Origin of the sequence: Zeimonas arvi (genome assembly GCF_008039575.1) — a bacterium.
GTDB lineage: Bacteria > Pseudomonadota > Gammaproteobacteria > Burkholderiales > Burkholderiaceae_E > Zeimonas > Zeimonas arvi.
The window spans coordinates 444,042-500,084 of record NZ_VDUY01000003.1 but is presented as its reverse complement, the minus strand read 5'-3'; the positions used below and the strand labels follow the sequence as shown (position 1 = coordinate 500,084).

Here is a 56,043-nt window from a genome sequence, read left to right as displayed (position 1 = left end):
CTGCCGATGTTCGAGCGTCTGCTCGGGGACGGAGGACGGTGGGGCCTGCGGCTGGACTATGCGGCGCAGGCGACCCCTGGGGGCATTGCGCAGGCCTTCGCTGTCGGCGCAGATTTCGTCGGAAGCGATCCGTCGGCCTTGGTGCTCGGCGACAACCTTTTCTACGGACACGACCTTGCCGCGCGCTTGCGCGAGGCCGGACTCAGAACCGACGGGGCGACGGTCTTCGCCTATCCCGTCCGGGATCCGCAGCGTTACGGCGTCGTGGAGTTCGATTGGGCGGGGCTGCCGGTCGGTATCGAGGAAAAACCGGGAACTCCGAAGAGTCGCTACGCGGTGACGGGCCTCTATTTCTACGATGCTCGGGTCGTGGAGATTGCCCGCGGGCTGCGGCCGTCTGCCCGGGGCGAGCTGGAGATCACCGACGTCAATCGTGCGTACCTCGAGAATGGACAGCTTCACGTGCAGAAGTTGGGCCGTGGCGATGCCTGGCTCGACACCGGCACGCACGATTCGCTCCTCGAGGCCTCGCAGTTCATCCAGACGATCGAGAAGCGGCAAGGCCTGAAGGTCGCTTGCCCCGAGGAGATCGCCTGGCGGCAGGGCTGGATCGACGACGCGCAGCTGCGCGCGCTGGCGCGTCCGTTGATGCAAAGCGGTTACGGCGAGTACCTGCTGCATCTGCTCGACGAGCGGATATGGTGAGCCTGCAGCAAGGCGATGCCATGAGGGCAATCGAAACCGCGCTGGCCGGCGTTCTGATCATCGAGCCGCGGGTGTTCGACGATGCCCGCGGTTTCTTCTTCGAGAGCTGGAACGAGCGGACTTTTGCACGGGTCACGGGTCTGGATGTTCGCTTCGTGCAGGACAACCATTCCCGGTCGCTCCGCGGTGTGCTGCGCGGGCTGCACTACCAGATCCGCAAGCCGCAGGGACGGCTGGTGCGAGTGGTGCGGGGCGCGATCTTCGATGTGGCGGTCGATCTTCGGCGATCGTCGCCGATGTTCGGTCGCTGGTTCGGGATCGAGCTCACCGAGGACAACCATCGGCAGCTCTGGGTGCCCCCCGGCTTCGGCCATGGCTTCCTGGTGCTGTCCGAGTCGGCCGACGTGCTCTACAAGGCCACCGACTACTACGCCCCGGAGCACGAGCGCTCGCTCCAGTGGAATGACCCGGCGGTGGGCATCGAATGGCCGCTGGGCGGGATCGAACCCGTGCTTTCGGCAAAGGACGCTGCGGGGCTGCTGCTCGCGCAGTGCGAGGTCTACCCATGATCGAAGCAGCTCGCGTGTGCCGGGGCGCACCGGCATGAAGATCCTGCTCACCGGCGCCACCGGCCAGGTCGGCTGGGAACTCGCCCGCAGCCTCCAGCCACTCGGCGAGGTGGTGGCCTGCGATCGCCGTCGCGCAGACCTCTCCGCTCCGGCCTCGCTCGCTGCGCTGGTCGAGTCGGTGGCGCCGCAGGTGATCGTCAATGCCGCGGCCTACACCGCCGTCGACCGCGCCGAGCAGGGTCCGGAGCTCGCCGACACGATCAACGGCGCGGCCCCCGCTGCGCTGGCGGCGGCGGCTCGCCGCGCGGGCGCCTTGTTCGTCCACTACTCGACCGACTACGTCTTCGACGGCAGCGGCGATGCGCCGCGCCGGGAGGACGCCCCGGTGGCGCCGATCAACGCCTACGGCCGCTCCAAGCTCGCGGGCGAGCAGGCGATCGCGCGGGCGGGCAGCGATTGGCTGGTGCTGCGCACCAGCTGGGTCTACGCCTCGCGCGGTTCGAACTTCGTGAAGACCATGCTGCGGCTCGGCGCCGAGCATGAGTCGCTGAAGGTGGTGGCCGACCAGGTCGGTGCGCCGACCTCGGCCAGGCTGATCGCCGACGCCACCGCGCACATCGTCCGGCAGGCGCTGGCGGAGCGCGCACAAGGACGATTCGCCCCGGGGGTCCTGCACCTGTGCGCCGCCGGCGAGACCAGCTGGCACGGCTTCGCGCAGGAAATTTTCGACGGTTGGCGCGCGCTGGCAGGCACGGATTCGCTGAAGGTGCGCGAGTTGGCGCCGATCTCGTCCGCCGAGTACCCGACGCCGGCCGCCCGCCCGCTGAATTCCCGACTCGACTGCTCGAGGCTGCGCGAGCGCTTCGGGATTCTTCCGACGCACTGGCGGGAGGGGCTGCGGCTGGTTCTCGAGGAGATCGCTGGGCAGAGATAAACTGTACAATATGTACAATTTGAAAGTTTCATTCCGATGGAGGCCAGCATGTCGAGCATGCAGGGAATCGAGGCCGCGCGCCGGCGGCTGCCCGAATTGGTCGCCGCTGCGCATCGCGGTGAGACGACCGTGATCACGAAGCATGGGCGGCCCTATGCCGCCCTGGTGCCGCTTGAACAGGCCGAAGACGCTCGACGAAATCCCGCAGCATTGCTGGCGCTCAAAGGTTGCGCGCGCGGGCTGTGGGGCGAGGAGCCGGCCCACACGGTCGATGCCTTGCGCCGGGAGTGGGGCGAGTGATCGACTGGAACGCGGTGCCGGACGAAGCCTTGCTTCTCGTCGACACCGCGCCGCTGATCTATCACCTCGAAAGCGACGAGCGTTTCGGCGCCCGGTTTGCGGGCCTGTTCGAGGCGAGTGCGTCCGGGCGACTGCGGCTTGCGATTTCCACAGTCTCCCTGGCAGAAGTCCTGACCGGCCCGTTTGCGCACGGACGCGATGTCCTGGCCAGGCAGATTGAGAACGCGTTGTGCGAGCATCGGGTCGTGGCGCTGACTCCGGAGATCGCGGTCGAGGCGGCGCGGCTGCGTGCCCGATATCGGCTGAGGCTCCCCGATGCGGTGCAACTCGCCACTACGCTCCAGATCGATGCCTGGGGCCTGGTCACGTACGACCGGGATTTTTCGCGTATCGAGGATGTGAGAATCATCTCCTGAGCGCCCGATTCGTTCCGTTGCGATCGAACCGGGCCTGCCCTCCGTCTCTTCATAAGGTCACAGAGCCGTAATGCCGACCCCCATCTCTCCCTCCATCTTCAAAGCCTACGACATCCGCGGCATCGTCGACCGCACCCTCACCGTCGACGCGGTCCGCGCCATCGGCCTGGCCCTCGGCACGAAGGCCCGCCAGGCTGGTGCCACCGAAGCTGTCATCGGCCGCGACGGCCGCCTCTCCGGCCCGGCGCTCTCGCAGGCGCTCGCCGACGGCTTTCGCGCCGCCGGCGTGAGCGTGGTCGACATCGGCATGGTGCCCACGCCGGTCGTCTACTACGCCACTTTCGAACTCGGCACCGGCACCGGCGTGGCGGTCACCGGCAGCCACAACCCGCCGGACTACAACGGGTTGAAGATGGTGGTGGCCGGCGAGGCGATCTACGGCGATGCGATCCTCGCGCTGCGCGATGCGATCGCGGCCGGCAGCCTGAAAGAAGTCCCACCGGCCGGGCGGGGCGGCTGCCGCACCGTGGACCTCGGCCAGCGCTATCTCGACCGGATCGTGGGCGACGTGAAGCTCGCCCGCCCGATGAAGATCGCGATCGACTGCGGCAACGGCGTGGCCGGCGCGCTCGCGCCGCAGCTGTTCCGCGCGCTGGGCTGCGAGGTCACCGAGCTCTTCTGCGAGGTCGACGGCAACTTCCCGAATCATCATCCCGACCCCGCCCACGTCGAGAACCTGCAGGACCTGATCCGCTGCCTGCGCGAGACCGACGCCGAGATCGGGCTGGCCTTCGACGGCGACGGCGACCGGCTCGGCGTGGTCACGAAGGAGGGCAACATCATCTGGCCCGACCGGCAGATGATGCTGTTCGCGCAGGATGTGCTCTCGCGCAATCCGGGAGCCGAGATCATCTACGACGTGAAGTGCAGCCGAAAGCTCGCCGAGCACATCCGCGCGCACGGCGGCCGGCCCACAATGTGGCGCACCGGCCACTCCCTGGTCAAGGCGAAGCTCAAGGAGTCGGGCGCGCCGCTGGCCGGCGAGATGAGCGGCCACGTCTTCTTCAAGGAGCGCTGGTATGGCTTCGACGACGGGCTCTACACCGGGGCGCGGCTGCTCGAGATCCTGTCGCGCCACGCCGACCCGGGCGCGGTGCTGAACGCGCTGCCGGACTCGCCGGCCACGCCCGAGCTGCAGCTGAAGACCGCGGAGGGCGAGAACTTCACGCTGGTCGAGGCTCTGAAGCGCACCGCGAAGTTCGACGGGGCCACCGAGGTGATCACGATCGACGGCGTGCGGGTCGAGTACCCGGACGGCTTCGGGCTGGCCCGGCCGTCGAACACCACGCCGGTGGTGGTGATCCGCTTCGAGGCCGACACGGCCGAGGCGCTGGCGCGCATCCAGGGGGCGTTCCGGGCGGCAATCCTGGCGGTGAAGCCGGGGGCGGAGTTGCCGTTCTGACCAGCGCGCCTGCCGAGGGTCGGCGCATGGGCCTTGCAGATGGCCCGTGTTACACTTAACTCGTGTAACACGGGTAATGGAGAGTGGGCATGAGCAATCTGACCATCAGTGTCGATGACGAAGTTCTCAAGCGCGCGCGAATCCGCGCGCTCGAGCAGGGCTCGTCGGTCAACGCCGTCCTGCGGGAGCTTCTGGAAGCCTACGCCGGCGTCGGGTCGGTTCAGACCGCGGCGGCCGGCGACCTGATTGCGCAGTCCCTCCGGGCAACGTCCCGGCGCGGCGATCGGACCTGGAGTCGAGACGACCTGCACGAGCGCCGCTGATGCGGGCGTTCTTCGATACAAACGTCCTCGTCTACCTGTTCGACGCCGATGCCCCGCAGAAGCAGGGCGCTGCACGGGCACTGCTCGAGCGCGAGGCGAACGCGGGCCGAGTGACGCTCAGCACCCAGGTGCTGCAAGAGTTCTTCGTTACCGTCACGCGCAAGCTTGACGTGCCGCTGCCCGAGGCCGACGCCGAACGGGCAGTGCGTCGCTTCGCGGAATTCTCTCTGGTTCAGGTCGACGCGCCACTGATCCTGGCCGCCATCGACGCGAGTCGCCGATACCAGTTGTCGTTCTGGGACGCGATGATCGTGCAGGCGGCGTTGCAGGCGGGCGCCTCGGTGCTGTATTCGGAGGACATGCAGGACGGTCGAGCTTTCGAGAGCATGACGGTCCGGAATCCGTTTGCCGCGCTGGCCTCGGAGAGATGAACCTCGCCCTCATCAAGACCAGCTCCATGGGCGACGTGATCCACGCCCTGCCGGTCGTGACCGACATCGTCCGCGCGATGCCCGGCGCCCGGATCGACTGGGTGGTCGAGGAGTCCTTCGCCGAACTGCCGGCGCTGCATCCGTCGGTGAACGCGGTGATCCCGGTCGCGATCCGCCGCTGGCGCAAGTCGCTGTTCGACGCCGCCACCCGGCGCGAGATCGCGGCGGTTCGCGCGCGGCTGCGCGGGGCGCGCTACGACCTGGCGCTCGACCTGCAGGGCCTGGTCAAGAGCGCCTGGGTGGCGCGGATGACCGGCGCGCCCATCGCCGGCTTTTCTCGGCGCTGCGCGCGCGAGCCGCTGGCGGCCCTGGCCTATCGCCGGCGCTTCGACGTCGATCCTTCGCTGCACGCGATCGAGCGCCTGCGCTCGCTGGCGGCGCAGGCGCTCGGCTACCGGGTCGAGGGGCTGCCGGTGTTCTCCCTGTCGCCGCCCGAGGAGCCCGTGCCGGGCCTGCCCGAGCGCCCATATGCCTTGCTGCTGCACGCGACCTCGCGCGCCGAGAAACAGTGGCCCGACGAGCACTGGCGCGCGCTGATCGCGCGGCTCGCGCAGCAGGGGCTGGTCGCGGCGCTGCCCTGGGGGAGCCCGGCCGAACGCGCGCAGGCCGAGAGCCTCGCAGACGCTGCGGCGCCCGCGCTGCGCCCGGTGGTGCTGCCCAAGCTCACGCTGCGCCAGTGCGCGGCCGCGATCGTCCGCGCCAGGCTGGTCGTCGGCGTGGACACCGGCCTCACGCATCTCTCGGCGGCGCTCGACGCACCCACGGTGGCCTTGTTCGCCGCCACGCCGGCGTGGCGCTTCGGCCCCTACTGGACCCCGCGCGCCGAGAGTCTGGGCGAGGACGGCCGCTGGCCGGACCTGGCGTCGGTGCTGCAGGCCGCCGGCAGGGTGCGCGCGGCGCTGCCGGCGGGCCGTCGACCCGATGCGGAGGGCGGGCTTGCCTGAGCGACCGGCCGAGATCCAGCCCCCGCGCGCGATCGAGCGCCTGCACGAGCGCCTCGCCCGCGGGCTCTACTCGCTCGCCTGGCTGCTGGCCACGCCGCTGGCGCTCGTCTATCTGGCGTGGCGCGCGCGCCGGCAGCCGGCCTACCTCGAGCGGATCGGCGAGCGGCTCGGCTTTCATCCGCGCCGCGACGACGAAGCGCCGCTGATCTGGGTCCACGCGGTCTCGGTCGGCGAGACCCGCGCCGCGCAGCCGCTGGTGCGCGCGCTGCTCGAGCGCTATCCCGGTCACAGGCTGTTGCTGACGCACATGACGCCCACCGGCCTGGAGACTGGCCGCGAACTGTTCGGTGCGTTCATGGCGCCGACCGCCGGTACGTCGGATGCGACCTCGCGTGTGGCCCAGGCCCTGCTGCCCTGGGACCAGCCCTTCGCCATCCGGCGCTTCCTGCGCGCCTGGCGGCCGGCCCTGGGCATCGTGGTCGAAACCGAACTGTGGCCGAACCTGGTGGCGGTGTCGCGCGCCGCAGGCGTGCCACTGGCGCTGGTCAATGCGCGGCTCTCCGAGCGCTCGCTGCGCAAGGGCTCGCGCTGGCGCTGGCTGATGCGGCCGGCGCTGGCCGGGCTGGCCGGCGTCTTCGCCCAGACCGAAGCCGATGCGGGCCGGATCCGCGAGCTGGGCCGGACCGACGTGCGCGTGTTCGGCAACATGAAGTTCGACGTGGCCCCCGCGCAGAAGCTCGAGGTGCTCGGCCACGTCTGGCGGCTGGGCCTGCTCGCCGCCGGCGGTGACCTGGCGCACCGGCCGGTGGTGCTCGCGGCCAGCACGCGCGACGGCGAGGAGGCCTTGATCCTCGACGCGTGGCAGGCCTGGCGGGCGCGGCAGGCATCGGACGACGACCCGTCTGTGGTCCGGCCGCGGGCCGCGATGCGCTGGCCGCCGCTGCTGGCGATCGTGCCGCGTCACCCCCAGCGCTTCGACGAGGTGGGCCGCGAGATCGCGAGCCGCGGCCTGCGGATGGTCCGCCGAAGCAGCTGGGGCGGCGCCGAACCGCCCGAAGCCGATCGCGGGGCCGAGGTGGTGCTCGGCGACTCGATGGGCGAGATGTTCGCCTACTACGCGCTGGCCGACGTGGCGATCGTCGGCGGCTCGCTGCTGCCCTTCGGTGGCCAGAACCTGATCGAGGCCTGCGCGGCCGGGGTGCCGGTAGTCGTCGGTCCGCACACCTTCAACTTCGAGGCCGCTGCCGAGCAGGCCATCGCCGAGAACGCGGCGCTGCGCGCGCCGCATGCGGCCGCCGCGCTGCGTGAGGCGCTGGAGATCGTGGCCGACCCGCTGCGGCGGCAGTCGCTCGGCGAGCACGCGCTGGCGTTCGCCGCTCGCCACCGCGGCGCGACGGCGCGCACGGTGGCGGCGCTGGCGCCGCTGATCAGCGGCGAGCGGGAGCGGTAGTCGCGGCCGGGCTGCCGGTCGCGGGGGCGCCGGTCGCCGGCCGGGTGGGCGAGGCAGGCTGCATCGCTCCTGCCGGCTGCGACGCCCCGGTGCGCGTGTCCGGAGGGGGCACCGTCGACGGATCGACCAGCAGCGCGTTCACCGCGCGCAGGTCGTCCTCGGACAGGGTGCCCGCGGTGGACTTGAGCCGCAGGCCGTTGATCAGGACGTCGTAGCGGGCCCGCGCCAGGTCGCGCTGCGTGGTGAAGAGCTGCTGCTGCGCGTTCAGCACGTCGATGTTGATCCGCACGCCCACCTGGTAGCCGAGCAGGTTCGAGTCGAGCGCCAGCCGGCTGGAACGTTCGGCCGCTTCGAGCGCGCGCACCTGCCCGAGCCCGCTGTTGAGCCCCAGGAAGGACTGGCGTGCGCCTTGCTCGGCCGCGCGGCGCGCGGTTTCCAGGTCGGACAGCGCGCGCTCGTGGTTGGCCGCCGCTTCGCGCACCCGGGCGTCGATGCCGCCGCCGGTGTACAGCGGGATGGCCAGCTGCAGGCCCACCGCCGCGTTGTTCGACTGGATGCCGACGAAGTTGGCCTGCGAGTTCCGCGAGTGCGACAGTGAACCCACGACGTCGACGGTCGGGCTCTTCGCATAGCGCTGCCGGTCGATCTCCCGGCGTGCGATCTCGGCGCCGAGCTCGGCCTGCCTGACCTGCCAGGCGTCGCGGCGGGCGCTGTCGAGCCAGTCGCGCTCGCGCGCGGGCTGCGGACCCTGCAGGTCCACGCCGGGGCGCAGCATGTCGAGCTCGCCGGTGGGCCTGCCGACCAGCTGGTCGAGCGCTGCCCGGCGCACCTCGAGCTCGTTCTGCGCGGCGAGCTCCTGCGCGACCGCCAGGTCGAATCGGGCCTGGGCTTCCTGCTGGTCGGTGATCGTGGCCGTGCCGACCTCGAAGTTGCGTTTGGCCGACGCCAGCTGCTCGCTGATCGCGCGTTTCTGCGCCTGGATCGTGGTCACGTTGTCCTGCGCGGCCAGCACGTCGAAGTAGGCCTGTGCCACCCGCACGATCAGCTCCTGCTGCGCCTGAGCGAAGCGGGCTTCGCCCAGCGTGGCCTGCAGCTTGCTCTGCTCGAGCGCCTCCATGTTCTGCAGCCGGTAGAGCGGGTAGCTGAGCTGGATGCCGTAAAACTGGCTGGTGAAGTCGCGCGAGGGCGCGACGTTGGTGTCCGCGAAGCTCCGGCTGACCGACGCGCTGGCGCCGACCTGCGGAAGCAGGCCGGCCTGCGCCTGCGGCACCAGCTCGCGCGTGGCCGCGAGTTGCGCCCGGGCGCTGGCCACCTGCGAGTCGTTGCTCAGTGCGTCGCGCCAGGCCTGCAGGAGGTCGACCGCGAACGCGGGCGCCGACAGCGCCAGGCCGACAGCGGCGGCGCAGGTCCTGAGGAGAAGGGACTGGGTCATCGGGGACTCCGGGACATCCTGGGTATCGGAAGGCATCGCGCCGGCGGCAGCGGCCGGCCGGGTCAGTACCGGGCGCAGGCCGGGTCCACCAGCCTGGCCCAGGCGTCGATGCCGCCGACCAGGTTGTAGACCTCGCGCGCGCCTCGGTGCTCGAGGAACATCGCCACCTGCATGCTGCGCATGCCGTGATGACAGTAGCAGACGATGGGGCGGCCCGCGTCGACCAGCTCGTGCAGCCGCGTGGGGATCTTCTGCATCGGGATGTGCAGGCTGCCGGGGATCCGGCCGACCTGCACCTCCCAGTCTTCGCGAACGTCGAGCACCAGCGGGGTTTTCACCGGCGGATGCTGCGCGCCGGCCGGCGAGTGCTCGTGGGCGCCCGGCGCGTGGAAACCGATGTCGGCGTCGGGCGCGTCCGGCCGGGTGCCTGCCTTCGCCGCCCGGGCAGAATCCGCATTCGCGGCTTCGAGCCAGTTGGCGAGCTGGGCGGGCTGGATCTGGTGCATGGCTCGGGTTCCGGGGTGCGGCGGGTGCGTCAGAAGCGGAAGCTTTCCTTCCGGGGGAACGCAACCAGCGGGGTGGCCACCGTGTCGAACAGGCTCTCGGTGGCGAACTCGCGCTCGCCCACCCGGGTGACCAGCTGCGCCACCATCATCGGCAGCTCGCCGACGATCGCGACCAGCCTGCCGCCCACGTTCAGCTGCTGCAGCAGCGGGTCGGGAAGGAAGGGCACCGACCCCGACAGCAGGATGAGGTCCCAGCGCGACTCGGCAGCCGCCTCGAGGCCGTTGCGCGCCTCGACCGCGGCGCCGGCGACGGCCGCGCGCGACAGGTTCTCGGTTGCGAAGCGGGCGAGCTCGGGGCGGATCTCGCAGCTGACCACGCGACGGGCACGGTGCGCCAGCAGTGCCGCCATGTAGCCGGAGCCGGCGCCGATCTCCAGCACCGTCTCGTGGCGTCGCACCGCGGCGGCCTGCAGCAGCCGGGCCTCGACCTTGGGCGCCAGCATCACTTCGCCGGTGGGCTTGCCATCGATCGTCAGCGGGATCTCCATGTCGGTGAAGGCCAGCAGGCGCCAGGCGGGCGGAACGAAGTCCTCGCGCCGGACGACGAAGAGCAGGTCGAGCACATCCTGGTCGAGCACCTCCCAGGGGCGAATCTGCTGTTCGACCATGTTGAAGCGGGCGAGTTCGATGTCCATCGCAGGTTCCGGAAGATCGTCGAAGAGGGGATAAAGGGGAATTCTAGCCAACGCGCGGCGCCGGGCGGTCGCGCGGGGCCAGCGCGGCGAGCACCGAGCGCAGGTGCGCGTCAAGGAATCGGTCGATCGGCACCTCGAAACCGGGCGGACAGCAGGGCTGGATCGAGCGCTCCCAGATCGCCTTCATGACCAGCGGCGACATCCACAGGTGCACCGTGGCTTCCACGTCGACCTGCGCGAACTCGCCGCGGCCGATCCCTCGCTCGATGATCGCGCGCAGCAGCTTCGCGTTGGGCAGCACGACCTCCTGCTGGAAGAAGAGGGCCAGCTCGGGGAAGTTGCCGGCCTCGCCGACGACCAGCTTGGCGATGCCGGCGAGCTTGGTGGCGCCGAAGCGCGTCCACCAGCCTTCGAAGAACGCGCGCAGCAGTTCCGCGCTGCCCGACTGCCAGGCAGCCACCTCGCGCTCGAAGGACTCGATCAGCGGCACGATGTTCTGCCGGACCACCGCCTTGAACAAGTCCTCCTTGCTGGCGTAGTAGAGGTAGAGCGTGCCCTTGCTGACGCCGGCGCGTGCAGCGACCTCGTCGAGCCGGGTCGCGGCGAAGCCGCGCTCCACGAACAGATCGAGCGCGGCGTCGAGGAGCTCGCCGGGGCGCGCCTCCTTGCGGCGCTCCCAGCGCGGGGAACGGGACGATACGGCAGCCATCGGCGGGTCGGGCGGGCCTAAATGACCATTGGGTCAGCAAATGTTACCGCAGCAGCCTGCCGCGCGTCTCCCCGGCCGCCCGCGCGGGCTGCGTCCGGCGGCGTCCTCCCGCCCGTGCGGGTCCGTTCAGGCCTCGAGCCGCAACTCCGGGCAGAAGTGCAGGGGCTCGCCGCCGTCGATGCGCCCGAACCGATGGGCCTCGCGATTCCAGACCAGGATCTCGGACGAGCCGATGTGATAGACCCAGCCGTGCAGCCGCAGCTTGCCCTTGGCCAGTCGCGCGGCCACCGGGGGGAGCGTGCGCAGGTTGGCCATCTGCGTGAGCACGTGCACCTGGGTCATCGCCTCGGTGCGCTCGCGCTCGGGGAGGTCCGCGAAGTTCTCGGCCACGATCGCCCGCGTGGGCTCGGCCAGCGACAGCCACTGCCGCACCGCCGGCATCTGCTCGAGCGCCTCGGGGTTCATCAGGCCGCGGATCGCGCCGCAGTGCGAATGCCCGCAGACGATGATGTCCTCCACGCCCAGCGCCACCACCGCGAACTCCACCGTGGCCTCGGCGCCGCCCTTGGCCGCGCCATAGGGCGGCACGATGTGCCCGGCGTTGCGCATGATGAACAGGTCGCCGGGGTTCGTGTCGGTGATGAGGAAGGGATTGATCCGCGAGTCGGAGCAGGTGACGAACAGCGCCTTCGGCGCCTGGCCGGCCGCCAGGTTGCCGAAGAACTCGCGTGCCTCGGGCGCGATCGCCTGCTGGAAATGGCTGGCGCCCTCGACGATGTCGCGCAGCGGGTTGATGCCCTCGCAGACGGGGCGCATGCGCATGCCCGTCGGCATGTCACTGCACCAGGGGCGAAGGGCTGTCGCTGGCCAGTCGGTGGAGGTACTGGCGGCAGGCGGTCAGCCAGGCGTCGGTGGCCAGGTCGCGCTCCACCGCCTCGCGGCAGGCCTCGAAGCCCGGCGCCTCGCCCTCGTGGATCTGGTCGACGCGCACGATGTGGAAGCCGAACCGGGTGGCCACCAGCAGCGGCAGCAGGCCCGGTTCGCGCGCTTCGAACACCGCCTGCTCGAACTCGGGCACGGTCTGTCCGCGCTCGAGGGCGCCCAGGCCCCCCCCCTCGGCGCCGCTCGGGCAGTTGGACTCCTCGCGGGCCAGCGCCGCGAAGCGCGCGGGATCGGCGAGCACCTCCTTCAGCCGGCGCTCGGCATGCTCGCGCAGCGCGCCCACCGGCACGCGCGGCGTGACGCCGTACAGCACGTGCGAGACCAGCCGGCGCGCGCCGACGCGGTAGTTCTCGGCGTGCGCATCGAACCAGCGCCGCGCCTCGTGCTCGCCCGGGGTCTTCCAGGGCACCTCGTGCTCGAGGACGCGCAGCAGCAGCGCCCGCTCGGCGTCGGGCGAGGCGAAGACCACGGCGTCCGGGTCGGCGCCGTCTTCCAGCCAGCCGAGCTCGGCGGCGCGGGCGAGCAGCGCGGCGCGGCTCTGCTCGAAGCCTGGCAGGGCGGATTCGTCGGGGTTCATCGTTGCGATTCCTGTAAGGGCGGCGAGCGGAAGGGCGGCCCGGATGGCATCAGCGGGCTGCGCCGCGGCGCCGCACGATCTGGTAGGGACGAGCCACGTAGGCCACCGACGCGAAGCCGCTCCAGACGTGAACCAGGCGCGAGAACGGGAACAGGATGAACAGCGTCATGCCGAAGAACAGGTGGATCTTGTAGATCAGCGGCACGTTCACGATGAAGCCTGCCGCGTCGCCGCGGAAGGTGAGCAGGTGCTGGGCCCAGTGAGACAGCGCCACCATCACGCTGCCGTCGAGGTGCGCCAGCGACGCGACGATGCTGACCAGGCCGAGCAGCAGCGTGACCAGGATCCAGTACAGGACCACGAAGTCCATCGTGCGCGAGTTGGCGCGCACCCGCGGCTCGCTGTGCCGGCGGTGCAGCAGCAGCGCGATGCCGACCAGGCACAGCGTGCCCGCGAAGCCGCCCGCGGCCATCGCGATGATCTGCTTGCCCTGGGTGCTCAGGCCGATCGCGTGGTAGACCTCCTTGGGCGTGAGCAGGCCCACGAAGTGCCCGCCGAACAGCATCAGGATGCCCAGGTGGAACAGGTTGCTGCCCCACCTGAGCTGGCCGCGGCGAAGCATCTCCGAGGAGTCGCTCTTCCACGTGTACTGTTCGCGGTCGAAGCGCACCAGGCTGCCGAGCAGGAAGATGGCCAGCGCGATGTACGGGTAGATGCCGAAGAGGAACTGGTGCAAGCCGCTCATGACTGCGCTCCGGTGGAAAGCCGTTCGGTGGTCTGCTGCGCGGCCCGCGCAGCCGCCGCGCCCTTGCGGTGGATCGTGATCGGCGCCGGCTGGCCCGGCTGGCCGGCCGCCGTGCCGCATGCGCCGGCCTCGCCGCCGAACATCACCGGCTCGTCGGCCCACTCGCGGTCCAGCGCCTCGGTGTCGATCGGCGCGAGCTTCTCGACCACGGGCAGCGGCAGCTCGAGGCCGGCGGCGCCGGCGAGCTCGAGCAGCGCGGCTGGCAGCATCGCGTAGCGGCTGCCGATGCGCGCCAGTCCGTTGCCCAGCTTGCGCAGCACCTCGGCCGTGTCGCGCAGGTCGGCGAGGATCGCCTTCGGTTCCTGGGTGGACAGGTACTCGAGGAAGGCGGGCAGGTAGTCGGGCAGCTCGTCTTCGGACAGGAAGAGCCCGGCGCGCTCGTAGAGCAGCTTCAGGTCGACCATCGCCTGGCCGCGGTCGCGCGACTCGCCGTGCACGTGCTCGAACAGGTACAGCGAGGTCATCCGGCCGCGGTCGAAGGTGGACACCCAGGTCTCGGCCAGCTCGAAGGCGTCGCCGCGCTCGAGGCCCGCCGCGAAATCGGCCAGCCGCTCACGAGTGGCCGAGGAGAGCGCGCGCTCGTCGTCGAGCGCCTGCCGCACCGCGTCGGCCATTCCCTTTCGGTCTGCCTGCGGGTAGTCGAGCAGCGTGCCGATCGCGCGCAGCGTGTAGCGGATCGGTTTCATCTCAGAGGGTCTCCTTGATGGCGATCACCCGCTTGCCCTTGTTGCCGGCAAACAGGCTGCCGGCGGAGGTGCCGTCGGAGCAGCCGTTGCCGAACGAGAAGCCGCAGCCGCCGCGCATGTCGAAGGCGTCTTCGGCGTACTCGCGGTGGGTGGTCGGGATCACGAAGCGGTCCTCGTAGTTGGCGATGGCCAGGATCCGGTACATGTCGTCGATCTGGGCGGCGCTCATGCCGACCTTGTCCAGCAGGTCGCCGGCGTGCCGGCCTTCGACGGTGCGCGCCCGCATGAAGGCGCGCATCGCGAGCATCCGCTCGAGCGCCACGCGGATCGGCTCCTCGTCGCCGGCGGTCAGCATGTTGGCCAGATAGCGCAGCGGGATCCGCAGGCTGGCGACGTCGGGGATGCCGCCCTTCTCGGAGATCTGGCCGCTCGAGGCGCGCGCCGAGATCGGCGAGAGCGGCGGCACGTACCAGACCATGGGCAGGGTGCGGTACTCGGGATGCAGCGGGAAGGCGATCTTCCAGTCCATCGCCATCTTCCAGACCGGCGACACCTTGGCGGCCTGCAGCCAGGCCTCGGGGATCCCGTCGGCCCGCGCCTGCGCGATCACCGCCGGGTCGTTCGGGTCGAGGAACAGGTCGAGCTGGGCCTGGTACAGGTCGCGCGGGTCGGCCACCGAGGCGGCTTCCTGGATCCGGTCGGCGTCGTAGAGCAGCACGCCCAGGTAGCGGATCCGGCCCACGCAGGTTTCCGAGCACACGGTGGGCTGGCCGACCTCGATCCGCGGATAGCAGAAGATGCACTTCTCGGCCTTGCCGCTGGACCAGTTGTAGTAGATCTTCTTGTACGGGCAGCCCGACACGCACATGCGCCAGCCGCGGCACTTGTCCTGGTCGATCAGCACGATCCCGTCTTCCTCGCGCTTGTAGATCGAGCCCGACGGGCACGAAGCCACGCAGGCCGGGTTCAGGCAGTGCTCGCACAGCCTGGGCAGGTACATCATGAAGGTGTTCTCGAACTCGCCGTAGATGTCCTTCTGGATGCCCTCGAAGTTGTAGTCGGCCGAGCGCTTGGAGAACTCGCCGCCGAGGATCTCCTCCCAGTTCGGCCCCCACTCGATCTTCTCCATCCGCTTGCCGCTGACCAGGCTGCGCGGGCGGGCCACCGGCGGATCCTTCATGTCGGGCGCCGTGTGCAGGTGCTCGTAGTCGAAGGTGAAGGGCTCGTAGTAGTCGTCGATCTCGGGCAGGTTCGGGTTCGAGAAGATCTTCATCAGCAGCGACCACTTGCCACCCTGCATCGGCTCGATGCTGCCGTTGGCCTTGCGGGTCCAGCCGCCCTTCCAGCGTTGCTGGTTCTCCCAGTCCTTCGGGTAGCCGATGCCGGGCTTGGTCTCCACGTTGTTGAACCACGCGTATTCCATGCCCTCGCGGGTGGTCCAGACGTTCTTGCAGGTGACCGAGCAGGTGTGGCAGCCGATGCACTTGTCCAGGTTCAGGACCATGCCGATCTGTGCGCGTACTTTCATCGTTCTTGCTCCATGCGTTCCGTTCGCGCGGGCGCTCAGGCCGCCGCGTCCATCCAGTCGACCTTGTCCATCTTGCGCAGGATGATGAATTCGTCGCGGTTCGACCCCACGGTGCCGTAGTAGTTGAAGCCGTACGAGAGCTGCGCGTAGCCGCCGATCATGTGCGTGGGCTTGAGCACCGCGCGCGTGACCGAGTTGTGGATGCCGCCGCGGGTGCCGGTGATCTCGGACCCCGGGGTGTTCACGATCTTCTCCTGCGCGTGGTACATCAGGATCATGCCCTCGGGCACGCGCTGGCTGACCACCGCGCGGGCGATCAGCGCGCCGTTCACGTTGAACACCTCGACCCAGTCGTTGTCGACCACGCCGGCCTTGCGCGCATCGATCTCGGAGACCCAGACGATCGGGCCGCCGCGCGACAGCGTGAGCATCAGCAGGTTGTCCGTGTAGGTGGAGTGGATGCCCCACTTCTGGTGCGGCGTGATGAAGTTGAGCAGGATCTCCGGGTTGCCGTTGCTGCGCTGGCCGAGCATCGGCTCCACGGTGCGCGTGTTCACCGGCGGCCGGTAGCTGACCAGCGCCTCGCCGAAGGCGATCATCCAGGGGTGGTCCTGGTAGAGCTCCTGGCGGCCGGACAGCGTGCGCCAGGGAATCAGCTCGTGCACGTTGGTGTAGCCGGCGTTGTAGGACACGTGCTCGGATTCCAGCCCCGACCAGGTCGGGCTGGAGATGATCTTGCGCGGCTGGGCCTGGATGTCGCGGAAGCGGATCTTCTCGTCTTCGCGCGGCACGGCCAGGTGGGTGTGGTCGCGGCCGGTGAACTTCGACAGCGCCTCCCAGGCCTTGACCGCCACCTCGCCGTTGGTCTCGGGCGCGAGCGACAGCACCACCTCGGTGGCGTCGATGTCGGTCAGGATGCGCGGCTGGCCCTCGGACACGCCGGGCTCGGCGACCTTGCCGTTGAGCTTGCCGAGGAAGTCGACCTCGTGGTCGGTGTTCCAGCCGATGCCCTTGCCGCCGTTGCCGGCTTTCTTCATCAGCGGGCCCAGCGAGGTGAACTTGGCGTAGGTGGCCGGGTAGTCGCGCTCGACCACGGCGATTGCCGGCATCGTCTTGCCGGGCACCGGGTCGCACTCGCCGCGGAACCACGCCTTGGGTTCGAATGGTTGCGAGAGCTCGCCCGGGGTGTCGTGCATCAGCGGGGTGAGCACGATGTCCTGCTCGACGCCCAGGTGGCCGTTGGAGAGCTCGGAGAAGCGCTTGGCGAAGCCCTTGAAGATCTCCCAGTCGCTGCGCGCCTGCCAGGCCGGATCCACCGCCGCCGACAGCGGATGGATGAACGGGTGCATGTCCGAGGTGTTCATGTCGTTCTTCTCGTACCAGGTGGCGGTCGGAAGAACGATGTCGGAGTACAGGCAGGTGGTCGACATCCGGAAGTCGAGCGTGACCAGCAGATCCAGCTTGCCTTCGGGCGCCTGCTCGTGCCAGACCACGTCTTCCGGCTTGGCCTCGCCCATCTGGCCCAGGTCCTTGCCCTGCACCCCATGCTTGGTGCCCAGCAGGTGCTTGAGGAAGTACTCGTGGCCCTTGCCGGAGGAACCGAGCAGGTTGGAGCGCCAGACGAAGAGGTTGCGCGGGAAGTTGTCCGGGTGGTCCGGGTCGGTGCAGGAGAACTGCAGGCGGCCGCTCTCGAGCTCGTCCAGCACGTAGGTCTTGGGATCGAGGCCGCGGCGCGTTGCCTCGCGCGACAGCTCCAGCGGATTGCGCTGCAGCTGCGGCGCCGACGGGAGCCAGCCCATGCGCTCGGCGCGGGTGTTGAAGTCGATCAGGCTGCCGGAGTACTTCTGCGGGTCGGCCAGCGGCGACAGGATCTCGCGGGTGGCCAGTCGCTCGTAGCGCCACTGGTCGGTGTGCGCGTAGAAGAACGAGGTCGAGTTCTGCTGGCGCGGCGGACGGTGCCAGTCGAGCGCGAAGGCCAGCGCGGTCCAGCCGGTCTGCGGGCGCAGCTTCTCCTGGCCCACGTAGTGCGCCCAGCCGCCGCCCGACTGGCCCACGCAGCCGCAGAACACCAGCAGGTTGATGATCCCGCGGTAGTTCATGTCCATGTGGAACCAGTGGTTCATCGCCGCGCCGATGATCACCATCGACTTGCCGCGGGTCTTGTCGGCGTTGTCGGCGAACTCGCGCGCCACGGTGATCACGTCTTCGGGCGACACGCCGGTGATCGCCTGCTGCCACTTCGGCGTGTAGGGCAGGTTGTCGTCGTAGGAGGTCGGCATGAAGTCGCCGCCGAGCCCGCGGTCGACGCCGTAGTGGGCGAGCGTGAGATCGTGGACGGTGACGACGAGCTTCTCGCCGTCCTTCGTCTTCACGCGGCGGGCCGGCACGCGCTGGGTGATCACGTCGGCCACCGGGTTGGCGTTGAACTGCGGGTGCGCCACGCCGCCAAAGTAGGGGAAGGACACCTCGACGATCTCGTCGTGCGAGCCCAGCAGCGTGAGCTGCGGCACGATCTCGCGGCCGCTGGCGTCCTCGGACTGCAGGTTCCACTTGCCGGCGTCACCGCCTTCCTTCTGGCCCCAGCGGAAACCGATCGACCCCTTGGGCACGACCATCTCGCCCGTGTTCTCGTCGTAGGCGACGGTCTTCCACTCGGGATTGTTGTCCTGGCCGAGCGCGCCGTCGAAGTCGGAGGCGCGCGCCATGCGGCCAGTGACCAACCTGTCGCCCTGCGGCTCGAGCAGCACCAGGTTGGGCATGTCGCTGTAGCGGCGCAGGTAGTCGATGAAGTAGTCCGACTTGCGGGTGGCCACGAACTCCTTGAGGATCACGTGGCCCATCGCCATGGCCAGCGCCGCGTCGGTGCCCTGCTTGGGCTTGAGCCAGATGTCGCCGAACTTGGCGCCCTCGGCGTAGTCGGGGAAGATCGACACGACCTTGGTGCCCTTGTAGCGGGCCTCGACCATGAAGTGGGCGTCGGGCGTGCGGGTCTGCGGCACGTTCGAGCCCCACATCAGGATGTAGCTCGAGTTGTACCAGTCGGCCGATTCGGGCACGTCGGTCTGCTCGCCCCAGGTCTGCGGCGAGGCCGGCGGCAGGTCGCAGTACCAGTCGTAGAAGCTCATGCACACGCCGCCGATCAGCGACAGGTAGCGGCTGCCCGCGGCGTAGGAAATCATCGACATCGCGGGGATCGGCGAGAAGCCGATCACGCGGTCGGGCCCGTACTTCTTCGCGGTGTACACGTTCGCCGCGGCGACGATCTCGTTGGCCTCCTCCCAGGTGACCCGCACGAAGCCGCCCAGGCCGCGCCGCGCGCGATAGGACTTCGCCTTCTCGGGCGACTCCACGATCGAGGTCCAGGCCTCGACCGGGTTCATCTCGGCCCGCGCCGCGCGCCACAGCCGCAGCAGCTGGCTGCGCACCATCGGATGCTTGAGCCGGTTGGCCGAGTACAGGTACCAGGAGTACGAGGCGCCGCGCGAGCAGCCGCGCGGCTCGTGGTTGGGCATGTCGGGCCGGGTGCGCGGGTAGTCGGTCTGCTGGGTTTCCCAGGTGACGATGCCGCCCTTCACGTAGATCTTCCACGAGCAGGAGCCGGTGCAGTTCACGCCGTGGGTGGAGCGCACGATCTTGTCGTGCTGCCAGCGCTGGCGATACGCCTCTTCCCAGCTGCGGTCCTCGTGGGTGACGGTGCCGTGCCCGCCGGCGAAGGCCTCGCGCTTCTCGCTGAAATACTTCAGGCGGTCGAGGAAATGGCTCATCGATTGCTCCTTGTTCGCGAGTCGCGAGGAATCAGGCGTGCACCCGCTCGCCCGACATCACGTCGGTGCGGCGGACTTCCGTGAGATACATCCAGATCAGCGATACCCAGACCACGCCGTACATCAGCATGAAGGCCGAGGACCGGATGCCGGTGAGGTCGAGCAGGACACCGAACATGATCGGCAGGACGAAGCCGCCGAGGCCGCCGGCCAGGCCGACGATCCCCGACACGGCCCCGATGTTCTGCGGATACTCGTCCGAGATGTACTTGAACACCGACGCCTTGCCGAAGGCCCAGGCGATGCCCATGACGAACATCAGCGCGGTGAAGGTCCACACGTTGAGCCCGATGAAGAAGGTCTTCGGGCCGTCCACGGTCTGGATCGTGAACTCGGTCTGCGGATAGGAGAGCAGGAACAGGCAGATCCAGCTTACCCACATCACCCACCAGGTGATCTTGTGCGCGCCGTGCTTGTCCGACAGCCAGCCGCCGATCGCGCGCAGCACGCCCCCGGGCAGCGAGAAACAGGCCGCCAGCAGGGCCGCGACGCGGATGTCGAGGCCGTATTCGTTGACGTAGTACTGCACCATCCACAGCGAGAGGGCCACGTAGCCGCCGAACACGATCGAGTAGTACTGACAGTACTTCAGGACGCGGGGATCTTTCAACATCGCAAGCTGTTGCCTGAAGCTCGTGCCGCCCTTGACGAGGTGGGCCGGATCGCTTCGGGAAAACGTCCAGAACACGACCACGGTGATCGCCAGGGCGATCGCGTAGACCTGCGGCACGACCGCCCAGCCGAAGGCCACCAGCAGCGCGGGCGCGACGAACTTGTTGAGCGCCGCGCCGGAATTGCCCGCGCCGAACACGCCCATGGCGAATCCCTGGCGGTTCTTCGGGAACCAGCGCGCCACGTAGGGCGTGCCCACCGAGAAGGATCCGCCGGCCAGCCCGACGAACAGGCCCAGCACCAGGAAGTGCCAGTACTGCGTCGCGTAGGAGATCAGCCAGATCGGGATCACGCAGGCCGCCATCAGGCTGGCGAAGACGACCCGTCCGCCGTAGCGGTCGGTCCACATGCCGAGCGGCACGCGCACCAGGGACCCGGTGAGCACCGGCGTGGCGGTGAGCAGGCCGAACTCGGTGGCCGAGAGGCCGAGTTCCTTGCGGATCGGCACGCCGATCACGCCGAACATCATCCAGACGGCGAAGCAGATGGTGAAGGCGAGGGTGCTGGAGACCAGGACCGGAATCGCGCCGCGCGGCAGGGGCGCGGTCGAGGGGCTGGGGGTGGCCATGGCGGACTTCCTTTCTTGCGGTTCCGCAAGGAAACCAGAGACGCTGTCCGTTCACCCCTACTTCGATCAAGGTTTTGGTCCCAACCTTTGGGCCCACCGCCGGCGGAATACTCCTTTGTGGGTAGTCTTTGTGGCGGCGCATTAAGCCTGCACGCCATGTGAATCAAGGGCTTGCGTCGGATCGGGTTGGTCCGTGTCAAGCTGGCCGGGCGAGGGCGGCAACTTCGGAGTAGTTCCAGGCCCTGTTGCGCGAGTTGACCTCCCGCATCGCTTCCACGCGAGGCTTCGCCCAGAATCCGCCCATGCCCTTCGTCGATGCCGCTGCCAATGCGATGCGCCAGTCCCTGCGACTGCGCCTGGGACTGCTGCTCGGCGCGATCGCGTTGCTGGCCCTGTTGGCGATCTCCCTGGCCACGGTCCTGCTGGATTCCGCCACCGGGCGCGGCGGGGCGATCAATGTGGCGGGTTCGCTGCGAATGCTGACCTACCGGGTCGCGCTCTCCGCGGTCGATGCCTCCCCCGGCGCCGGCGAGCGTTTCGAGCTGGCGATGTCGACGCTCGATGCGCGGCTATCGGAGCCGCTGCTGCGCGACGCGCTCGCTTCGGAATCGGCCCGCGCGTTGCTCGCCGAGATGCAGGGCGCCTGGGCCGCCGAGCTGCGGCCGGCCAGCCTGCGGGTGCGCGAGGCGACGGAGGCCGGCGCCGCGCCGGCGATTCCCGGCGAGTATCGCCGGGTGGTCGTCGATTTCGTCGATCGCGCCGACATGCTGACCCGCCAGCTCGAGCAGGCGCTCGACTCGCGCCTGGCCAACCTGCGCCTGGTCCAGGGCCTGGCCCTGCTGACCGTGTTCGGCCTGGTCCTCGCCGCGCTGTACCTGATCCGCACGCAGGTGCTGCGGCCGCTGGCCGATCTCCTCGAGGCGGCGCGCTCGCTGCGCGCCCGTCGCTTCGACGCTCGGGTGCGGCGAGAGGGCGTGGACGAGCTGGGCCAGCTGGGCCGCGCGTTCAACGCGCTGGCGGTGGAACTGGAGGCGAGCTACGCCTCGCTCGAAGCGAGGGTGGCGGAGAAGACTGCCGAGCTGGCGCTCAGCCACCGGCAACTGGAGCTGCTGTACGCGATCACCCGTACGCTCTCGGAAAAGCCCCCGACCGAGCAGACGCTTCGCGAGGTGCTCGCCACGCTGTGCGCTGCCTTTGGCGCGCGTGCAGCATCGATCCGGACGGCCGCGCCGGACGACCCGGGCCCGGGCTTCGTGGTCGCCACGGTGGACGCGGGCGCCGGCACCGACCTGATCGCGAGCCTGCACGAGGCGCGGGAGACGACGCTCGGCGATGCGGGCGATTTCGCGGTATGGGTGCAGCGCCTGCGCGAGGGCGGCGAGGAGGTCGGTTCGCTGGCGCTCGCGCTGCGGCCCGCGCGCGAGCTCGCCGTCTGGGAGCGCTCGCTGCTCGAGTCGGTCGCGCAGCACGTGGGCGCAGCCCTGGCCAATGCCCGGCTGCTGCAGGACGAGCAACGGCTGGGCCTGTACCGCGAGCGCGCGGTGATCGCACGCGAACTGCACGATTCGCTCGCACAGAGCCTGTCCTACATGAAGATCCAGGTCGCGCGGATGGCCGCGGAGCTGACCGCCGGCCGCGACGCCGGGCGCGTGCTCGCCGAACTGCGCGCCGGGCTGAACAGCGCCTATCGCCAGTTGCGCGAGTTGCTCACCACTTTTCGATTGCGGATCGGCGACCAGGGCTTCGGCGGCTCGCTGCAGGCCACGATCGACGAGTTCGCCTCGCGTGCCGGGGTGGCGATCGCATTGCGCAACGGCATCCCGGACGCTGCGCTGTCGGCCGCCGAGCAGATCCACGTGTTGCAGATCGTTCGCGAGGCCCTGGCGAACGTGCTGCACCACGCGAAGGCGCGGCGGGTCGAAGTCGATCTCTCGATCGACGCGGGCCGGGCGGTGAGGGTGCGCATCGACGACGACGGCATCGGCATCGGGATGCTCACCGCGGCGAGCAGCGAGGAGACGGTCGCGCCGGGCAAGGCGGCGCCTGCGCGCAGTGCCGGCGCGGGCGACGGCGTCGACCGGGGCAGGCATCATCACGGCCTGGGCATCATGCGCGATCGCGCGGGCACCCTGGGCGGCGCGATCGTGTTTGCCGAGAGGCCGGGTGGCGGCACGCGGGTCGAGCTGCGCTTCGTGGCGGCAACGCAGTTCGCGGCCCGATGACCCCGGGCGCAGACCGGGTCGCGCGTCGACACGCCGGCGGCGGGCGAGAATGCCGGTCGTGAAGGGAAACCAGGCAATGAACCGAAGCCAGGCCAAGGATCCGGGGGCGCGACGCGTGCAACGGGTCGTGATCGTGGACGATCATCCGCTGTTCCGGCGCGGGCTCGCGCAACTGTTGGCGATGGACCCGTCGCTGCAGGTGGTGGCCGAGGCAGAGTCCGGCCAGGGGCTGGCAGCGCTGTGCGCCGAGCAGGATCCCGACCTGGTCCTGCTCGATCTCGACATGAAGGGCGTGGGCGGCATCGAGGCCTTGCGCGCATTGAAGGAGGAAGGCTGCGCCGCACGGGTGGTGATCCTCACCGTGTCCGACCAGCCCGAGGACCTCGTCGCCGCGATCCGCGCCGGCGCCGACGGCTACCTGCTGAAGGACATGGAACCCGAAGACCTGCTTGACCAGGTCCGCGAGGCGCTCGCCGGCAAGGTCACGGTGGCGCCGGCGCTGGCCGGTGCGCTGGCGCTCGCCTTGCGTGGCGAGGCGGTCGAGAGCGCCCGCGCCAATGCCCCGCTCACCGAGCGCGAACGGGCGATCCTGCGCTGCCTGTCGGCCGGGATGTCGAACAAGCTGATCGCGCGCGAGCTCGGCATCGCCGAGGGCACGGTCAAGGTGCACGTGAAGCACCTGCTCAGGAAGCTCGGCTTTCGCTCGCGGCTCGAGGCGGCAGTGTGGGCGGTCGAACGCTCGTGAGAACGCGGGCGGTGGCGCGCGGCCTGCCGCCCGAAGTCTTCAGCCCTCGTAGCGCGACAGCGCCAGCGTGCAGTTGGTGCCGCCAAAGCCGAAGCTGTTCGACAGCACGGTCTGGTGCTCGACCTTGTCGACGCGCTGGCGCGCGACCGGGATCTCGCCCACGCCCGGGTCCAGCGTCTCGATGTTGATGCTCGGCGCCACGAAGCCGTGCTTCATCATCAGCAGGCAGTAGATCGCCTCCTGCACGCCGGTCGCGCCCAGCGAGTGCCCGGTCATCGACTTGGTCGACGAGATCCAGGGCAGCTCGGCGTCCGGCTTGCCGAAGGCCCGGCGGATCGCGTCGAGCTCGGTGATGTCGCCCACCGGCGTGCTGGTGCCGTGGCTGTTGATGTAGGTGACCTTCGAGGGCACGGTCTTCAGCGCGTTGCGCATGCAGCGCTCGGCGCCTTCGCCGCTGGGCGCGACCATGTCCTCGCCGTCGGAAGTGGCGCCGTAGCCGGTGACCTCGGCGTAGATCTTCGCGCCGCGGGCCTTCGCGTGCTCGAGCTCTTCGAGCACGACCACGCCGCCGCCGCCGGCGATCACGAATCCGTCGCGATTGGCGTCGTAGGCGCGGGCCGCGGCCTGCGGGCGGTCGTTGTACTTGGAAGACATCGCTCCCATCGCGTCGAACAGCACCGACAGGGTCCAGTCGAGCTCCTCGCCGCCGCCGGCGAACACGATGTCCTGCTTGCCCCACTGGATCAGCTCGGTCGCGTTGCCGATGCAGTGCGCCGAGGTGGCGCAGGCCGAGGAGATCGTGTAGTTGACGCCCTTGATCCGGAAGTTGGTCGCCGCGGTGGCCGACGTGGTCGACGACATGCAGCGTGGCACCATGTAGGGGCCCACGCGTCGGGGCCCCTTCTCGCGGGCGATCGCGGCGGCCTCGACCTGGTTGCGGGTGGAGGGTCCGCCCGAGCCGACGATGATGCCGGTGCGCTCGTTGATGATGTCGGCGTCCTGCAGGCCGGAATCGGCGATCGCCTGTTCCATCGACAGGTGCAGGTAGGCCGCGCCGTCGCCCATGAAGCGGCGCAGCTTGCGGTCGATCGCCGCGTCGAGGTCGATGTCCGGGCGGCCGGCCACCTGGCTGCGGAAGCCCAGCTCGGTGTACTCGGGCATCGCCACGATGCCCGAGCGGCCCTCGCGCAGCGAGGCCAGGACTTCGTCCTGGTCCAGGCCAATGCAGGAAACGATGCCGATGCCGGTGACGACCACGCGGCGGGTCTTGATGGATTCGGTCATGGGGCTTGGCCTCGCGCCGTCTTCGGGGGCGATCTGTGCGCTTCTCGCGCGATCACATCGCCCGGGGATTTTCGAACAGGCCGACCCGCAGGTCGGTGGCCTCGTAGATGACCTTGCCGTCGACCTTCATTTCGCCGTCGGCCACGCCGAGCACCAGCTTGCGGTTGATCACCCGCTTGATGTCGATCCGGTACTCGACGAGCTTCGACTCCGGCAGCACCTGGCCGGTGAACTTCAGCTGCGCCAGGCCCAGCGCTCGGCCGGACCCGGGCGCACCGGTCCAGCCCAGGAAGAAACCGAGCATCTGCCACAGCGAGTCCAGGCCCAGGCAGCCGGGCATGACCGGGTCTTCCTCGAAGTGGCAGCCGAAGAACCACAGGTCGGGCTTGACGTCGAGCTCGGCCTTGACGAAACCCTTGTCGAAGGCGCCGCCGGTGGCCGAGATCCCGGTGATCCGGTCGAACATCAGCATGGGCGGCAGCGGCAGGCGGGCGTTGCCCGGGCCGAACAGCTTGCCGTGGCCGCAGTCGATCAGCTCGTCGTAGCCGTAGCTGGATTTCGGGGAAAAGCCTGCCGGGTTCGCGGCCGGATCTGCAGTCATCGTGAAAGCCTTGTTGCGGACGGTGTCATCGCCGCAATGATACGGAAAGATCGCGAGGCTCAGCGACGAAGCGGCGGCACCGGAGAGTTCCTTCAGCGCCGGAGCAGGCCCTTCAGGCGGTCGAGCGGGCTCTCCGCGGGCTCGGCCGGCCCCGGCGCGGCCGGCGGCAGGCCCAGCTTCTCGCCCAGCTTCTCGGCGAGCCGGCGCTCGACCTCCTTGCGGACCGCGGCCGTGGCGAGCTCCTTCACGTCCACCCGGTAGCGAAGCTCGTCGAATCGGCCCGACAGCCGGACCGGGACCGGCACCCCTTGCAGCCGGGAGAGGATGTCGCGGCGGGAGGCCGCATCGGCCGTGTCGCCGGGCGCGCCGGTCAGGGTGGCGAGGACCAGCCAGTCGAGCGACTGCGCGGGCAGGTCGACCTGCCCGGCGCCGGTGGCCCGCAGCCAGTCTGCGCGGAAAGCGAGGTCGTCGCTGGTCGCTACGCCCTGCGCGATCCGGAAGCTCGCGGCCAGCGACTGGAAGGGCGTGCGGTCTCCCGGGCCGGGACGGCCCTCGACCGGCAGCCGGCCCTCGAGCGCGGCCCGCACCTGTTGCATGACCCGATCGAGATCCACGCCCTTGATCGCACCGTCGCGCAGCGCGAGCGATGCGCTGCCCCCGAGCTGGCGAATCGCGGTGTCGCCGTCGAGGCCCCGGGTCGACAGGTCGAGCCGGATGTCGCCGCGGCCGTCCAGCGGATCGCGCCCGCTCGCGTCGCGGATCAGGCTGCCGGCGTCCACGCCGGTCAGCGCACCGACCAGCCGGTGGCCGGCAGCGGTCATCGACGCGCTGGCCTTCAGCGCGCCGCCGTTGAGCCTGCCGGTCAGCGATTCGACCGCGATCCTGCCTTCGCCGGTGCTCACGTTCGCGGCGAGGCCGTCGATCGCGAGCCCCGTCACGCGCAATCGCTCCACCTTCAGTGCGCCACGGGTGTCGACATCCGCGATCGCGGGCAGCGCGGCCTGCCTCGGCGTGGCGGTGGGCGGCGAGGCGGCGGGGCCGGCGCCCGCGCCGGGCGTCGTCGGCGCGCCCGCGGCGGGCGTTCCGCTTCCCGCGGGGGGCTCGCCCGGCGGCGCCGCGCGCTCGACCGCGGCGAGCTTCGCGCGGAGCCGGTCCAGGTCGAGTTCGCCCGCCTCGAGGCGCCATTGCGCCGAGAGCGGCGCGTATCGGGCCAGCCGCGCCGAGAGCCGGACCGGCGCCTCGTCGACCTTGCCCTGCAGGTCGATCTGGGCCGATCCGGGCTCGAAGGCGGCGCGGCCCTTGCCGGCCAGCGACAGCGTCGGCCCGCCCGAGGCCCTCGCCTCGATCGAGAGCGTCTCGGCGACCGCGGTCCGGGCGCTCAGGTCCAGTCTCAACCGACCGCCGGCGCTGATCTCGACCCTGGCCAGGCCGGCCGCCGGGCCGAGCAGCCGGGCCTTCAGGTCGGTCAGGGACAGCACATTGGCGGCCTGGTCGGCCACGAAGCCCGACTCCAGGTGGAGTGCGAGGTCCGCACTGCCGTCGGCGGCGCGCAGCCTGCCCTGGAGGCTCAGGCGCCCCGGCTCGCGGTCGGCGATCGGCGCGGCGTCGAGTCGCGCGCCGTCGAGCTGCCAGCCGCCGCCGGCTTCGGCCTCGCCGAGCGACAGCCGCAGTCCGCGCAGCGCGAGCGCCTCGACATGCAGGCGGCCGGCCAGCAGCGGCCGGATCGCGACCGCCACCGTGCCGCGCTCGATCCGCGCGGCTTCGCCGCGGCCGTCCGGTCCCGACAGCGCAGCCGCGCCGGTGGCCAGCCCGATGCGCGGCCACAGCGACAGCGCCAGATCGCCGTCGATCGCCAGGACCCGGCCGGTGCGCTCGCGCACCAGGTCCACGAGCTGAGGCTTGTAGCGATTGGCGTCGAAGGTGGCGACGAAGATCGCGAGCGCCGCGCCGGCGACGCCGGACAGGGCGGCGATCGCGATCAAGACGGTCCTGGCGCGCATCCTTGCAGCCTCCGGGGAAGTTCGACCTGGGTCCCAAGGCTAACCCGGCCCAGCCCGTCTCGCAGCGCCGGGGCGTCGCGAACCGCTCCGGCTTACATCCTGTTACCGCTGTTGCACGCTTTGGGGTGTCCGGACGGCTTCGCCGCGTTTAGGCTTCCCATCGTCTGCAAGGTGGAGCCGATCCACGAGGAGCGACAAATGAAAAGAATCCGGAAATTCCTGGCGGCCGGCGTCCTGATGGGCGGCGCGGCCCTGGCCGGCACGGCCCAGGCCTCCGACGCGGTGCTGGGCGCCGTAGTCGGCGGCGGCGCGGGCGCGCTGATCGGGCAGTCCCTCGGCGGGCGCGACGGCGCGATCATCGGCGGGGCGATCGGTGCGGCCGCCGGCGCGTCGGCCGCCGGCAGCCGGCATCGCCACTACGGCGGCGGCTACTACGCGGCGCCGGCGCCCGTGTATCACGCTCCCGCGCCGGTGTACTACGCGCCGCCGCCGGTGGTCTATCGCCCCGCGCCGGTCTATCATGTGGTACCGCCGGTGGTCTACCGGCCCGCGCCGGTCTACGTCGAGTACGGCGGGGGCCGCGGGCACTGGAAGCGCGGCCACGGCGGTCATGGCCGTGGCCACTGGAAGCACGGTCATCGTCACTGATCCGCGCCGCGTGCCTGGCCGAAGGGCCCGCGGAGCGGGCCCTCGCCAGCCTTGAACGCCGGAACCGACCCCCGCACCGTCTTCGACTTGCCCTTGCCGTCGCCCCCATGGGCCGACGGCCCGGGAGGCTGCATCGTGGGCCTGGCCTCGGCGATCGCGGGGCGCTTTCGCGCCGACCGTTCGATCGCCGGCGCGCCCGTCGACGGTATCGACGGATCTTCTTCCGTCGCTGGCGGGCTGGCCGACGCGAAGGCCGTCGCCGCGATCGCCCAGGCCCGGCACGTGGTCCTCGTGCTCTTCGACGGGCTCGGCAGCCGCCAGCTCGACACCCTGATTCCCGACGGCGCCGTTGCTCACTGCCGGCGCACCACGTTGCGCTCGGTGTTTCCGTCGAGTACCGCGCCGGCGATCACTTCCTTTTCCACCGCGGTCTTTCCCGCCGAGCACGCCAACCCGGGCTGGTTCTGCTGGAGCGAGGCGTCCGCCTCGGTCGTGCGCACACTGCCGATGGACGTCCGGGCGGCCCCGGACCAGCTCGTGACTGCCGACGAGCTCTGGGATTGGCGCGCGGCCAGCCTGCGGTTCGGCGTGCCGGTGGTGGCGGTGCAGCCGCACTTCATCGCCGATTCCACCTTCTCGCGCCACGCCTGGGCCGGCGCGAAGCGAGTCGGCTATCGCGGCCGCGACGAACTGATCGAGGCTGTCGACGCCGCCGTGCGCGCGAATCCCGGCGGCGCCTTCGTCTGGGCCTATATGCCGCACTTCGATTCGACCAGCCACGAGCGCGGCTGGCAGAGTGAGGCCGCGGCCGACGTCGCCCGTCGCCTGGACCAGCTGTTCGAGCGGCTGGCGGGGCGGCTGGCCGCAAGCGGCGCCCTGCTGCTCGCCACCGCCGATCACGGCTTCGTGGACGTGCCGGCCGCGCAGCAGCTCAGGCTGGACGACTACCCCGGGATCGCGGCGCTGCTCGAACGGCCGCTCACCGGCGAGCCGCGGGTCGCCTACTGCCAGGTGCGACCCGGCTGCCACGAGACCTTCGAAGCCCTGGCGCGCGAGACCCTGGGCCACGCCTTCGATCTGGTGCCGAGCGACGCGCTGGTTCAGGCGGGCTGGTTCGGCCGGGGCGTGGTGTCGCCCAGACTGGCGGGGCGGATCGGCACCCACACGCTGATCGGCCGCGACCGTCACACCCTTGTCGATCGTCTGCCCGGCGAGCCCGAGCCGTCCTTCATCGGCATGCACGGGGGTATCCATCCGGACGAGTTGTCGGTGCCCCTGGCGGCGGCCTGCCGGGGCGGGCCGCTGTGACCGACGCGGCCGTCGCGGCGGCCGCGGCGCGCGACTGCCGCCCCGGTTGCGGCGCCTGCTGCATCGCGCCGTCGATCTCCAGCCCGATCCCGGGGATGCCGCAGGGCAAGCCGGCCGGCGTGCGCTGCGTCCAGCTCACCGACGACCATCGCTGCGCGATCTTCGGCTCGCCATCGCGGCCGGCCTGCTGCGCGGGGCTCGTGCCTTCCGGCGAGATGTGCGGCGACTCGCCCGCGCACGCGATCGCCTGGCTCGCGGCACTCGAGACGGCCACGCGCCCGTCAGATCCGGTGGTCGCGCAGGCTCAGTGCGCCATCAGCAGGGGCACCGGCGTCGTGCGCAGCATCGTCCGGGTGGCGCCACCCAGGATCAGTTCGCGCAAGCGCGCGTGACCGTAGCAGCCCATCACGATCAGGTCCGCGTCGCGATCGGAGGCCTGGTTGAGCAGCACGTCGCCCACGCCGATGCCCGAGGAGCCTACGTGCGCGGCTTCGACCTCGATGCCATGCCGCGCGAGGTAAAGCGCCAGGTCGGCGCCCGGCATCTGGCCATGGCCGCTCTCCGAGGGCCTCGCGTCGACGGTCACCACGGTCACCTTGTCGGCACGCTGGAGCAGGGGCAGGGCGTCGGCCACCGCGCGGGAGGCTTCGCGGCTGGCGTCCCAGGCCACCAGGATCCGCCGCCCGATCGCTTGCAGGGCGCCGATGTAGGGCACCACCAGGACCGGCCGGCCGCAGGCGAGGATCACGTCTTCGACGATGGACGCCGCCTCGCGCGCGCTGCCGCCTTTCGGATCGGCCTGGCCCATGACGATCAGGTCGGCATAGCGCCCGTGCAGGCCCAGCAGGTCGCGCGGCTCGCCGCGGGCCCGGCGCGCCTCGCGCCCGGCCAGGCCTGCCTTGGCGGCCGCGGCCTCGAAGCGCTCGAGCGCGGCCTTGGCCACGGCGTCGTCCTCGGCCTTGCGGCTCGCTTCGATCTCCTCCCGGATGCCGGCTTCGGGGGACCACTGCAGGTAGAGAGGCGTGGGCGCATGGAGCGCGATCAGGTGCGCGTCGTGCGCGACGGCGAGCTGGATCGCGGCGTCGGTCCGGCGGTCCACGCCCGGGCCTTCGTCGAGGTGCAGAAGAATGGTCCGGTAAGTCACTCGGTGCCTCCGATGTTGTTGACGATGCGGCCGGCGCTCCGCTCGACCCGGGCCGGCCGGTGCGCTCAGGCCAGCGAGACGCCGGCCTGGCGCATGTCGGTGAGCGCGTCGGCGAGCGACCCGTTCAGGTCGATCGCGCGGCACGCCTCGAGCAGCACCACGACTTCGAAGCCGAGCCGGCGCGCGTCGAGCGCCGAATACTTGACGCAGTAGTCGGTGGCCAGTCCGCACAGGAACACGCGGCGCACGCCGAGTTCGCGCAGGCAGCCGCCGAGGCCCGTGGCCGTGCGCCGGTCGTTCTCGAAGAATGCCGAGTATGAATCGATGGCGGCGTCCATGCCCTTGCGAACGATCAAGGAAGCCGCCCGGGTGTCGAGCTCGGGATGGAAGGCGGCGCCCGCGGTGCCCTGCACGCAGTGATCGGGCCACAGCGTCTGCCCGCCGTAGGGCATCTGGATGCGATCGAAGGCCGCATGGCCCGGGTGGGCGCTCGCGAACGAGCGGTGGCCGGCCGGGTGCCAGTCCTGGGTCAGCACCACCCGCCCGAAGCGCGCCATCAGCGCATTGGCCATCGTGACGATCTCGTTCCCTCCGGCAACCGCCAGCGCGCCGCCGGGACAGAAATCGTTCTGGATGTCGATGACGAGCAAGACGTCGGTGGCGGAATCGATCGGAGGAAGCGCGAGTGCCATGTTCGAGGTGCAGGTAGGGGCCGGGCGCCGGCCGTGCAATGAATCATGTCGGATTTTCTCGCGTCGGTGTAGGGAGCTTCGAAAGGGTTAAGATCGGCGGGTTCCGGCCGCATCCCGCGGCCGGGTCTTTTTCGCCCGCCGATTCGTGTCCGAACCGACTCCCGCCGCCTTCCCGCCCAACGCGCTGACCGTCGCCGGCATCGATCCGTCGGGCGGCGCCGGCATCTACGCCGACCTGAAGACCTTCTCCGCGCTCGGCGCCTACGGCACCGGCGTGGTGGCCGCCTTGACCGCGCAGAACACGCAGGCGGTGACCGGCGTTCACGGCGTGCCGCCCGAGTTCGTTCGCCTGCAGCTCGATACGCTGTTCGCCGACGTGGCCATCGTCACCGCCAAGATCGGGATGCTGGGCACCGCGCCGATCGCGCGCGCCGTTGCCGAGGGCCTGGCCGCGCCGCTTTCGGGCGGCGGGCTCGCGCACCTGGTCGTCGACCCGGTGATGGTGGCCAAGAGCGGCGACGCCCTGCTCGACCGTGATGCGATCGCCACGCTGGTCGAGGCGGTGCTGCCCCTGGCCACCGTGATCACGCCCAACCTGCCCGAGGCTGGCGTGCTGCTCGACGCAAGGCCCCCCGATTCGCTCAGGGAGATGCACCGCTTCGCCGAGCGGCTGCGCCGGCTGCTGCGCGACGACGGCCGGCGCTGGGTGCTGATCAAGGGCGGGCACCTGCCCGGCGACGCGGTCGACCTGCTGCACGACGGTGATCGCATGATCGAGTTGCCGGCGCCTCGCATCGCCACGAAGAACACCCACGGCACCGGCTGCACGCTGTCGGCCGCCATCGCCGCGCTGCTGCCGCGGGCCGCCGACGTGCCCGAAGCGGTGCGCGCCGCCAAGGCCTGGCTCACCGAGGCCATCCGCCGCTCGGGCGAACTGAACGTGGGCAAGGGCCACGGGCCCGTCCATCACTTCCACGCCTGGTGGGGAACGCCGGCCGGCGAGGCCGCGGCGGCGCAGGGGCGCTTCGGCCGCTTCGGAAGGGGGCAGGGCTGATGGAACTGCTCCATGCGCTGCCGCTGCTGGTCAAGGCGGCGATCCTCGGCGTGGTCGAGGGGCTGACCGAGTTCCTGCCGATCTCCAGCACCGGACACCTGATCCTCACCGCCAGCCTGCTCGGATTCGCCGGCGAGAAGGAGAAGATGTTCAACGTGGCGATCCAGACCGGCGCCATGTTCGCGGTGATGTGGTATTACCGGCAGCGGATCCTGGACACGATCACCGGCATCTTCACCGAGCGGCGCGCGCAGCGCTTCGCGGCGAACGTGCTGATCGCCTTCCTGCCGGCGGCGATCCTGGGGCTGGCCTTCGGCGGCTGGATCAAGGACTGGCTGTTTCGCCCGGTGCCGGTGGCGATCGCCTTCATCCTGGGCGGCTTCGTGATCCTGTGGGTCGAGTCGCGCCAGCGCCGCGGCCTGGCCGCGGCGCGGGTCCAGGACGTGGACGCGATGACCGCGGGCGACGCCGTGCGCCTGGGCATTGCCCAGGCCTTCGCGCTGATCCCCGGCACCAGTCGCTCCGGCGCGACGATCATCGGCGGCATGCTGTTCGGCCTGTCGCGCAAGGCGGCCACCGAGTTCTCGTTCTTCCTGGCCATGCCCACGCTGATCGGCGCCGGCGCCTACGACGCCTGGAAGTACCGCGACCTGCTGTCCGCGCAGGACATCCCGATGTTCGCGGTCGGCCTGGCCTTCGCGTTCGTGAGCGCGCTGGCCTGCGTGCACTGGCTGATCCGCTGGGTCGCCACCCACGACTTCCGGATCTTCGCCTGGTACCGGATCGCGTTCGGCGTGATCGTGCTGGTCACTGCAGCCACCGGCGCGGTGACCTGGGCCGCGTGACTAAGTGAGCCGTCGCCGGAACACGACGTCCCAGACGCCGTGGCCGAGCTTGAGCCCGCGGTTCTCGAACTTGGTCACCGGGCGGTAGTGGGGGCGAGGGGCGAAGCCGCGACAGTCGGCCGCGGTCTCGCCCGTGACGGTGCGGCGACCGGCGCCGGGCGGCGCGGCGTCGAAGGCGGTGTTCTCCAGCAGCGGCTCGCCGGCCAGCACCGCCAGCATCTGCACCGCGTAGTGCTCCCAGTCGGTCGCGCAGTGCAGGTAGCCGCCCGGCGCCAGCCGCGAGGCCAGCAACGCCACGAAGGGCGGCTGGATCAGCCGCCGCTTGTGGTGCCGCGTCTTGGGCCAGGGGTCGGGAAAGAACACGTGGATGCCGGCCAGCGAGTCGCGGGCGATCATGTCGCGCACCACCTCGACCGCGTCGTGCTGGACGATGCGGACATTGGCGAGCCCGGCCTCGTCGATCCGGCGCAGCAGCGAGCCGACGCCGGCCGGGTAGACCTCGACGCCCAGGAAGTCGGTGCCGGGCATGGATTGCGCGATCCGCGCGGTGGTCTCGCCCATGCCGAAGCCGATCTCCAGCACCAGCGGTGCCTCGCGGCCGAAGGCCGCCGCCGGCACGATCGGTTCGCGCCGCCAGGGCAGGGTCCAGCGGTCGAACAGCGTCTCGTAGGCCTGCTTCTGGCCGGGTGTGAAGTGGCCGCGGCGGCCGGAGAAGGAGCGGATGTGCGGGTGCGCGCCTTCGACGGGGCGATCGGCGCCAGCGGCGGGTGCCGGGTCGGGGCGCTCGTTCAAGTCTTCGTCCCGCCGATCAGGCCGGTGGCCGGCGAGGAGGGCGTGGCCGAATAGAGCTTCTTCGGCATCCGCCCGGCCAGGAAGGCCTCCCGGCCCGCTTCGACCGCCAGCCGCATCGCCCGCGCCATGCGCACCGGCTCGCGGGCAGCGGCCACCGCGGTGTTCATCAGCACGCCGGCGCAGCCCAGTTCCATCGCGATCGCGGCATCGGACGCGGTGCCTACGCCGGCGTCGACGATGATCGGCACCGAGGCCTTTTCCAGGATCAGCTGCAGGTTCCAGGGGTTCAGGATGCCCATGCCCGAGCCGATCAGCGAGGCCAGCGGCATCACCGCCACGCAGCCGATGTTCTCGAGGGTCTTCGCCTGGATCGGGTCGTCGCTGCAATAGACCATCACCTCGAAGCCGTCCCTGACCAGCACCTCGGCCGCCTTCAGCGTCTCGGGCATGTTCGGATAAAGCGTGGCCGGGTCGCCGAGCACCTCGAGCTTGACCAGCGTGTGGCCGTCGAGCAGTTCGCGGGCCAGCCGCAGCGTGCGGATCGCGTCGTCGGCGGTATAGCAGCCTGCGGTATTGGGCAGGATCGTGAAGCGTTCGGGCGACAGGAAATCGAGCAGGTTGGGCTCGCCGGCGTTCTGGCCGATGTTGGTGCGCCGGATCGCCACGGTCACGATCTGCGCGCCGCTGGCCTCGACCGCCTGGCGGGTCTCGTCGAAGTCGCGGTACTTGCCGGTGCCGATCAGCAGGCGCGAGGAGAAGGTCCGTTTGCCGATGCGCAGCAGATCATCGTTCCCGGCAGCGGGGTTTGCCTGCGTCATGTCCTCACTCCAGTTCCGGCTCGACGCGGACCTCGAAATTCACCGAGTTCGCCATGAAGCAGTTGGCGTGCGCCTTGTCGTGCATCGACCGGAATTTCTCCGCGTCGAGCGGCGCGGCCAGCTTCACGCGAGGCCGCAGCACGACTTCGACGAAGCGCATCTTGCCGTCCTTCTTTCCCAGCGTGCCGGTGGCCCGGTCGGCGTAGCCGCTCACCGCGACGCGCGACTTCGCGGCCACCGCCATGAAGGTCAGGAAATGGCACTGCATCAGCGAGGCCATCATCAGCGTTTCGGGATTGGCCTTGCTGTCGTCGCCGTGGAAGATGCCGGGCGACGAGGCTTCGATGGCCGCGCCGCCCTCGAACGCTAGGCGCGTGGCCCGGGCATAGGTCTCGTAGGTGAAGGGCTGGCCGGCGGGCTGGCCTTGCCAGGCGAGGGTGCCTTCGAAAACGTGCGTATCGGACATGCGATGGGGCTCCGGGGGCTCGGACAGAGGGGCTGTTGAGAAGCGAGGGATCGCGGAAGACTCGCGAGCGATCGGTTTCGGGCTCGGTCTGCCCTGCGGGCAGGGCCGAGCGCCTAGCCGCCGCCGACCGCCACCACGATCTCGAGGCGGTCGCCTGCCGCAAGCGGCTGGCTGCCATGCCGGCTGCGCGGAACGATCTCGCCGTTGCGCTCGACCGCGATCCGCTTGCCGGTCAGGCCCAGGGTCTCGACCAGGTCGGCGACGCTGGCAGGGCCGGGCAGCATGCGCTTCTCGCCATTGACGGTGATCTCGATCATGGCCGGAATTGTCGCACGAGCCAGCGAGGGCGCGCCCCGCGCTTGCGTTAGAATGTCGACCCGACGCGGGTGTAGTTCAATGGTAGAACGGCAGCTTCCCAAGCTGCATACGAGGGTTCGATTCCCTTCACCCGCTCCACTTCATGCTGTCGGCTATCGTTTCGCCGACGCTTGCCAGTCCGCCTTGCTTGCTGCCATCAGCGCAGCCCAATCGTCCGGCGGATTTCCGCGCCTCCGCATCTTTTCGAGTACCGCGTAGGGGTCGGACTTGTTGCCTGCCGACCGAAGCGTCTGTTCGTCGTTGATCCAGGCGAACACGATCGCCCTGGCCTTGGCGTCGTAGCGGAAGAACAGGCGGAATCGCCGCCCGATCTTCGCGCGACGCCAGTGCCGGTGGGCGGGTCCCAAGGTACTGCCCTGGCGGTATTCGTCACGCGAGGGGTCGCTCGGCACGGCCTCGAAGATCAACCGGCTGACCGCGCGGAACAGCTTGACGTTGGCATTGGCCTCGAACCCACCGGGATCGCTCCGCTCGGCCCGTTCCGCGGCTGCCTGCAGCCTTCGCATCTGCTCGATCAAGCCCTCGTGAAACAGCAGTGTCCAGCCATGTCGCTGCATCAGATCGCCACGTCCCCGGCGATTTCCTCATCCAGGTTCACCGCGCGGCCGGCGTTCGCCAGCATTGCCTGCGCAAGTTCGTCGGGCAGCGACGCGACATGCCGGCCAGCGCGAATATCGGACTCCAGCAGACTCAGGAAGGCGCCGATGGCCGGGTCTTCGTGCTCTGCATCGGCGCGCGTCACGACGACTTCGCCACCCCTCAAGTCGAACGCGACCTTGCTGCCCGCGTCGACGCCCAGCGCCTGGCGGATGGGTTTGGGCAGCGTGATCTGACCTTTGGAGGTCAGCGTCGCGACTTCATGGATTTCGGGCACGGCGATTCTCCTGGGCATGGAAGGCAACAGTAAGGAAAAATCCTTACATTATCAACTCAGGGGGATGCTGAATCGGCCCGGCGCCTCAGGGCCGGATGTAGGCCCAACCTTCCTGCTGCCTGCGCATGATCTCGACGACTCCGGCCGGCACGTAGCCGATCTCGGCGTGCATCTCGTCCTTGGAGATCTTCAGGCCCTTCAGCGAGTTCTCGCAGGCCACGACCTTCACGCCGCTCTTGATCGCGTCCGAGATCCGGTTCGCGGTGGTGGCGTCGGCCTTCAGCATGTTGACGCCCGGGCCGTAGGCGACCAGCTCGACTTCCACGTTGGCGGCCCCGAGTTCCGTCTGCAGGTTGCGGATGTTGTTGAGCGCCATGTTCCAGCGCTGGGCTTCGCCGTCGCTGACCTGCACCACCAGCCGGTTGGCGGTCTTGACCTGTGCGGCGCCCTGGGCAGCGGCCTCGGGCAGGCACGCGATGTTGGCCGCGATCGCCGCGGCAGCCGCCACGGCAAGGGCTGCGAACGACTTCCTGTTCATGCTTGTCTCCTGAGTGTGCTGCGGCGGATCCCGGCCGACCGCCCGGGACCGGACCGCGGTCTTGGCGTCCGGGCGCCGAAGCGTCATTCGATCACATGCCGCGCCACTTCCTGCGCAGCCAGTTCGACAGGTCGTCCAGGTAGCAGTACACCACCGGCACCACCACCAGGGTCAGCAAGGACGAGGTGATCACCCCGCCGATCACCGCCTGGCCCATCGGCGCGCGCTGCTCGGAGCCCTCGCTGATCGCGAAGGCGAGCGGCACCATGCCGAAGATCATGGCGAGCGTCGTCATCAGGATGGGCCGCAGCCGCACCCGCGCGGCCATCAGCAGCGCCTCGGTGCGCTCGAGCTTGCGGCCGGCCAGCGGCTCGCCGGTGAGCGGGGCGCCGCTTCCGCCTTCACCGACCAGGCCCTGGTCGCGCAGCGCCTCGCCGACGTGCCCCTCGCGCGCCCGGTTGGCGAAATCGACCAGCAGGATCGCGTTCTTGGTGACCAGGCCCATCAACATCACCACGCCGATGATCGAGAACAGGTTCAGCGTGGAGCCGAAGACCAGCAGGATCAGCACGACGCCGATCAGCGTGAGCGGCAGCGAGGACATCAGCGCGATCGGCTGCAGGAAGCTCTTGAACTGCGAGGCGAGGATCATGTAGATGAAGATCACCGCCAGCGCCAGCGCCGACACCGCGTAGCCGAAGGACTCCTGCATGTCCTTCGTGGAGCCGCCGAAGCGCGCGCGATAACCCGAGGGGAAGGCGCTCGCGTCGAGCAGCTTCTGGATGTCGGCCGAGACCTCGCCGAGCGAGCGGCCCGACACGTTGGCGGTGATCTCGACCTCGCGATTCAGGTCGCGCCGGTTGATCTGGTTGGGTCCGAAGGAAGGCACGATGTCGGCCACCTGCGAGAGCCGCACGATGCGCGCGCTGCCGTCGGGGTTCTGGCCCGCGACCAGCCCCAGCCGCTCGAGGTCGGCCGCTTCGCTGCGCCGATCGGGGGCGAGCCGGACCTTGACGTCGTAGCTCTCGTCGTCGTCGGCCCGCCAGTTGCCGATCGTGTCGCCGGCGATCAGCGCGCGCAAGGCGCTGGTCACGCTGCCCACGCCCAGGCCCAGGTCGGCCGCCAGGTCGCGCCGCAGCACGACGTCCACCGTGGGCTTGTTCGGCTTCATGCTGGTATCGAGATCCACCAGCCCCGGGATCGCCTTCAGCTTCGGCAGCAGGCCGTCGGTCAGGCGCTGCAGCGTGTTCAGGTCGTCGCCCTGGATCGACAGCGAGATCGGCTTCTGGCCGCCGACCGCCTCGAGCACGCCGACCTGGGTGACCGTGATCCCCGGCACCCGGGACAGCCGCTCGCGGATCGGCACCGACAGCTGGTCGACGCTGAGCTGGCGGTCCTTGCGGTCGGCCAGGCGCACGTAGACGCTCGCGTAGTTGCGGCCCAGGGCCGCGCCGGTGTTGATCGTGGTGACCGTGTAGCGCACTTCCGGGAACTCGCGCAGGATGGCGTCGACCTGCTTCGCCTTGGCCTCGGTGAACTCGAGCGAGGCGCCGGTGGGAGTGTGGAAGCTCACGTTGGTCTCGCCGAAGTCGGCCTTGGGCACGAACTCGGTGCCCAGCAGCGGCACGATCCCGAAGGCGGCGAACAGGCTGGCGGCGGCAATGGCCAGCGTCGCGAGCCGGTGTCGCAGCGACCAGGCCAGGATGCCCTGGTAGCCCTCGCCCAGGCGGTGCGAGAAGCGCTCCACCGCGCCGGTGAGCCGGCCCAGCGTCCGGTCGTAGTGCGATTCGCGGCGCGCCGGCGCGCCGTTGGGCTGAAGCGCCGGCGTGTCGGGCGCGCCCTCCGCGTGGATGGTCGGATCGTGCCAGATGCTGGAGAGCATCGGGTCGAGCGTGAAGCTCACGAACATCGAGATCAGCACCGCTGCCACGATCGTGATGCCGAACTCGTGGAAGAACTTGCCGATGATCCCGCCCATGAAGCCGATCGGCAGGAAGACCGCCACGATCGACAGCGTGGTGGCCAGCACCGCCAGCCCGATCTCGTTGGTGCCGTCGAGCGCGGCCTGGCGGGCGTTCTTGCCCATCTGCACGTGGCGCACGATGTTCTCGCGCACCACGATCGCGTCGTCGATCAGCAGGCCCACGCACAGGCTCAGCGCCATCAGCGTGATCATGTTGATCGAGAAGCCGAACGCGTACATGAAGAGGAAGGTGCCGATCAGCGCGATCGGGAGCGTGAGCCCGGTGATGACGGTCGAGCGCCACGAGTTCAGGAACAGGAAGACGATCGCGATCGTCAGCACCGCGCCTTCGAGGAGCGTCTGGCGGACGTTGGTCACCGCGACCCGGATCGGCCGCGAGTTGTCGTTGACCACCTCGAGCGCGACGCCCGCCGGCAGTTCCGCGCGCAGCCCGGTCACCACCTCGTTCAGGCCATCGACCACCTCGATCGTGTTCTCGCCCTGCGCCTTGAGAACGGTGAGCGCCAGGGTGCGCCGGCCGTTGTAGAGCGCCAGGCTCTCGAGCTCCTGCGGCCCGTCGACCACCTCGCCGACCTCGCCCAGCCGCACCGGCACGCCGGCCGCGCCGCGGCGCGCGACGACGATCTTCTCGAAGTCCGCCGGCTGCGCGATCCGGCCGGCCACCTGGACCACGCGCTCGGCATCGCGCGAGCGCAGCGCCCCGGCCGGCAGCTCGCGGTTCTCGGTGCGCACCGCCGACACCACCTGCTCGACGCCGACGCCCATGGCCTCGAGCGCCTCGGGCCTCAGGTAGACGTTCACCTCGCGCTTGACCTGCCCGACCAGCGACACCGAGCCCACGCCGCGCACGTTCTCCAGCCGCTTCTTGAGCACCTGGTCGGCGTAGGTGCTCAGCTCGATCGCGCTGCGCGAGCCGTCGGGCGAGGTCAGCGCCAGGATGTAGACCGGCCGGCTGGCCGGGTCGAAGCGCAGCACCCGCGGCTCCTCGATCTCGTCGCGAAGCGTGGGCCGCAGCGCCGACATCTTCTCGCGCACGTCCTCGGCGGCGCGGCGGTCGTCCACGTCGAGGTCGAACTCGATGATGACCAGCGAGCTGCCGTCGAAGGAGCGCGAGTAGAGCTTGTTGATGCCGGCGATCGCGTTGACCGCCTCCTCGACCTTGCGCGTGACCTCGTTCTCCACGATCTCGGGCGAAGCGCCCGGGTAGTCCACCTGAACCACGACGACCGGGAATTCGACGTCGGGGAACTGGTCGACCTTCAGCCGCTGGTAGGAGAACAGCCCCAGCACCACGAAGGCGAGCATCACCATCGTCGCCAGGACCGGGTTGGCGATCGAGACTCGGGTGAACCACATGCCGGCGGTGTCCTTCGTGCGGAAGCGGTTTCAGCGAGCGCCGGTCAATCGCACCGGCGTGCCTTCCTCGACGATGCCCACGCTGCCGGCCAGCAGGGTCGCGCCGTCCGCCACGCCGGACTCGATCGCCACCAGCGCCTCGCCGGTCGCCGCGTCGCGCCCGCGCGGCCCGGGCACGATCTCGCGCGCCGCGATCCGATCGCCTTCCACGGCGAGCAGATAGGGGCGGCTTCGGTCGTTGCGCAGCGCCGAGGCGGGCACCGCCAGCCGGGTGTCCCGGCCCAGCTCGATCTCGCCGGTGGCGAACAGCCCGTGGCGCAGGGCGGGCCTGGGCGCCACCGACAGGTAGACGCTGACCGCCCGGGTGCCGGCGACCGCAGCCGGATTGATCCGCACTACGCGGGCCGGAACCGGCTCGGCGATGCCGTCCACCCGCAGGCTGGCCGGCGCGCCGACGGCGATCCCGGCGAGCGCCTCGGGCGGGACGGCAGCTTCGAGCTCGATCTGCGAGAGGTCGACGATCTCCAGCACCCGCGCGTCGATCGCGAGCCGCTCGCCGGGCTGGGCGAAGCGCTGCGAGACCTGGCCGCGGATCGGGGCGCGCAGCACCGTGTCGTCGACGGCCTTGCGCGCGACCTGAGCGGCCGCCTCGGCCGCGAGCAGGTTGGCGCGCGCGGCGGCGGCGTTGGACACCGAGGTGTCGAGCGCATTGCGCGAAATGAAGCCCCTGTCGACCAGCGCGCGATTGTTGCCCAGCGTGCGTTCGGCGATCTCGAGCTGGGCGCGCGCCGACGCTGCCTGCTGGCGTGCCTGCCTGAGGCGGGCCGCATGGTCGCTGTCGTCCTGCCTGCCCAGCACCTGGCCGGCGCGTACCGGGTCGCCTTCGCGCACCGACAGCTCGCGAAGCTCGCCGGCGACCCTGGCCTTCACCAGCGCGGTGTCGACCGCGCGCAGGCTGCCCGACACCGGCTGGGCGCGCACCAGTTCGCGCGGGCCGGCGCGGACCAGGTCGGCCGGGCCGAGCTCGATCGCGGTGACCGCGGGCGGCACGGCCGCCTGGCGCTGGCGGGCCTGGCGCTCGACGACGGCCCGGCCGATGGCCACGGCCAGCAGGACCGCGACGAGCAGGGCGATCAGCCATTTGGAGCGGCGCTTCATGCGTGGGGCGGAGAAGGGACAGGGGTGGGACGAGAAGGGGGAAGGGAGAAGCGGGAAGGGGCACGCCCCCTCCGGAAAACCCGATGCCGGATTGTAAATGACCGGTGGGTCAGGTAGGGAATCGGGCGGGCGTTTCGGGGGGACTTGTCGCGCGGGCGCGACCGGGGGATGCCGAATCCCCAAGGGCACATGCGGTAGATTGGCGAGGCAAGCGCCATGCGCAGGGAGTCGCGACTTGAAGACCGCCTACATCACCCATCCGAGCAGCCAGCGACACGAGATGGGTGCGCATCATCCGGAGTGCCCGGACCGGGTGGCGGCGATCGCCGACCGGCTGCTGATGCGAGGCGTGCTCGACCTGATGGATGCCTTCGAGGCGCCGCGGGCGACGCTCGAGCAGGTGGGCCGGGCACACGACACCCGCTACCTGCTCGAGTTGCAGGCCTTGTCGCCGACCGAGGGCTACGTGTCGGTCGACCCGGACACTTCGATGAATCCGCACACTTTCGAGGCCGCCCTGCATGCGGCCGGCGCCTCGGTGCTGGCTGCGGAACTGGTGCTGCGCCAGGGCTACCGCCGCGTCTTCTGCAACGTGCGGCCGCCCGGCCACCACGCGGGCCGGGCAGGTGCGAGCGGTTTCTGCTTCTTCAACAACGCGGCGGTCGGCATCCGCCACGCGCTCGATGTGCTGGGCCTCGAGCGGGTGGCGCTGATCGACTTCGACGTGCACCACGGCAACGGCAGCGAGGACATCTTCGCCGGCGACGAGCAGGTGCTGATGGTGTCCACCTTCCAGAGCCGCCTCTACCCGTTCGTCGGCGAGGAGCCGACCGGCGCGAACCTGTGCAACGTGCCGCTCAAGCCCTACAGCGACGGCGAGGCGATGCGGACCGCGGTGCGCGAGCAATGGCTCCCGGCGCTGCAGGCCTTCTCGCCGCAGATGCTGTTCGTGTCGGCCGGCTTCGACGCCCATCGCGAGGACGACATGAGCCACCTGATGTGGCGCGACGAGGATTACGCCTGGGTGAGCCGCGAGATCGTCGCCTTTGCCGATCACTGCTGCGAAGGACGCGTCGTGTCCACGCTCGAGGGGGGCTATCACCTCGGCGCGCTCGCCCGCAGCGCGGAGCTGCACGTGCGCGCGCTGATCGGGCTCGACTGACATGGAGCATCGCCACTACCTGTCGCCGATGTTCGATCCGGCCGGCGTGCTACTGATCGTGTCGCGCGAGGATCCCGCGCGCGACACGAGCTGGGCGGCGCCGATCCGCGCGCGCTTCGCCGCCGAGGCCGCGGCCGCCGCGGCAACGGCCGGCAGCGGCGCGGCGGCGGCCCGGCGGGTGCGCAGCATCGCCCGCCGGACCGTGTCGCTCGAGGCGGCAGGAAGCGGCGAGCTGCCGCAGTCCGGCTGCGACCTGGCGCTGATCGCCACGCCGATCGGCCAGGTCGAGGCCGCGCTCGCGCTGGCCGCGGCTCACGGCGCGCGCGCGGCCGCAGTGCTCGATCGTTGCGACGACGATGTCCTGGCGCGGCGATTGGTCGAGAAGGCGCGCGCCTTGCACATCCGCCTGCTCGGACCCGGCTCGATGGGGATGATGTGTCCGCCGGTGAGGCTCGACGCGAGCCGCCTGGGGCGCCTGCCTGCGTCCGGCAACGTGGCGCTGGTCTCGCAGTCGGGCGTGCTGGCCGGCGCGGTGCTCGACTGGGCCGGCGATACCGCGATCGGCTTCTCGCTGATCGTGTCGCTGGGTTTCGAGGCCGACGTCGACCTGGCCCAGGTGCTCGACTACCTGGCCGGAGATTCGCGGACCAAGGCGGTGGTGGTCTATCTCGAGGCGGTCAGCGAGGCGCGCGGTTTCATGAGCGCGCTGCGCGCGCTGGCCACGGTGAAGCCTGTGGTGGTGCTGAAGGCCGGCCGCGATGCCTCGACCCGCACCGGCGCGCGGACCCACTCGGGCGCGATCGCCGCGGCCGACGCGGTGTACTCGGCCGCGCTGCGCCGTGCCGGGGCGGTGCAGGTGCGCCTGTTCACGCAACTGTTCACCGCGGTGCGCTATCTGGCCGCCCGCAACTGGCCGCTCGGCAAGCGGCTGGCCATCGTTTCCAACGGCCACGGGCCGGCGATGCTGGCGGCCGACCAGGCCTGGTCGCAGGGCATCCGGCTGCTTCCGTTTGGCGAAGCCACCGGGCTCGCCTTGCGCAGCCGCTTGCCGGGCATCGCGCCGGCCAACCCGCTGAACCTCGGCATCGACGCGAGCCCGACCCGGTTCGCCGACGCGATCGAGGCGCTGGCGCAGGATGCCGACTCCGACGCGCTGCTGGTGCTGATGTCGCCCGGCGGCGGTGTCGACGCGCGGGCCATCACCGACCGGGTGGTGTCGGTTTCGCGCGGCTTCGCCAAGCCGCTGTTCGCCTGCTGGCTGGGCGACAGCTCGGTGCGCGAGTTGCGCAGCAAGCTCGATGCCGCAGGACTGCCGGTGTTCCGCACGCCGGAGGCCGCGGTCGACGCCTTCTCCACCGTGGCCACCTTCCACCAGAACCAGCTGCTGCTGCAGCAGGTGCCCCGCTCGCTGTCCGACATGGAAGCACCCGACGTGGCCGGGGCGCGCGTGGTGCTCCAGGCGGCACTGGCGCAGGGGCGGGAGGTCCTCAGCGAGGTCGAGTCCAAGGCCCTGCTGGCGGCCTTCCGGATCCCGGTCACGCGGACGGTGCTCGCGCGAGACGCGGACCAGGCCGAGCGCCACGCCGACGAGATCGGCTACCCGGTGGTGATGAAGATCGCCTCGCACGACGTGACCCACAAGAGCGACGTGGGCGGCGTGTCCCTGAACGTGCGCAACGCTGCCGAGGTGCGCGCGCAGTTCGCTGCCATCCTGGAATCCGTTCGCGCGGCGCTGCCGGCCGCCCGGCTCGAAGGCGTCACCATCCAGCCGATGGTGCGCAGCCGGGGCGCCCGCGAACTGTACGTGGGCGTGTTCCGCAACCGGCTGTTCGGCCCGGTGATCGCCTTCGGCGCCGGCGGCACGCGGGTCGAGGTGGTGCGCGACACCACGCTCGAGTTCCCGCCGCTCAACGCCTATCTCGCGCGCAGCATGATCGGCCGCACGCGGGTCGCCGCCACGCTGGGCGAGTTCCGGGGCGCGCCGGCGGTGGACGACGAGGCCCTGGCCAGAGTGCTGGTGCGGGTGTCGGAGATGGTCTGCGAGCTGCCGCAGCTGGCCGAGATGGACATCAACCCGCTGATCGCCGACGAGCGCGGCGCGATCGCGGTGGACGCGCGCATCGTGCTCGACCCGGCGCCGGTCGCCGCGGGCCCGCGCTACGGCCACATGGCGATCATGCCCTACCCGGCGCACCTGTCGCGCGAGTCCAGGCTGCGCGATGGCCGTTCCTGCCTGCTGCGCCCGATCCAGGCCGAGGATGCCGACCGCCTGCAGCGCTTCACCCGCGGGCTGTCGCAGCAGTCACGCTACTTCCGGTTCATCTCCACGCTCAACGAGCTGACTCCGCGCATGCTGGTGCGCTACACGCAGATCGACTACGACCGCGAACTGGCACTGGTCGCGGTGTGCCGCGAGGGCGACGGCGATCGCATCATCGGGGTGGCCCGCTACCTGCTGAACCCCGACCGCGACACCTGCGAGTTCGCCATCGCGGTCGGCGACGATTTCCAGGGGCAGGGGCTGGGCACGGCGCTGATGCGGGCGCTCATCGAAGAGGCCCGCCTGCGCGGCCTCAAGCGCATGGAAGGCTACGTGCTGGCGATCAACGCGCCGATGATCCAGCTGATGCGCGCGCTGGGTTTCACCATCGACCGCGATCCCGACGACGAAACCCTCAAGCTGGTCTGGATCGCGCTCGAGCGGCCCGTGCAGGCGGGCAGTCCGCCCGCCTGAGGCCTCGGCATCCTGGTCCGGATCAGGCGGCGTCGCCGTCCTGATGATAGGACGTCACCCGCTCGACTTCCTCGCGCGAGCCCAGGAATACCGCCACCCGCTCGTGAAGCTTCGAGGGCCGGATCTCCATGATCCGCTGCAGGCCGTTGGTGGCCGCGCCGCCCGCCTGCTCGACCAGGAAGGACATCGGGTTCGCCTCGTACATCAGCCTGAGCTTGCCGGGCTTGTCGGGCTCGCGCCGGTCGCGCGGGTACATGAAGATGCCGCCGCGGGTCAGGATGCGGTGCACGTCGGCCACCATCGACGCGACCCAGCGCATGTTGAAATCCTTGCCGCGCGGGCCGTCCCTGCCGGCCAGCAGCTCGTCGACGTAGCGCTTCACCGGCGGGTACCAGTGGCGCTGGTTCGAAGCGTTGATCGCGAACTCCTTCGTCTGCCCGGGAATCCGGATCTGGTCTTCGGTCAGCGTCCAGCTGCCGGTCTCGCGGTCGAGCGTGAATGCGGCCACGCCGTCGCCCACGGTGAGCACCAGCATCGTGCAGGGGCCGTAGATCGCGTAGCCCGCGGCCACCTGCTTCGTGCCCGGCTGCAGGAAATGGTCGTCGGTGGGGGCGAGCACGCCCTCGGGCAGCCGCAGCACCGAGAAGATCGTGCCGATCGACACGTTCACGTCGATGTTCGAGGAGCCGTCGAGCGGATCGAAGAGCAGCAGGAACTCGCCCTTCGGGTAGCGGTGCGGGATGGTGTACGAGTGGTCCATCTCCTCGGAGGCCATCGCCGCCAGGTTGCCGCCCCACTCGTTGGCCTCGAGCAGCGTCTCGTTGGCGATCACGTCGAGCTTTTTCTGCGATTCGCCCTGCACGTTGTCGGTGCCCGCGTCGCCCAGCACGCCGCCCAGCGCGCCCTTGCTCACCGCGATGCCGATGCGCTTGCAGGCGCGCGCCACCACCTCGAGCAGCAGGCGCAGCTCGGCCGGGATCAGGCCCTTCTCGCGCTGCTTCTCGACGAGGTACTGGGTCAGGCTCACTTTCGAGGCCATGTGGGGAATTCCTTTGCGTGATGACGATCGGGGTGTTCAGGCCGCCAGCGCCTTCGTCACGATCTCGCGCACGTCGCGCGAAAGGTGCTCGGCAGCCGCCACCCGCTCGAGCGCGGCGCGCATCGCGGCCTGCCGCTCGGGCCCGAACTTGCGCCAGCGATCGAGCGCGCGGGCCATCCGGGCGGCGACCTGGGGGTTGAGCGGGTCGAGCTCCAGCACGCGCTCGGCCCACCAGGCATAGCCCGAGCCGTCGGCGGCGTGGAATTCGGCCAGGTTGCCGTGGCAGAAACTGCCCACGAGCGCGCGCACCCGGTTGGGGTTGCGAAGCGAAAAGGCAGGGTGACCGGCCAGCGCGCGCACCCGCTCGAGCACCGGCGGGTCGCCGGGGCGGCGGTGCATCGCGGCCTGCAGCGAGAACCACTTGTCCATGACCAGCGGTTCGTCGGCGAACATCTTCTCGAACTCGGCCAGCGCCTGTTCGCGCGGCTCGCCGCCGGCGCGCAGCAGCGCCTGCAGGGCGCCGACGCGGTCGGTCATGTTGTCGGCCCGGGCGAACTGCCGCTGCGCCGTGGCCACCGCGTCGGCGTCGCCGCTGTCGACCCAGTAGGCCAGCGCGGCGTTCTTCAGCGCGCGTTCGCCGGCGGTCGCGGCGTCGGGCGTCCAGGGCGCGTCGCTGCCCAGGTCGTGGACCAGCGCGCGCCAGCGGCCGGCCAGTCCGCGGGCCAGCTCGCCCCGCACTGCGTCGCGCGCCGCGCGCAGCGCGACCGGATCGACGACCTCGAGCTGCTCGGCGATGAAGCCCTCGGAGGGGAGCGCGAGGATCTGCTCGCGGAAGGCGGCGTCGAGGTGCGGGTCGTCGATCGCGCGGGCGATCGCCGCCACCAGCGGCGCGCTGCGCCCGGCCGGCGCGGCGCCGTCGAGCACCGCGAGCACGCAGCGGGTGGCCAGCCGCTGCGCGGCCTCCCAGCGGTTGAACGGGTCGCTGTCGTGCGCCGCCAGGAAGGCGAGCTGCGCGTCGTCGCAGGCGTGCTCGACGACGACGGGCGCCGAGAAGTTCCGAGCCAGGGACGGCACCGGCGCCTCGGCCACGTCTTCGAACTCGAAGACCTGGCTGGCCTCGGTGAGGTCCAGCACCGCGCTGACCTGGCCACCGGCGGTCTCGATCCGGCGCACGCTGCCGGCGCACGCGGCGGCGGGCTTCAGAGGGAGATCGCGGCCGTCCGGACCCACCAGGCCGACGACCAGCGGGATGTGGAAGGGCTGCTTGAGCGGCTGCCCCGGCGAGGGCAGGCAGGCCTGCCGCACTTCGAGCCGGTAGCGGCGCGCCCGCGCGTCGTGGCTGCCGACGATCGACACGCGCGGCGTGCCGGCTTGCGAGTACCAGCGGCCGAACTGCGACAGGTCGGCGCCATTGGCGTCGGCGATCGCCGCGACGAAGTCGTCGCAGGTGACCGCCTGGCCGTCGTGACGGGCGAAGTAGAGGTCCATCCCCTTGCGGAATCCGTCGCGGCCGACCAGGGTCTGCAGCATCCGGATGACCTCGGCGCCCTTCTCGTACACGGTGACCGTGTAGAAGTTGTTGATCTCCTGGTAGCTGTCCGGGCGGATCGGGTGGGCCATCGGGCCCGCGTCCTCGGGGAACTGCGCGGCGCGCAGCACCCGCACGTCCTCGATCCGCTTGACCGCGCGGGCGCTGGCTGCGCCCGCCTGGGTGGCCGCCTGCGCGGCCATCACGTCGGCCGAGAATTCCTGGTCGCGGAAGACGGTCAGGCCTTCCTTCAGCGTGAGCTGGAACCAGTCGCGGCAGGTGACCCGGTTGCCGGTCCAGTTGTGGAAGTACTCGTGGCCGACCACGGATTCGACGCCCGCGAAGTCCTGGTCGGTGGCGATGCGCGGATGGGCGAACACGTACTTCGTGTTGAAGATGTTCAGGCCCTTGTTCTCCATCGCGCCCATGTTGAAGTCGGACACCGCCACGATCATGAAGCGGTCGAGGTCGAGCTCCAGGCCGAACCGGGATTCGTCCCAGCGGATCGCGCGGACCAGCGACTGCATCGCGTGACCGGTGCGGTCCTCGTTGCCGGGCTCCACCCAGACCTGCAGCAGCACCTCGCGGCCGGACATCGTGGCAAGGCGCTCCTCGGTGGCCACCAGCCGGCCCGCCACCAGCGCGAACAGGTAGCTGGGCTTGGGGAAGGGATCGTCCCAGACGGCTTCGTGCCAGGCTTCCGGCGTCGCAGGGCCGGCGCCGGGAGCTTCGCCATCGTGCGCCGCGGCCAGCCATTCGGGGGCCTCGCAGTCACGTCGCGCGATCAGATTGCCATTGGACAGCAGCACCGGGAAGCGCTCGCGCGGCGCGCGCAGCGTGACCCGGTAGCGGGCCATCACGTCGGGCCGGTCCGGGAAGAAAGTGATGCGGCGGAACCCTTCCGCTTCGCACTGCGTGAAGAAGTTGCCGTTGGAGACGTAGAGCCCCGACAGTGTCGTGTTCGCCTCGGGCGTGGTGCGGGTGACGATCCGCAACGTGCAAGTCTCGGGCAGGTCGCGAACCTCGAGCCCGCTTTCGGACAGGCTGTACCGTCCGACGGCCAGCGGCTCGCCGTCCAGCCAGACGCCCTCGAGCGTCAGCTCCTCGCCGTCGAGCGAAAGCGGCGCGCCGGAGTCGGCCACCGGGTTGCGGCGCAGCGCCAGCGTGGCGTCCACCCGGGTGCCGCCGGGCAGCAGGTCGAAGGCGAGGGACACGCTGTCGACCAGGAAGGACGGCGGGGTATAGTCGAGACGGCGGATCGTGACGGGCTGTTCGGTTCGCATTGCAGGAGATTCCGAGGATGGACGATTGTAAGCGCTCGGGTCGGGCGCGATCGCCGGCGGCCGCCGGCGGTGGACCAGGCAGGGCCGTCTCGGCCACGCTGGCGGCGGCGCTCGCGCTGCTTGTCGCCGGCTGCACCCAGGAAACCCAGAACACGCTCTCGCGGGGCATCCAGAACTGGACCGGCACCGACGGGGTGCTCGAGATCTACGCCGGCGACAAGCTGGTGCGCCGCTTCCTGAAGATCGACAAGGTCTCGACCGCCCAGGGGACCCAGGACGGCGCGCCGCGGCCCTACCGCTTCGGCTATGGCGTGTTCGACGCCAACCTGAACGGCGAGGTCGATCCCGGCGAGAAGAAGGTCTACTTCGAATTCAGCGACTATTCCACCAGCTACGTCTTCTACGAGAGCCCGCGCTGAGCGGGGCCGGCCTTGCCCGGCAGGAGCAACACCATGACCATCTTCCTCCGCTCCTTCCGCGTCCGCCTGCGCGGCGTCGCGGGATTCGGCCTGCTGGCGATGGCCGTGCTGCTGGCCGGCTGCGCCACCCCGATCGCCAGCGACCTGACGGTCTTCCACGAGTGGCCGGCGCAAGCGCCGCGCACCTACCGCTTCGCCGCCACCGAGACGCAGCTCGACAGCCTCGAGCACGCGACCTACCGGCAGCAGATGCGCGCCGAGCTGGCCCGGATCGGGTTCACCGAGGCGGCGCAGGCGCCGCGTTTCGAGCTCCGCTTCGAGACCGCGGTGCGGCCGCGGCACGAGCGGAGGCTCGAGTACACGCAGCCCTATTACGTGCAGCCCTGGTTCTGGTGGGGCACCTGGGGCCATCACGGCGGGGTGTCGATCGCCGCACCGTTCCCGGGCTATGGCGGCTACGCGGTCGAGCGCGACATCGCCTGGTACGAGTACCGGCTGTCGGCGAACTTCCGCGACCTGGCCGCCGGCGGGCGCAAGGTCTACGAGGCCACCGCGGTCACCTCCGGGGGCGCGCCCTCGATCGCCGGCGCGATGCCCTACCTGGCGCGGTCCTTGTTTGCCGACTTCCCGGGCTTGTCGGGGGTCACGCGGCGGGTCGAGGTGCCGCGGGAGGCGGTCGGGTCGCCGGCGGACGGGGCCGGCGCCGCGCGATGAGCCGCATGACCGCCATCCACTTTCACCACTACGACCGTTCGCCGTTCTCCGAGAAGGTGCGGCTCGCGTTCGGCCTGAAGGGGCTGCGCTGGCACTCGGTGATCCAGCCGCGCTGGGCGCCGAAGCCCGATCTGGAGCCGCTCACGGGCGGCTATCGGCGCACGCCGGTCATGCAGATCGGCGCCGATGTCTATTGCGACACCCGCTGCATCCTCGCCGAACTGGAGCGTCGCTTTCCTGAGCCCGGCTTGAATCCGGACGGTCCGGCCGGTCTCGGCGACGCGCTCGAATCGTGGGCCGACAGGGCCCTGTTCGCCGACGCCCTGGGCTTCGTGTTCGGCACCCAGGGCAATCGCTTCCCCGAGGCGCTGCATGCGGATCGCGCCCGCTTCACGGCCGGTCGCTTCAATGGCTGGGATCCGGACGCAATGCGCGCGCAACTGCCGGCCGTCGCCGCGCGCTTGCGGCGCAGGCTCGACCGGCTGGAGGCGCTGCTCGGGGATGGTCGGCCCTGGCTGCTCGGACGCGCCCCCGGGCTGGCCGACCTGGCCGTTCGCCACCCGCTCTGGTACCTGAGGGAGAACCTGCCCGACCGGATCGACTGGGCGCGCAGGCCCGCCCTGGTCGGATGGATGGAGCGACTGGACGCGATCGGACATGGCGAGCGGGTCGAAGCGACGCCGGCGCAAGCCTTGCTGGCGGCTCGCGATGCGATGCCGATTGCCGCGGGTGCTTCGCCTGTCGGCGCGGCCGAACTCTCGGGGTGGATCGGCAAGCGAGTCCGGGTTGCGGCCGACGACTGGGGCAGCGATCCGGTCGAGGGCGTACTCGCAGGGGCCGATTCCGAGCGGGTGTCGCTGGCGCGCCGGGACCCGCAACTGGGCGAGCTCACGGTGCATTTCCCTGTCGACGGGTTCGACATTCGCCTTGCCGGCCAGGCGGATGCCGTCCGGGCGACGAGCGAACCCGGCGCGGGCGACCCGGCGATCTAGCCGATTCGAGGGAAGTCGGTATGCCCGGGCCGCAGCTCGGGCGCCGGGTACGCTATTTCAGCGCCCGCGGCTTCCACCAGTTCGGCGAAGCCGATTCGAAGACGCCGCTTTCCTGCAGGCGATTCGCGAGCTCCAGCGCGGGCATGCCGGGCGGGGATGCGACGAGCCAGCGGCGCGCATCGGGGCCGATCGGTCGCAGCGGCTCGATGCCCGCGTCGGCAATCTGCCGGCGGGCCCGGTCTTCGCGGGCGGCGGCATCGTTGCCTGCGGGCGGCTGTTTCAGCGTCACGATCACGCCGCCGGGCAGCGCGCGAATCTGGCCAGCCGCGTCGGGGTCGACGAACACGGGGGAGACGCCGGCGGGCAGGCCGGGCGCGGCCTTCTCCGCATCGCTGCGGGCGCGCACGGGGGCCAACTTGCCGGCAGGCAGCGTCGCCCGGAAGTCGGCCACCCTCGCGGGGTCGATCCGGAACTCGCGGCTTCTTTCGCCGTCATGCCACCGGACCGCGAGGGCGTCGGCGGTCGCGCCGGACCGGCCCTTGGCGTGGCTGCGGCTCGAGGGCAGGTCGCCGGGCTTCCCCGGTGCGGTGGCCGCTTGCGAACGCGCGGTGCCGGCGGCATTCGAAGCGTCGGGGGCGGCCTGCGCGGCCAAGGCCGCGAATGCGATCACGCAGAGGGCGGCCACATTCGAAAGCTTGCTCATCAACGCCCCCAGAAGCGCAGGGTCCAGCCGTCCCACTGGCCGATGTCCTGGCTCAGCCGATCGGAGACCTGCATCCGCCAGGTTCCGGGCACCGCCTCGTCGAGGTGGCGCACCGAGCCGAAGCGCCAGTTGTCGTAGTTGCCGCAGTTGTCGGCAGTCCCATCGCCGTCCGGATCGCACAGGCGTCCGTCCGCGAGCCGGCTCACCTGGCTCGAGGGGCTGATCAGGTCGACCCGCAGGTCGCCGCTGAACGGGTGAGTCGCGCTGAAACCGATCTCGACGAATTCGATCTTCGAGATCCCGCATTCGGCGCCGACGGCGATCGCGTCCTCGCGGACCTGCGGCCCGCCGACAGCGGGCGCATCGGGGATCGCGATCGGAAAGGGCGCCGCGCCGCCGCCGCGGGTGTAGGGCGGCGAGGTTTCCGGCGGGCAGGCGATCATCGACTCGTTTCCGCCTACCGAGTTCCAACCCTGGGCCAGTCTGACCGCCGCCTGCGCGTCGGCGGCGCCGAAGCCATAGAAGGGGTTGAATGGGCGGGCGCCGGTGAGGCTCCACTCCGGATGCAGCGGATCGTTGCGCCGCGCGCTGTAGGCGAGGATCAGCCGCACGTCGCGCCAGGTCAGGTCGGGGCGGGCCGACAGCACCAGCGCCGCCGCGCCGGAGACCATCGGCGTGCTCGCCGAGGTGCCGGAGAAGTCGCGGCGAAAGCCGTTCAGCACGTCGGTGGTGGAGATCGCGCTGCGCGAGTTGCCCGAGGGACCGCAGACCAGCAGGTTGGCCCCCGGTTCGGCGTAGAGCGGCGCCTTGCCGTTGTCGTCGACCGCGCAGGCGGCGATCACGCCGAACTGGTTCACGTAGCCGTCGTAGTTCGAATTTTCGTCGTAAACGCAATTGCGATTGTCGTCGACCAGGTAGCAGCCGCCGTTGCCTCCCGGGAACACGTAGACCGAGCCCTTTCCGGAGCGTCCCTTCTCGACGCCAGTGCGCACCGCCGCCACGAAGGACGCCTCGGCCCGGTTCAGCATCCCGTTGTCGGGCGATCCCCAGCTGTTGTTGTAGATCGCGTTGCGACCCAGGTCGCGGGTCAGCGCGTCGGCGATGTCGGCGTCGGTGCTGGTGGCCAGCGCGTTGTAGGCGGCCAGCCCCGCGCGCGGGGCCACGCCGGCACCCTGGAAGGCGTTGTCGTTGCGCGCCAGGATGATCCCGGTGACCGCTGTCCCGTGGTCGTCGCCGGCGTAGCAGGGCAGCGGCGCGGTGGCGGACTGCGTGCGGTAGTCCCAGACCGCGCCCGGAACCAGGTTGGGCGCGATGTCGTGATGGACGGTTTCCACCGCGTCGTCGACCACCGCCACCCGGATGCTCTCGCCCCGTACGTTGAACTCGGTCCAGGCCGCCTTGGCGCGAATGTCCTCGCCCACCGTGCCACCGCTCTGGCCCAGGTTCTCCAGGTGCCACTGGTCGCCCAGAAGCTGATCGCGCCCCGCGAGCTGCGGCGAATCGGTCAGCGTGTAGGTGTAATCGCAGTCGGCCGGCGGGTCGGCGGCCGTGCTGTCCCCGCCGCCCCCCCCGCACGCGGCGAGCACCGACATCCCGAGGCAGGCAAGGGCGCTGGACAGGCGGAGCGTGCGTCGGGCAGGCATCGATCAGGAACCCCGAGGCACGGGGCGAATCCGCGATATCGCCATGCTAACCGGGCGCGGCCCGCACCGCAGCAGCCGGCCGGCCGCAAACCGGTAACTTGTCGCGCCGCCGCCAAATCCGCTACTGTTTTCCTCTTCCCCTTCTCCCTTCCCCACACAATGTCCCGCATCCACTCCCTGCTCGTCGCCAACCGTTCCGAAATCGCGATCCGCGTCATGCGCGCCGCGGCCGAACTGGGCATGCGCACGGTGGCGATCTTCTCGCACGAGGATCGCTTCGCGCTGCATCGCTTCAAAGCCGACGAGAGCTACCAGGTCGGCGAGGGGCTCAAGCCGCTGCAGGCCTATCTGGACATCGACGACGTGATCCGGATCGCCAAGCGCTCGCGCGTCGACGCGATCCACCCGGGCTACGGCTTCCTGTCGGAGAACCCCGACTTCGCCCGCGCCTGCGAGAAGGCCGGCATCCTGTTCGTGGGGCCGTCGCCCGAGGTGATGACCACGCTGGGCAACAAGGTGGCCGCGCGCAACGCCGCCCAGGCTGCCGGCGTGCCGGTCATGCCGGCCACCGGGCCCTTGCCGAAGACCGGTGACGAGGCCGCCGACCTGGCGCAGTCGAAGCGCATGGCCGCCGAGGTCGGCTATCCGGTCATGTTGAAGGCGAGCTGGGGCGGTGGCGGCCGCGGCATGCGGATCATCAACGACGATGCCGAGCTCGAGGCGCAGCTGCCGGTGGCGCGCCGCGAGGCGGCGGCCGCCTTCGGCAACGACGAGGTCTACCTCGAGAAGCTGGTCAGACGGGCCCGCCACGTCGAGGTTCAGTTGCTCGGAGACCGGCACGGCAACCTGGTCCACCTGTTCGAGCGCGACTGCTCGGTGCAGCGGCGCAACCAGAAGGTGGTCGAGCGGGCGCCCGCGCCCTACCTGGACGATGCGCGCCGCGCAGCGCTGTGCGAGGCGGCGCTGAAGCTCGGCCGCGCGGTGGGCTACACCCATGCCGGCACCGTCGAGTTCCTGATGGATGCCGACTCGGGCGATTTCTGGTTCATCGAGGTCAACCCGCGCATCCAGGTCGAGCACACGGTCACCGAGCAGGTCACCGGCATCGACATCGTCAAGGCGCAGCTGCGCATCACCGAGGGCGCGCGGATCGGCGAGCCCGGCGGGCCGGTGCCGGCGCAGGAGGCCATCCGGCTCAACGGCCATGCGCTGCAGTGCCGGGTCACCACCGAGGACCCGGAGAACAACTTCACGCCGGACTACGGCCGGATCTCGGCCTATCGCAGCGCGGCCGGCTTCGGCCTGCGGCTCGACGGCGGCACCGCCTACACCGGCGCGGTGATCACCCCCTACTACGATTCGCTGCTGGTCAAGGTCACCGCGTGGGCGCCCAGCGCCCAGGAGGCGATCCGCCGGATGGACCGCGGCCTGCGGGAGTTCCGGATCCGCGGCGTGGCGACCAACCTGCAGTTCGTCGAGAACGTGATCAACCACCCGGACTTCGCCGCCGGCACGGTGACCACGCGCTTCATCGACGAGACGCCCGAGCTCTTCCGCTTCCCGAGGCGCCGCGACCGGGCCACCCGACTGCTGCGCTACATCGGCGACGTGACCGTGAACGGCCATCCCGACATGAAGGGGCGGGCGAAGCCCGACCTGTCGCATGCGCATGTCGGGCTGCCCAGGCGCTGGCCGGCCGGTCCGGCCAGCGCGCATCGCGAGGCGGCCAACACGATCGCCCGGCCGGGCGAGCCGATCGACCTGACGGTGAAACCGCCGCCCGGCACCCGGGACCTTCTCCGCGAGCTCGGCCCGCAGCGGTTCGCCGAGTGGATGAAGGACAGCGGCCGCGTGCTGCTGACCGACACCACGATGCGCGACGCGCACCAGTCGCTGCTGGCCACGCGGATGCGCACGATCGACATGGAGCGGATCGCGCCCTACTACGCGCGGATGCTGCCGCAGCTCTTCTCGCTCGAGTGCTGGGGCGGGGCCACCTTCGACGTGGCGCTGCGCTTCCTGAAGGAAGACCCCTGGGAGCGCCTCGCCCGGCTGCGCGAGGCGGTGCCGAACATCCTGTTCCAGATGCTGCTCCGGGGCAGCAACGCGGTGGGCTACACCAACTACCCGGACAACGTGGTCCGGCAGTTCGTCGGCCGCGCGGCGGCCGGCGGCGTCGACCTGTTCCGCGTCTTCGATTCGCTGAACTGGGTCGAGAACATGCGGGTGGCGATCGACGCGGTCAACGAGGCCGGCGCGCTCTGCGAGGGCGCGATCTGCTACACCGGCGACCTGTTCGACCGCTCGCGCTCGAAGTACGACCTGATGTACTACCTGGGCATCGCGAAGCAGCTGCAGCGCGCCGGCGTGCAGGTGCTGGG

General features: G+C 70.5%; 51 protein-coding genes, 1 tRNA gene and 1 pseudogene (2 of these 53 running past the window's edge). 24 read left to right on the top strand and 29 right to left on the bottom strand.

Going from position 1 to position 56,043, the window contains the following annotated elements; genetic code table 11:
• From rfbA to waaA, 10 genes are all read left to right on the top strand, one after another.
• On the top strand, nt 1-705 hold the 3' portion of the coding sequence (gene rfbA / locus FHP08_RS09770; protein ID WP_147704252.1) for a glucose-1-phosphate thymidylyltransferase RfbA. It extends 189 nt beyond the left edge of the window; 705 of the gene's 894 nt are visible here — the last part of the coding sequence; its start codon lies off the left edge, out of view; the stop codon is at nt 703-705.
• A gap of 20 nt (nt 706-725) precedes the next feature.
• The gene (gene rfbC / locus FHP08_RS09765; RefSeq protein WP_147704251.1) at nt 726-1,274 is read left to right on the top strand and encodes a dTDP-4-dehydrorhamnose 3,5-epimerase; all 549 of its coding nucleotides are present in this window, start codon (nt 726-728) and stop codon (nt 1,272-1,274) included.
• Between the two features lie 34 nt (nt 1,275-1,308).
• Nucleotides 1,309-2,208 carry a dTDP-4-dehydrorhamnose reductase gene (gene rfbD / locus FHP08_RS09760; protein WP_147704250.1) on the top strand — a complete coding sequence of 300 codons (900 nt, stop codon included), beginning with the start codon at nt 1,309-1,311 and terminating at the stop codon, nt 2,206-2,208.
• Between the two features lie 48 nt (nt 2,209-2,256).
• Complete coding sequence (locus tag FHP08_RS09755; protein ID WP_222707854.1) at nt 2,257-2,508, top strand: type II toxin-antitoxin system Phd/YefM family antitoxin; 252 nt, start codon at nt 2,257-2,259, stop codon at nt 2,506-2,508.
• Nucleotides 2,505-2,924 (top strand): type II toxin-antitoxin system VapC family toxin, encoded by a 420-nt coding sequence (locus tag FHP08_RS09750; protein ID WP_187272242.1) that lies wholly within the window; start codon nt 2,505-2,507, stop codon nt 2,922-2,924. The genes FHP08_RS09755 and FHP08_RS09750 overlap by 4 nt, the downstream gene beginning before the upstream one ends.
• A gap of 70 nt (nt 2,925-2,994) precedes the next feature.
• Complete coding sequence (locus FHP08_RS09745) at nt 2,995-4,386, top strand: phosphomannomutase/phosphoglucomutase (protein WP_147704248.1); 1,392 nt, start codon at nt 2,995-2,997, stop codon at nt 4,384-4,386.
• Nucleotides 4,387-4,475: 89 nt separating this feature from the next.
• Entirely contained in the window at nt 4,476-4,709 is a 234-nt protein-coding gene (locus FHP08_RS09740) for a hypothetical protein (RefSeq protein WP_147704247.1), read from the top strand.
• Entirely contained in the window at nt 4,709-5,140 is a 432-nt protein-coding gene (locus tag FHP08_RS09735) for a PIN domain-containing protein (RefSeq protein ID WP_147704246.1), read from the top strand. Before FHP08_RS09740 ends, FHP08_RS09735 begins: the two co-directional genes overlap by 1 nt.
• Entirely contained in the window at nt 5,137-6,144 is a 1,008-nt protein-coding gene (gene waaC, locus FHP08_RS09730) for a lipopolysaccharide heptosyltransferase I (RefSeq protein WP_147704245.1), read from the top strand. Before FHP08_RS09735 ends, waaC begins: the two co-directional genes overlap by 4 nt.
• The gene (gene waaA / locus FHP08_RS09725) at nt 6,137-7,594 is read left to right on the top strand and encodes a lipid IV(A) 3-deoxy-D-manno-octulosonic acid transferase (RefSeq protein ID WP_407704008.1); all 1,458 of its coding nucleotides are present in this window, start codon (nt 6,137-6,139) and stop codon (nt 7,592-7,594) included. The genes waaC and waaA overlap by 8 nt, the downstream gene beginning before the upstream one ends.
• Here waaA and FHP08_RS09720 read toward each other — a convergent pair.
• The 11 genes from FHP08_RS09720 to FHP08_RS09670 all read right to left on the bottom strand — a co-directional run bounded on the left by FHP08_RS09720 (nt 7,572) and on the right by FHP08_RS09670 (nt 20,538).
• The gene (locus FHP08_RS09720; protein ID WP_147704243.1) at nt 7,572-9,026 is read right to left on the bottom strand and encodes a TolC family outer membrane protein; all 1,455 of its coding nucleotides are present in this window, start codon (nt 9,024-9,026) and stop codon (nt 7,572-7,574) included. The genes waaA and FHP08_RS09720 overlap by 23 nt on opposite strands.
• Nucleotides 9,027-9,088: 62 nt before the next feature.
• Nucleotides 9,089-9,364, bottom strand: coding sequence for a rhodanese-like domain-containing protein (locus tag FHP08_RS18615; RefSeq protein WP_225879100.1), 276 nt, complete (start codon nt 9,362-9,364; stop codon nt 9,089-9,091).
• A gap of 197 nt (nt 9,365-9,561) precedes the next feature.
• Nucleotides 9,562-10,227, bottom strand: coding sequence for a protein-L-isoaspartate O-methyltransferase family protein (locus FHP08_RS09710; protein ID WP_147704241.1), 666 nt, complete (start codon nt 10,225-10,227; stop codon nt 9,562-9,564).
• Between the two features lie 43 nt (nt 10,228-10,270).
• Entirely contained in the window at nt 10,271-10,936 is a 666-nt protein-coding gene (locus FHP08_RS09705; protein ID WP_147704240.1) for a TetR/AcrR family transcriptional regulator, read from the bottom strand.
• Nucleotides 10,937-11,062: 126 nt separating this feature from the next.
• Nucleotides 11,063-11,758 carry a carbonic anhydrase gene (locus FHP08_RS09700; protein ID WP_222707853.1) on the bottom strand — a complete coding sequence of 232 codons (696 nt, stop codon included), beginning with the start codon at nt 11,756-11,758 and terminating at the stop codon, nt 11,063-11,065.
• Nucleotides 11,759-11,771: 13 nt separating this feature from the next.
• Nucleotides 11,772-12,455 carry a peptidylprolyl isomerase gene (locus FHP08_RS09695; RefSeq protein ID WP_147704239.1) on the bottom strand — a complete coding sequence of 228 codons (684 nt, stop codon included), beginning with the start codon at nt 12,453-12,455 and terminating at the stop codon, nt 11,772-11,774.
• A gap of 49 nt (nt 12,456-12,504) precedes the next feature.
• A complete protein-coding gene (gene narI / locus FHP08_RS09690) occupies nt 12,505-13,200 on the bottom strand; it encodes a respiratory nitrate reductase subunit gamma (protein ID WP_147704238.1) in 696 nt (231 codons plus the stop codon).
• Nucleotides 13,197-13,946 (bottom strand): nitrate reductase molybdenum cofactor assembly chaperone, encoded by a 750-nt coding sequence (narJ, locus tag FHP08_RS09685; RefSeq protein WP_147704237.1) that lies wholly within the window; start codon nt 13,944-13,946, stop codon nt 13,197-13,199. Before narJ ends, narI begins: the two co-directional genes overlap by 4 nt.
• 1 nt (nt 13,947) lies before the next feature.
• Nucleotides 13,948-15,474 (bottom strand): nitrate reductase subunit beta, encoded by a 1,527-nt coding sequence (gene narH, locus FHP08_RS09680; RefSeq protein WP_147704236.1) that lies wholly within the window; start codon nt 15,472-15,474, stop codon nt 13,948-13,950.
• A 35-nt stretch (nt 15,475-15,509) separates the two neighbouring features.
• Nucleotides 15,510-19,238, bottom strand: coding sequence for a nitrate reductase subunit alpha (locus FHP08_RS09675; RefSeq protein WP_147704235.1), 3,729 nt, complete (start codon nt 19,236-19,238; stop codon nt 15,510-15,512).
• Between the two features lie 31 nt (nt 19,239-19,269).
• The gene (locus FHP08_RS09670) at nt 19,270-20,538 is read right to left on the bottom strand and encodes an MFS transporter (protein WP_147704234.1); all 1,269 of its coding nucleotides are present in this window, start codon (nt 20,536-20,538) and stop codon (nt 19,270-19,272) included.
• 302 nt (nt 20,539-20,840) lie between these two features.
• Between FHP08_RS09670 and FHP08_RS09665 the strand changes: the two genes are divergently transcribed.
• Both FHP08_RS09665 and narL read left to right on the top strand, forming a co-directional pair.
• Nucleotides 20,841-22,760, top strand: coding sequence for an ATP-binding protein (locus FHP08_RS09665; RefSeq protein WP_147704233.1), 1,920 nt, complete (start codon nt 20,841-20,843; stop codon nt 22,758-22,760).
• 76 nt (nt 22,761-22,836) lie between these two features.
• Nucleotides 22,837-23,505 (top strand): two-component system response regulator NarL, encoded by a 669-nt coding sequence (narL, locus tag FHP08_RS09660; RefSeq protein WP_147704232.1) that lies wholly within the window; start codon nt 22,837-22,839, stop codon nt 23,503-23,505.
• Between the two features lie 39 nt (nt 23,506-23,544).
• Here the strand turns inward: narL and fabB are convergent, their stop codons facing one another.
• The 3 genes from fabB to FHP08_RS09645 form a co-directional block, all read right to left on the bottom strand.
• Nucleotides 23,545-24,789 (bottom strand): beta-ketoacyl-ACP synthase I, encoded by a 1,245-nt coding sequence (fabB, locus tag FHP08_RS09655; RefSeq protein WP_147704231.1) that lies wholly within the window; start codon nt 24,787-24,789, stop codon nt 23,545-23,547.
• Between the two features lie 52 nt (nt 24,790-24,841).
• A complete protein-coding gene (gene fabA / locus FHP08_RS09650) occupies nt 24,842-25,390 on the bottom strand; it encodes a 3-hydroxyacyl-[acyl-carrier-protein] dehydratase FabA (RefSeq protein ID WP_147704230.1) in 549 nt (182 codons plus the stop codon).
• Nucleotides 25,391-25,482: 92 nt separating this feature from the next.
• Nucleotides 25,483-27,390, bottom strand: coding sequence for an AsmA family protein (locus FHP08_RS09645; protein ID WP_147704229.1), 1,908 nt, complete (start codon nt 27,388-27,390; stop codon nt 25,483-25,485).
• A gap of 198 nt (nt 27,391-27,588) precedes the next feature.
• Between FHP08_RS09645 and FHP08_RS09640 the strand changes: the two genes are divergently transcribed.
• The 3 genes and pseudogenes from FHP08_RS09640 to FHP08_RS09630 all read left to right on the top strand — a co-directional run.
• Nucleotides 27,589-28,038, top strand: coding sequence for a hypothetical protein (locus FHP08_RS09640; RefSeq protein WP_147704228.1), 450 nt, complete (start codon nt 27,589-27,591; stop codon nt 28,036-28,038).
• Between the two features lie 93 nt (nt 28,039-28,131).
• Nucleotides 28,132-29,346 (top strand): alkaline phosphatase family protein, encoded by a 1,215-nt coding sequence (locus FHP08_RS09635; RefSeq protein WP_187272241.1) that lies wholly within the window; start codon nt 28,132-28,134, stop codon nt 29,344-29,346.
• Nucleotides 29,325-29,660 (top strand): annotated as a pseudogene (locus tag FHP08_RS09630) (YkgJ family cysteine cluster protein); the annotation flags it as partial. The gene FHP08_RS09635 and the pseudogene FHP08_RS09630, both read left to right, overlap by 22 nt.
• On the opposite strand, the gene FHP08_RS09625 reads toward FHP08_RS09630, so the two are convergent.
• Together FHP08_RS09625 and pncA are read right to left on the bottom strand one after the other, a co-directional pair.
• Complete coding sequence (locus tag FHP08_RS09625; protein WP_187272240.1) at nt 29,651-30,490, bottom strand: universal stress protein; 840 nt, start codon at nt 30,488-30,490, stop codon at nt 29,651-29,653. The pseudogene FHP08_RS09630 and the gene FHP08_RS09625 overlap by 10 nt on opposite strands.
• A 65-nt stretch (nt 30,491-30,555) precedes the next feature.
• The gene (gene pncA, locus FHP08_RS09620; RefSeq protein ID WP_407704014.1) at nt 30,556-31,161 is read right to left on the bottom strand and encodes a bifunctional nicotinamidase/pyrazinamidase; all 606 of its coding nucleotides are present in this window, start codon (nt 31,159-31,161) and stop codon (nt 30,556-30,558) included.
• Between the two features lie 166 nt (nt 31,162-31,327).
• Between pncA and thiD the strand changes: the two genes are divergently transcribed.
• On the top strand, nt 31,328-32,236 hold the full coding sequence (thiD, locus tag FHP08_RS09615; RefSeq protein ID WP_147704224.1) for a bifunctional hydroxymethylpyrimidine kinase/phosphomethylpyrimidine kinase: 909 nt from the start codon (nt 31,328-31,330) through the stop codon (nt 32,234-32,236).
• Complete coding sequence (locus FHP08_RS09610) at nt 32,236-33,081, top strand: undecaprenyl-diphosphate phosphatase (protein WP_147704223.1); 846 nt, start codon at nt 32,236-32,238, stop codon at nt 33,079-33,081. The genes thiD and FHP08_RS09610 overlap by 1 nt, the downstream gene beginning before the upstream one ends.
• On the opposite strand, the gene trmB is transcribed toward FHP08_RS09610, so the two are convergent.
• The 4 genes from trmB to thiS form a co-directional block, all read right to left on the bottom strand.
• On the bottom strand, nt 33,082-33,873 hold the full coding sequence (gene trmB, locus FHP08_RS09605; RefSeq protein ID WP_147704222.1) for a tRNA (guanosine(46)-N7)-methyltransferase TrmB: 792 nt from the start codon (nt 33,871-33,873) through the stop codon (nt 33,082-33,084).
• Nucleotides 33,870-34,691 carry a thiazole synthase gene (locus FHP08_RS09600; protein WP_147704221.1) on the bottom strand — a complete coding sequence of 274 codons (822 nt, stop codon included), beginning with the start codon at nt 34,689-34,691 and terminating at the stop codon, nt 33,870-33,872. Before FHP08_RS09600 ends, trmB begins: the two co-directional genes overlap by 4 nt.
• Nucleotides 34,692-34,695: 4 nt before the next feature.
• Nucleotides 34,696-35,157: an OsmC family protein gene (locus tag FHP08_RS09595; protein ID WP_147704220.1), complete on the bottom strand. Its 462-nt coding sequence runs from the start codon at nt 35,155-35,157 to the stop codon at nt 34,696-34,698.
• Nucleotides 35,158-35,270: 113 nt separating this feature from the next.
• Entirely contained in the window at nt 35,271-35,471 is a 201-nt protein-coding gene (gene thiS, locus FHP08_RS09590; RefSeq protein WP_187272249.1) for a sulfur carrier protein ThiS, read from the bottom strand.
• 68 nt (nt 35,472-35,539) lie between these two features.
• On the opposite strand from thiS, the gene FHP08_RS09585 reads away from it, so the two are divergent.
• Nucleotides 35,540-35,613 (top strand) — tRNA-Gly (locus FHP08_RS09585).
• A gap of 14 nt (nt 35,614-35,627) precedes the next feature.
• Here the strand turns inward: FHP08_RS09585 and FHP08_RS09580 are convergent.
• The 5 genes from FHP08_RS09580 to FHP08_RS09560 all read right to left on the bottom strand — a co-directional run bounded on the left by FHP08_RS09580 (nt 35,628) and on the right by FHP08_RS09560 (nt 41,445).
• Nucleotides 35,628-36,092, bottom strand: coding sequence for a type II toxin-antitoxin system YhaV family toxin (locus tag FHP08_RS09580; protein WP_147704218.1), 465 nt, complete (start codon nt 36,090-36,092; stop codon nt 35,628-35,630).
• Nucleotides 36,092-36,409: a type II toxin-antitoxin system PrlF family antitoxin gene (locus FHP08_RS09575; RefSeq protein WP_147704217.1), complete on the bottom strand. Its 318-nt coding sequence runs from the start codon at nt 36,407-36,409 to the stop codon at nt 36,092-36,094. The genes FHP08_RS09580 and FHP08_RS09575 overlap by 1 nt, the downstream gene beginning before the upstream one ends.
• Nucleotides 36,410-36,494: 85 nt before the next feature.
• Nucleotides 36,495-36,947: a DsrE family protein gene (locus FHP08_RS09570; protein WP_147704216.1), complete on the bottom strand. Its 453-nt coding sequence runs from the start codon at nt 36,945-36,947 to the stop codon at nt 36,495-36,497.
• A gap of 91 nt (nt 36,948-37,038) precedes the next feature.
• A complete protein-coding gene (locus FHP08_RS09565; RefSeq protein WP_147704215.1) occupies nt 37,039-40,287 on the bottom strand; it encodes an efflux RND transporter permease subunit in 3,249 nt (1,082 codons plus the stop codon).
• A gap of 30 nt (nt 40,288-40,317) precedes the next feature.
• Entirely contained in the window at nt 40,318-41,445 is a 1,128-nt protein-coding gene (locus tag FHP08_RS09560; protein WP_147704214.1) for an efflux RND transporter periplasmic adaptor subunit, read from the bottom strand.
• A gap of 235 nt (nt 41,446-41,680) precedes the next feature.
• Here FHP08_RS09560 and FHP08_RS09555 point away from each other — a divergent pair, with 235 nt between their 5' ends.
• A complete protein-coding gene (locus FHP08_RS09555; RefSeq protein WP_147704213.1) occupies nt 41,681-42,607 on the top strand; it encodes a histone deacetylase family protein in 927 nt (308 codons plus the stop codon).
• A gap of 1 nt (nt 42,608) precedes the next feature.
• On the top strand, nt 42,609-45,341 hold the full coding sequence (locus FHP08_RS09550; RefSeq protein ID WP_147704212.1) for a bifunctional acetate--CoA ligase family protein/GNAT family N-acetyltransferase: 2,733 nt from the start codon (nt 42,609-42,611) through the stop codon (nt 45,339-45,341).
• A gap of 22 nt (nt 45,342-45,363) precedes the next feature.
• On the opposite strand, the gene FHP08_RS09545 is transcribed toward FHP08_RS09550, so the two are convergent.
• Entirely contained in the window at nt 45,364-46,380 is a 1,017-nt protein-coding gene (locus FHP08_RS09545) for a class 1 fructose-bisphosphatase (protein WP_147704211.1), read from the bottom strand.
• 36 nt (nt 46,381-46,416) lie between these two features.
• Nucleotides 46,417-49,191 carry an aminopeptidase N gene (gene pepN, locus FHP08_RS09540; protein WP_147704210.1) on the bottom strand — a complete coding sequence of 925 codons (2,775 nt, stop codon included), beginning with the start codon at nt 49,189-49,191 and terminating at the stop codon, nt 46,417-46,419.
• 17 nt (nt 49,192-49,208) lie between these two features.
• Here pepN and FHP08_RS18780 point away from each other — a divergent pair, with 17 nt between their 5' ends.
• The 3 genes from FHP08_RS18780 to FHP08_RS09525 are packed head-to-tail and all read left to right on the top strand — an operon-like array spanning nt 49,209 to nt 51,316.
• The gene (locus FHP08_RS18780; protein WP_323808896.1) at nt 49,209-49,610 is read left to right on the top strand and encodes a hypothetical protein; all 402 of its coding nucleotides are present in this window, start codon (nt 49,209-49,211) and stop codon (nt 49,608-49,610) included.
• A 33-nt stretch (nt 49,611-49,643) separates the two neighbouring features.
• Entirely contained in the window at nt 49,644-50,324 is a 681-nt protein-coding gene (locus FHP08_RS09530) for a DUF4136 domain-containing protein (RefSeq protein ID WP_147704209.1), read from the top strand.
• Nucleotides 50,321-51,316, top strand: coding sequence for a glutathione S-transferase family protein (locus FHP08_RS09525; RefSeq protein ID WP_147704208.1), 996 nt, complete (start codon nt 50,321-50,323; stop codon nt 51,314-51,316). The genes FHP08_RS09530 and FHP08_RS09525 overlap by 4 nt, the downstream gene beginning before the upstream one ends.
• A gap of 52 nt (nt 51,317-51,368) precedes the next feature.
• Here the strand turns inward: FHP08_RS09525 and FHP08_RS09520 are convergent, their stop codons facing one another.
• Together FHP08_RS09520 and FHP08_RS09515 are read right to left on the bottom strand one after the other, a co-directional pair.
• A complete protein-coding gene (locus FHP08_RS09520) occupies nt 51,369-52,055 on the bottom strand; it encodes a hypothetical protein (protein ID WP_147704207.1) in 687 nt (228 codons plus the stop codon).
• The gene (locus FHP08_RS09515; RefSeq protein WP_147704206.1) at nt 52,019-53,662 is read right to left on the bottom strand and encodes a S8 family serine peptidase; all 1,644 of its coding nucleotides are present in this window, start codon (nt 53,660-53,662) and stop codon (nt 52,019-52,021) included. The genes FHP08_RS09520 and FHP08_RS09515 overlap by 37 nt, the downstream gene beginning before the upstream one ends.
• Before the next feature lie 159 nt (nt 53,663-53,821).
• Here FHP08_RS09515 and FHP08_RS09510 point away from each other — a divergent pair, with 159 nt between their 5' ends.
• Nucleotides 53,822-56,043 carry the 5' portion of a pyruvate carboxylase gene (locus FHP08_RS09510; protein ID WP_147704205.1) on the top strand. 1,330 nt of this gene lie beyond the right edge of the window, so only the first 2,222 of its 3,552 coding nucleotides appear in the window; it begins with the start codon at nt 53,822-53,824; the stop codon falls past the right edge of the window.

Bases quoted from the DNA above. Each gene is read 5' to 3' on its own strand.
- rfbC (WP_147704251.1), top strand. From the start codon at position 726: ATGAGGGCAATCGAAACCGCGCTGGCCGGCGTTCTGATCATCGAGCCG.
- rfbD (WP_147704250.1), top strand. From the start codon at position 1,309: ATGAAGATCCTGCTCACCGGCGCCACCGGCCAGGTCGGCTGGGAACTC.
- FHP08_RS09755 (WP_222707854.1), top strand. From the start codon at position 2,257: ATGTCGAGCATGCAGGGAATCGAGGCCGCGCGCCGGCGGCTGCCCGAA.
- FHP08_RS09745 (WP_147704248.1), top strand. From the start codon at position 2,995: ATGCCGACCCCCATCTCTCCCTCCATCTTCAAAGCCTACGACATCCGC.
- FHP08_RS09740 (WP_147704247.1), top strand. From the start codon at position 4,476: ATGAGCAATCTGACCATCAGTGTCGATGACGAAGTTCTCAAGCGCGCG.
- FHP08_RS09735 (WP_147704246.1), top strand. From the start codon at position 4,709: ATGCGGGCGTTCTTCGATACAAACGTCCTCGTCTACCTGTTCGACGCC.
- waaC (WP_147704245.1), top strand. From the start codon at position 5,137: ATGAACCTCGCCCTCATCAAGACCAGCTCCATGGGCGACGTGATCCAC.
- FHP08_RS09720 (WP_147704243.1), bottom strand. From the start codon at position 9,026: ATGACCCAGTCCCTTCTCCTCAGGACCTGCGCCGCCGCTGTCGGCCTG.
- FHP08_RS09710 (WP_147704241.1), bottom strand. From the start codon at position 10,227: ATGGACATCGAACTCGCCCGCTTCAACATGGTCGAACAGCAGATTCGC.
- FHP08_RS09705 (WP_147704240.1), bottom strand. From the start codon at position 10,936: ATGGCTGCCGTATCGTCCCGTTCCCCGCGCTGGGAGCGCCGCAAGGAG.
- FHP08_RS09700 (WP_222707853.1), bottom strand. From the start codon at position 11,758: ATGCGCATGCGCCCCGTCTGCGAGGGCATCAACCCGCTGCGCGACATC.
- FHP08_RS09695 (WP_147704239.1), bottom strand. From the start codon at position 12,455: ATGAACCCCGACGAATCCGCCCTGCCAGGCTTCGAGCAGAGCCGCGCC.
- narI (WP_147704238.1), bottom strand. From the start codon at position 13,200: ATGAGCGGCTTGCACCAGTTCCTCTTCGGCATCTACCCGTACATCGCG.
- narJ (WP_147704237.1), bottom strand. From the start codon at position 13,946: ATGAAACCGATCCGCTACACGCTGCGCGCGATCGGCACGCTGCTCGAC.
- narH (WP_147704236.1), bottom strand. From the start codon at position 15,474: ATGAAAGTACGCGCACAGATCGGCATGGTCCTGAACCTGGACAAGTGC.
- FHP08_RS09675 (WP_147704235.1), bottom strand. From the start codon at position 19,238: ATGAGCCATTTCCTCGACCGCCTGAAGTATTTCAGCGAGAAGCGCGAG.
- FHP08_RS09670 (WP_147704234.1), bottom strand. From the start codon at position 20,538: ATGGCCACCCCCAGCCCCTCGACCGCGCCCCTGCCGCGCGGCGCGATT.
- FHP08_RS09665 (WP_147704233.1), top strand. From the start codon at position 20,841: ATGCCCTTCGTCGATGCCGCTGCCAATGCGATGCGCCAGTCCCTGCGA.
- narL (WP_147704232.1), top strand. From the start codon at position 22,837: ATGAACCGAAGCCAGGCCAAGGATCCGGGGGCGCGACGCGTGCAACGG.
- fabB (WP_147704231.1), bottom strand. From the start codon at position 24,789: ATGACCGAATCCATCAAGACCCGCCGCGTGGTCGTCACCGGCATCGGC.
- fabA (WP_147704230.1), bottom strand. From the start codon at position 25,390: ATGACTGCAGATCCGGCCGCGAACCCGGCAGGCTTTTCCCCGAAATCC.
- FHP08_RS09645 (WP_147704229.1), bottom strand. From the start codon at position 27,390: ATGCGCGCCAGGACCGTCTTGATCGCGATCGCCGCCCTGTCCGGCGTC.
- FHP08_RS09640 (WP_147704228.1), top strand. From the start codon at position 27,589: ATGAAAAGAATCCGGAAATTCCTGGCGGCCGGCGTCCTGATGGGCGGC.
- FHP08_RS09610 (WP_147704223.1), top strand. From the start codon at position 32,236: ATGGAACTGCTCCATGCGCTGCCGCTGCTGGTCAAGGCGGCGATCCTC.
- FHP08_RS09600 (WP_147704221.1), bottom strand. From the start codon at position 34,691: ATGACGCAGGCAAACCCCGCTGCCGGGAACGATGATCTGCTGCGCATC.
- FHP08_RS09595 (WP_147704220.1), bottom strand. From the start codon at position 35,157: ATGTCCGATACGCACGTTTTCGAAGGCACCCTCGCCTGGCAAGGCCAG.
- FHP08_RS09580 (WP_147704218.1), bottom strand. From the start codon at position 36,092: ATGCAGCGACATGGCTGGACACTGCTGTTTCACGAGGGCTTGATCGAG.
- FHP08_RS09570 (WP_147704216.1), bottom strand. From the start codon at position 36,947: ATGAACAGGAAGTCGTTCGCAGCCCTTGCCGTGGCGGCTGCCGCGGCG.
- FHP08_RS09565 (WP_147704215.1), bottom strand. From the start codon at position 40,287: ATGTGGTTCACCCGAGTCTCGATCGCCAACCCGGTCCTGGCGACGATG.
- FHP08_RS09560 (WP_147704214.1), bottom strand. From the start codon at position 41,445: ATGAAGCGCCGCTCCAAATGGCTGATCGCCCTGCTCGTCGCGGTCCTG.
- FHP08_RS09550 (WP_147704212.1), top strand. From the start codon at position 42,609: ATGGAGCATCGCCACTACCTGTCGCCGATGTTCGATCCGGCCGGCGTG.
- FHP08_RS09545 (WP_147704211.1), bottom strand. From the start codon at position 46,380: ATGGCCTCGAAAGTGAGCCTGACCCAGTACCTCGTCGAGAAGCAGCGC.
- pepN (WP_147704210.1), bottom strand. From the start codon at position 49,191: ATGCGAACCGAACAGCCCGTCACGATCCGCCGTCTCGACTATACCCCG.
- FHP08_RS18780 (WP_323808896.1), top strand. From the start codon at position 49,209: ATGGACGATTGTAAGCGCTCGGGTCGGGCGCGATCGCCGGCGGCCGCC.
- FHP08_RS09530 (WP_147704209.1), top strand. From the start codon at position 49,644: ATGACCATCTTCCTCCGCTCCTTCCGCGTCCGCCTGCGCGGCGTCGCG.
- FHP08_RS09525 (WP_147704208.1), top strand. From the start codon at position 50,321: ATGAGCCGCATGACCGCCATCCACTTTCACCACTACGACCGTTCGCCG.
- FHP08_RS09515 (WP_147704206.1), bottom strand. From the start codon at position 53,662: ATGCCTGCCCGACGCACGCTCCGCCTGTCCAGCGCCCTTGCCTGCCTC.